General features: G+C 57.9%; 59 protein-coding genes (1 of these 59 only partly in view). 31 read left to right on the top strand and 28 right to left on the bottom strand.

Annotated features, from left to right (window positions below; translation table 11 throughout):
* The 9 genes from L991_RS16720 to corA all read right to left on the bottom strand — a co-directional run.
* A protein-coding gene (locus tag L991_RS16720) for a tetratricopeptide repeat-containing diguanylate cyclase (protein WP_156129103.1) crosses the window boundary here: on the bottom strand, positions 1-48 show its beginning. Its footprint begins 1584 nt before the window's first position; the window shows 48 of its 1632 coding nt (coding positions 1-48); the start codon lies at positions 46-48; its stop codon lies off the left edge, out of view.
* Positions 49-62: 14 nt separating this feature from the next.
* Complete coding sequence (gene ptsP / locus L991_RS15165) at positions 63-1790, bottom strand: phosphoenolpyruvate--protein phosphotransferase (protein WP_047396855.1); 1728 nt, start codon at positions 1788-1790, stop codon at positions 63-65.
* A 98-nt stretch (positions 1791-1888) separates the two neighbouring features.
* Complete coding sequence (locus tag L991_RS15160) at positions 1889-2158, bottom strand: HPr family phosphocarrier protein (RefSeq protein ID WP_028450528.1); 270 nt, start codon at positions 2156-2158, stop codon at positions 1889-1891.
* A 13-nt stretch (positions 2159-2171) separates the two neighbouring features.
* A complete protein-coding gene (locus L991_RS15155) occupies positions 2172-2570 on the bottom strand; it encodes a PTS sugar transporter subunit IIA (protein ID WP_028450527.1) in 399 nt (132 codons plus the stop codon).
* Positions 2571-2765: 195 nt separating this feature from the next.
* A complete protein-coding gene (locus L991_RS15150; RefSeq protein ID WP_231550571.1) occupies positions 2766-3824 on the bottom strand; it encodes an FAD:protein FMN transferase in 1059 nt (352 codons plus the stop codon).
* Complete coding sequence (gene gshB / locus L991_RS15145) at positions 3815-4762, bottom strand: glutathione synthase (RefSeq protein WP_047396973.1); 948 nt, start codon at positions 4760-4762, stop codon at positions 3815-3817. Before gshB ends, L991_RS15150 begins: the two co-directional genes overlap by 10 nt.
* Positions 4763-4783: 21 nt before the next feature.
* Positions 4784-6058, bottom strand: a complete 1275-nt coding sequence (gene gshA, locus L991_RS15140; protein WP_047396854.1) for a glutamate--cysteine ligase — start codon at positions 6056-6058, stop codon at positions 4784-4786.
* Positions 6059-6198: 140 nt separating this feature from the next.
* On the bottom strand, positions 6199-7230 hold the full coding sequence (locus L991_RS15135) for a tetratricopeptide repeat protein (RefSeq protein WP_028450523.1): 1032 nt from the start codon (positions 7228-7230) through the stop codon (positions 6199-6201).
* Positions 7231-7360: 130 nt separating this feature from the next.
* On the bottom strand, positions 7361-8323 hold the full coding sequence (corA, locus tag L991_RS15130; protein ID WP_047396853.1) for a magnesium/cobalt transporter CorA: 963 nt from the start codon (positions 8321-8323) through the stop codon (positions 7361-7363).
* Positions 8324-8498: 175 nt separating this feature from the next.
* Between corA and mgtE the strand changes: the two genes are divergently transcribed.
* A complete protein-coding gene (gene mgtE / locus L991_RS15125) occupies positions 8499-9935 on the top strand; it encodes a magnesium transporter (protein WP_028450521.1) in 1437 nt (478 codons plus the stop codon).
* Between the two features lie 70 nt (positions 9936-10005).
* Here mgtE and L991_RS15120 read toward each other — a convergent pair whose 3' ends face one another.
* Together L991_RS15120 and L991_RS15115 are read right to left on the bottom strand one after the other, a co-directional pair.
* A complete protein-coding gene (locus L991_RS15120) occupies positions 10006-10596 on the bottom strand; it encodes a hypothetical protein (RefSeq protein WP_047396852.1) in 591 nt (196 codons plus the stop codon).
* Positions 10597-10607: 11 nt separating this feature from the next.
* Positions 10608-13064, bottom strand: a complete 2457-nt coding sequence (locus L991_RS15115; protein WP_052190960.1) for a carbohydrate-binding protein — start codon at positions 13062-13064, stop codon at positions 10608-10610.
* A gap of 213 nt (positions 13065-13277) precedes the next feature.
* Here L991_RS15115 and L991_RS15100 point away from each other — a divergent pair, with 213 nt between their 5' ends.
* A complete protein-coding gene (locus L991_RS15100; protein WP_047396850.1) occupies positions 13278-14441 on the top strand; it encodes an AAA family ATPase in 1164 nt (387 codons plus the stop codon).
* Between the two features lie 126 nt (positions 14442-14567).
* Positions 14568-15287: an EAL domain-containing protein gene (locus tag L991_RS15095; RefSeq protein ID WP_052190958.1), complete on the top strand. Its 720-nt coding sequence runs from the start codon at positions 14568-14570 to the stop codon at positions 15285-15287.
* Between the two features lie 57 nt (positions 15288-15344).
* Here L991_RS15095 and L991_RS15090 read toward each other — a convergent pair whose 3' ends face one another.
* The gene (locus L991_RS15090) at positions 15345-15992 is read right to left on the bottom strand and encodes a hypothetical protein (protein WP_047396849.1); all 648 of its coding nucleotides are present in this window, start codon (positions 15990-15992) and stop codon (positions 15345-15347) included.
* Positions 15993-16142: 150 nt separating this feature from the next.
* Between L991_RS15090 and L991_RS15085 the strand changes: the two genes are divergently transcribed.
* The 7 genes from L991_RS15085 (at position 16143) to grxD (ending at position 20687) form a co-directional block, all read left to right on the top strand.
* A complete protein-coding gene (locus tag L991_RS15085; RefSeq protein ID WP_052190956.1) occupies positions 16143-16712 on the top strand; it encodes a glycine zipper 2TM domain-containing protein in 570 nt (189 codons plus the stop codon).
* 85 nt (positions 16713-16797) lie between these two features.
* Complete coding sequence (locus tag L991_RS15080) at positions 16798-17040, top strand: PepSY domain-containing protein (protein ID WP_051259040.1); 243 nt, start codon at positions 16798-16800, stop codon at positions 17038-17040.
* 24 nt (positions 17041-17064) lie between these two features.
* On the top strand, positions 17065-17742 hold the full coding sequence (locus L991_RS15075) for a response regulator transcription factor (protein ID WP_028450515.1): 678 nt from the start codon (positions 17065-17067) through the stop codon (positions 17740-17742).
* Positions 17739-19070, top strand: coding sequence for an ATP-binding protein (locus tag L991_RS15070; protein WP_047396848.1), 1332 nt, complete (start codon positions 17739-17741; stop codon positions 19068-19070). Before L991_RS15075 ends, L991_RS15070 begins: the two co-directional genes overlap by 4 nt.
* A gap of 49 nt (positions 19071-19119) precedes the next feature.
* Positions 19120-19461 (top strand): FKBP-type peptidyl-prolyl cis-trans isomerase, encoded by a 342-nt coding sequence (locus L991_RS15065; RefSeq protein WP_047396847.1) that lies wholly within the window; start codon positions 19120-19122, stop codon positions 19459-19461.
* Positions 19462-20310 carry a peptide chain release factor N(5)-glutamine methyltransferase gene (gene prmC, locus L991_RS15060; RefSeq protein WP_052190954.1) on the top strand — a complete coding sequence of 283 codons (849 nt, stop codon included), beginning with the start codon at positions 19462-19464 and terminating at the stop codon, positions 20308-20310. It abuts the gene before it with no gap.
* Between the two features lie 50 nt (positions 20311-20360).
* Entirely contained in the window at positions 20361-20687 is a 327-nt protein-coding gene (grxD, locus tag L991_RS15055; RefSeq protein ID WP_028450512.1) for a Grx4 family monothiol glutaredoxin, read from the top strand.
* A 121-nt stretch (positions 20688-20808) separates the two neighbouring features.
* On the opposite strand, the gene L991_RS15050 is transcribed toward grxD, so the two are convergent.
* Positions 20809-21768, bottom strand: a complete 960-nt coding sequence (locus L991_RS15050; protein ID WP_081986714.1) for a tetratricopeptide repeat protein — start codon at positions 21766-21768, stop codon at positions 20809-20811.
* 226 nt (positions 21769-21994) lie between these two features.
* On the opposite strand from L991_RS15050, the gene L991_RS15045 reads away from it, so the two are divergent.
* Positions 21995-23473, top strand: a complete 1479-nt coding sequence (locus L991_RS15045) for a B12-binding domain-containing radical SAM protein (RefSeq protein WP_047396846.1) — start codon at positions 21995-21997, stop codon at positions 23471-23473.
* A gap of 31 nt (positions 23474-23504) precedes the next feature.
* Here the strand turns inward: L991_RS15045 and nhaR are convergent, their stop codons facing one another.
* A complete protein-coding gene (gene nhaR, locus L991_RS15040) occupies positions 23505-24404 on the bottom strand; it encodes a transcriptional activator NhaR (RefSeq protein WP_047396845.1) in 900 nt (299 codons plus the stop codon).
* Positions 24405-24525: 121 nt separating this feature from the next.
* On the opposite strand from nhaR, the gene L991_RS15035 reads away from it, so the two are divergent.
* The 3 genes from L991_RS15035 to L991_RS15025 are packed head-to-tail and all read left to right on the top strand — an operon-like array spanning position 24526 to position 26379.
* On the top strand, positions 24526-24867 hold the full coding sequence (locus L991_RS15035) for an HPF/RaiA family ribosome-associated protein (RefSeq protein WP_028450507.1): 342 nt from the start codon (positions 24526-24528) through the stop codon (positions 24865-24867).
* A 42-nt stretch (positions 24868-24909) separates the two neighbouring features.
* Complete coding sequence (locus tag L991_RS15030; protein ID WP_052190951.1) at positions 24910-25356, top strand: TerB family tellurite resistance protein; 447 nt, start codon at positions 24910-24912, stop codon at positions 25354-25356.
* Between the two features lie 39 nt (positions 25357-25395).
* Complete coding sequence (locus tag L991_RS15025) at positions 25396-26379, top strand: TerC family protein (RefSeq protein ID WP_047396844.1); 984 nt, start codon at positions 25396-25398, stop codon at positions 26377-26379.
* Positions 26380-26467: 88 nt separating this feature from the next.
* Here L991_RS15025 and L991_RS15020 read toward each other — a convergent pair whose 3' ends face one another.
* Positions 26468-26968 (bottom strand): hypothetical protein, encoded by a 501-nt coding sequence (locus L991_RS15020; protein WP_047396843.1) that lies wholly within the window; start codon positions 26966-26968, stop codon positions 26468-26470.
* Between the two features lie 74 nt (positions 26969-27042).
* A complete protein-coding gene (locus tag L991_RS15015; RefSeq protein ID WP_047396842.1) occupies positions 27043-27903 on the bottom strand; it encodes an NAD(P)H-hydrate dehydratase in 861 nt (286 codons plus the stop codon).
* A 428-nt stretch (positions 27904-28331) separates the two neighbouring features.
* Between L991_RS15015 and L991_RS15010 the strand changes: the two genes are divergently transcribed.
* On the top strand, positions 28332-28538 hold the full coding sequence (locus L991_RS15010; protein WP_028450505.1) for a hypothetical protein: 207 nt from the start codon (positions 28332-28334) through the stop codon (positions 28536-28538).
* A 66-nt stretch (positions 28539-28604) separates the two neighbouring features.
* Here the strand turns inward: L991_RS15010 and L991_RS15005 are convergent, their stop codons facing one another.
* From L991_RS15005 to L991_RS14995, 3 genes are all read right to left on the bottom strand, one after another.
* Complete coding sequence (locus tag L991_RS15005) at positions 28605-29231, bottom strand: PEP-CTERM sorting domain-containing protein (protein WP_047396841.1); 627 nt, start codon at positions 29229-29231, stop codon at positions 28605-28607.
* An 18-nt stretch (positions 29232-29249) separates the two neighbouring features.
* A complete protein-coding gene (locus tag L991_RS15000; protein ID WP_047396840.1) occupies positions 29250-29789 on the bottom strand; it encodes a PEP-CTERM sorting domain-containing protein in 540 nt (179 codons plus the stop codon).
* Between the two features lie 137 nt (positions 29790-29926).
* A complete protein-coding gene (locus L991_RS14995) occupies positions 29927-30808 on the bottom strand; it encodes an HDOD domain-containing protein (protein ID WP_047396839.1) in 882 nt (293 codons plus the stop codon).
* A 210-nt stretch (positions 30809-31018) separates the two neighbouring features.
* Here L991_RS14995 and L991_RS14990 point away from each other — a divergent pair, with 210 nt between their 5' ends.
* The 5 genes from L991_RS14990 (at position 31019) to L991_RS14970 (ending at position 35486) form a co-directional block, all read left to right on the top strand.
* Positions 31019-31315, top strand: a complete 297-nt coding sequence (locus L991_RS14990) for a PQ-loop domain-containing transporter (RefSeq protein WP_028450503.1) — start codon at positions 31019-31021, stop codon at positions 31313-31315.
* A 166-nt stretch (positions 31316-31481) separates the two neighbouring features.
* A complete protein-coding gene (locus L991_RS14985; RefSeq protein ID WP_047396838.1) occupies positions 31482-33194 on the top strand; it encodes a bifunctional UDP-sugar hydrolase/5'-nucleotidase in 1713 nt (570 codons plus the stop codon).
* Between the two features lie 216 nt (positions 33195-33410).
* On the top strand, positions 33411-33611 hold the full coding sequence (locus tag L991_RS14980) for a SlyX family protein (RefSeq protein WP_028450501.1): 201 nt from the start codon (positions 33411-33413) through the stop codon (positions 33609-33611).
* Between the two features lie 138 nt (positions 33612-33749).
* The gene (locus tag L991_RS14975; protein WP_047396837.1) at positions 33750-34193 is read left to right on the top strand and encodes a hypothetical protein; all 444 of its coding nucleotides are present in this window, start codon (positions 33750-33752) and stop codon (positions 34191-34193) included.
* 51 nt (positions 34194-34244) lie between these two features.
* Positions 34245-35486, top strand: a complete 1242-nt coding sequence (locus L991_RS14970; RefSeq protein ID WP_047396836.1) for a TIGR03862 family flavoprotein — start codon at positions 34245-34247, stop codon at positions 35484-35486.
* A 3-nt stretch (positions 35487-35489) separates the two neighbouring features.
* Here L991_RS14970 and L991_RS16715 read toward each other — a convergent pair whose 3' ends face one another.
* Both L991_RS16715 and L991_RS14960 read right to left on the bottom strand, forming a co-directional pair.
* Positions 35490-37265 carry a sensor domain-containing diguanylate cyclase gene (locus tag L991_RS16715; RefSeq protein WP_081986713.1) on the bottom strand — a complete coding sequence of 592 codons (1776 nt, stop codon included), beginning with the start codon at positions 37263-37265 and terminating at the stop codon, positions 35490-35492.
* Entirely contained in the window at positions 37252-38118 is an 867-nt protein-coding gene (locus L991_RS14960) for a transporter substrate-binding domain-containing protein (RefSeq protein ID WP_052190946.1), read from the bottom strand. The genes L991_RS16715 and L991_RS14960 overlap by 14 nt, the downstream gene beginning before the upstream one ends.
* Positions 38119-38277: 159 nt before the next feature.
* Here L991_RS14960 and L991_RS14955 point away from each other — a divergent pair, with 159 nt between their 5' ends.
* Positions 38278-38631 (top strand): hypothetical protein, encoded by a 354-nt coding sequence (locus tag L991_RS14955; protein WP_047396835.1) that lies wholly within the window; start codon positions 38278-38280, stop codon positions 38629-38631.
* Positions 38632-38691: 60 nt separating this feature from the next.
* Here L991_RS14955 and L991_RS16710 read toward each other — a convergent pair whose 3' ends face one another.
* Complete coding sequence (locus L991_RS16710; protein WP_052190945.1) at positions 38692-41013, bottom strand: extracellular solute-binding protein; 2322 nt, start codon at positions 41011-41013, stop codon at positions 38692-38694.
* Positions 41014-41190: 177 nt separating this feature from the next.
* Positions 41191-42081 (bottom strand): LysR family transcriptional regulator, encoded by an 891-nt coding sequence (locus L991_RS14945; RefSeq protein WP_047396834.1) that lies wholly within the window; start codon positions 42079-42081, stop codon positions 41191-41193.
* Between the two features lie 123 nt (positions 42082-42204).
* Here L991_RS14945 and L991_RS14940 point away from each other — a divergent pair, with 123 nt between their 5' ends.
* Positions 42205-43071: an MBL fold metallo-hydrolase gene (locus L991_RS14940; RefSeq protein WP_028450495.1), complete on the top strand. Its 867-nt coding sequence runs from the start codon at positions 42205-42207 to the stop codon at positions 43069-43071.
* Positions 43065-43763 carry a DsbA family protein gene (locus L991_RS14935; protein ID WP_047396833.1) on the top strand — a complete coding sequence of 233 codons (699 nt, stop codon included), beginning with the start codon at positions 43065-43067 and terminating at the stop codon, positions 43761-43763. Before L991_RS14940 ends, L991_RS14935 begins: the two co-directional genes overlap by 7 nt.
* A 15-nt stretch (positions 43764-43778) precedes the next feature.
* On the opposite strand, the gene L991_RS17885 is transcribed toward L991_RS14935, so the two are convergent.
* A complete protein-coding gene (locus L991_RS17885; protein WP_255350796.1) occupies positions 43779-43901 on the bottom strand; it encodes a hypothetical protein in 123 nt (40 codons plus the stop codon).
* Between the two features lie 76 nt (positions 43902-43977).
* On the opposite strand from L991_RS17885, the gene L991_RS14930 reads away from it, so the two are divergent.
* Both L991_RS14930 and L991_RS16705 read left to right on the top strand, forming a co-directional pair.
* Positions 43978-44994 carry a cation diffusion facilitator family transporter gene (locus tag L991_RS14930; protein ID WP_081986712.1) on the top strand — a complete coding sequence of 339 codons (1017 nt, stop codon included), beginning with the start codon at positions 43978-43980 and terminating at the stop codon, positions 44992-44994.
* Between the two features lie 37 nt (positions 44995-45031).
* Complete coding sequence (locus tag L991_RS16705) at positions 45032-45613, top strand: CNP1-like family protein (protein WP_052190943.1); 582 nt, start codon at positions 45032-45034, stop codon at positions 45611-45613.
* A 27-nt stretch (positions 45614-45640) separates the two neighbouring features.
* Here L991_RS16705 and L991_RS14920 read toward each other — a convergent pair whose 3' ends face one another.
* Positions 45641-47056, bottom strand: a complete 1416-nt coding sequence (locus L991_RS14920; RefSeq protein ID WP_047396832.1) for a tetratricopeptide repeat protein — start codon at positions 47054-47056, stop codon at positions 45641-45643.
* Positions 47057-47113: 57 nt separating this feature from the next.
* Positions 47114-48235: a glutamate 5-kinase gene (gene proB, locus L991_RS14915; protein WP_028450491.1), complete on the bottom strand. Its 1122-nt coding sequence runs from the start codon at positions 48233-48235 to the stop codon at positions 47114-47116.
* A 192-nt stretch (positions 48236-48427) separates the two neighbouring features.
* On the opposite strand from proB, the gene pnuC reads away from it, so the two are divergent.
* A complete protein-coding gene (gene pnuC / locus L991_RS14910) occupies positions 48428-48997 on the top strand; it encodes a nicotinamide riboside transporter PnuC (RefSeq protein WP_047396831.1) in 570 nt (189 codons plus the stop codon).
* Positions 48994-49515, top strand: coding sequence for an AAA family ATPase (locus tag L991_RS14905; protein WP_028450489.1), 522 nt, complete (start codon positions 48994-48996; stop codon positions 49513-49515). Before pnuC ends, L991_RS14905 begins: the two co-directional genes overlap by 4 nt.
* Before the next feature lie 56 nt (positions 49516-49571).
* Here the strand turns inward: L991_RS14905 and L991_RS14900 are convergent, their stop codons facing one another.
* Complete coding sequence (locus L991_RS14900; protein ID WP_047396830.1) at positions 49572-50843, bottom strand: O-acetylhomoserine aminocarboxypropyltransferase/cysteine synthase family protein; 1272 nt, start codon at positions 50841-50843, stop codon at positions 49572-49574.
* Between the two features lie 134 nt (positions 50844-50977).
* The gene (locus tag L991_RS16700; RefSeq protein ID WP_052190941.1) at positions 50978-52147 is read right to left on the bottom strand and encodes a GGDEF domain-containing protein; all 1170 of its coding nucleotides are present in this window, start codon (positions 52145-52147) and stop codon (positions 50978-50980) included.
* Positions 52148-52341: 194 nt separating this feature from the next.
* On the opposite strand from L991_RS16700, the gene L991_RS14890 reads away from it, so the two are divergent.
* The 4 genes from L991_RS14890 to L991_RS14875 all read left to right on the top strand — a co-directional run bounded on the left by L991_RS14890 (position 52342) and on the right by L991_RS14875 (position 54834).
* On the top strand, positions 52342-53280 hold the full coding sequence (locus L991_RS14890; RefSeq protein ID WP_047396829.1) for a carbohydrate kinase family protein: 939 nt from the start codon (positions 52342-52344) through the stop codon (positions 53278-53280).
* A 133-nt stretch (positions 53281-53413) separates the two neighbouring features.
* Positions 53414-53674 (top strand): hypothetical protein, encoded by a 261-nt coding sequence (locus L991_RS14885; RefSeq protein ID WP_047396828.1) that lies wholly within the window; start codon positions 53414-53416, stop codon positions 53672-53674.
* Between the two features lie 96 nt (positions 53675-53770).
* Positions 53771-54193 carry a ProQ/FINO family protein gene (locus L991_RS14880; protein WP_028450484.1) on the top strand — a complete coding sequence of 141 codons (423 nt, stop codon included), beginning with the start codon at positions 53771-53773 and terminating at the stop codon, positions 54191-54193.
* A 68-nt stretch (positions 54194-54261) separates the two neighbouring features.
* A complete protein-coding gene (locus L991_RS14875) occupies positions 54262-54834 on the top strand; it encodes an SRPBCC family protein (RefSeq protein ID WP_047396827.1) in 573 nt (190 codons plus the stop codon).
* Positions 54835-54913: the final 79 nt, after the last annotated feature.

Below are 54913 nucleotides of genomic sequence, written 5' to 3'. Positions count from 1 at the left end.
CGAGGCTAGCGAGAGGAGGTGAGGCGCGCTGCCTATGGGTTGAGCCACGGGCGAGCTCCCTGCTAGCTATTGAGCTGCTGCAGCAACTGCCGCAGCGTGTCTTCATCGTCGGCTTTCAGCATTTTGCTAACGATGGGTTTGATCCGGCCAAGCTCGGCGCCCAGTAATTGCTGTTTTACTTTCAATAATTGAATCGGCAGCATCGAGAAGCGCCGCAGCCCCAAACCCAGTAGCAGTCGGGTCAGGCTGGGGTCGCCGGCCATTTCACCGCACATAGATACAGGTTTGCCGAGTTTGTCTGCGGTGCTGATGATGTGTTTGAGTAGCTGCAAGACCCCGGGGTTGAGCGGGTCATACAAATGGCTCACCGAATCATCATTTCGATCGACCGCTAGCGAATACTGAATCAGGTCATTGGTGCCGATTGAAATAAAATCGAGGTGTTGCAGGAATACGCCCACTGCCATGGCCGCGGCGGGGACTTCGATCATGCCGCCAAGCTCTATCTGCTCATCAAAGGCAATGCCTTCTTCGCGCAGTTGCTGCTTGATGTCTTCGATATGCTGGCGCGTTTGTTTGGCCTCGCTCAGCGCCGACAGCATCGGAATCAGCAATTTAATTTTGCCAAATGCCGAGGCGCGCAGCAGGGCGCGCAGCTGGGTGCGGAACATTTGCGGCTCGGCCAGGCACAGGCGAATCCCGGTAAGCCCCAGCGCCGGATTGGGGGCTTCGCGCTCGGCCTGCCATGATGGGATTTTGTCTTTACCCAAGTCAATCGTGCGGATCACGACGGGTTTACCCGCCATGGCTTCGGCGGCCGCTTTGTAGGCGACAAATTGCTCTTCTTCGGTGGGTAGATCGTCTTCTTTCAGAAACAAGAATTCGGAACGGAACAGACCCACGCCGCTGGCGTTGTTTTCTAACGCTAGCTCGCAATCTTCAGGCAGCTCGATGTTGGCCGAGAGATCCACTTCGGTGCCGTCATAGGTGACGGCTGGCTTGGTACGGATATCTTGCAGCTGCTGCTGTTTGATGAGCCATTCGGCCTGGCGGAACTGGTATTCGGCCAGCGTTTTGTCATCAGGATCAATAATGACGCAGCCTTTGATCCCGTCGACGATAATGAGCTCTTGCTCGCGGATAATCTGGTGCGCAGTGCGCAGCGCCAAGACGGACGGCAGATCCAGCGAGCGCGCCAGAATGGCGGTATGCGAGGTCAGGCCACCCACATCGGTGATAAAAGCCCGGTAATTGGTGTCTTTGAATAGCACCATATCGGCCGGCGACAAATCATGCGCGACCAGAATGCAGTCATCTCCACCACAATGCAGGGCATGGGGGCCATGCTGATGGCCGGCCAGCGCTTTGAAAATCCGCTCCGTGACCTGAATGACGTCGGTGCGTCGTTCGCGTAAATATTCTTCTTCAATTTCGTCAAATTGTGCGAGTAGCACATCCAGCTGCTGCTTAACGGCCCATTCGGCATTGCAGCGCTCGGTTTCAATGATGTGGCGCGGCTCTTTCGACAAGGTGTGGTCATTGAGCAGCATGATGTGCAGACTCAGAAAAGCGCCCAGCTCGGCTGGCGCATTGTCCGGGATGCTGCCCCACAGCATTTCCAACTCTTTGCGGGTATTGCGGATGGCCTCGTCAAAGCGTTGCAGCTCGGCGGCGATGCCATCGGCCGGGATGACGTAATGCACGATCTCGATATCGGTGTGCGATACCAAATGAGCATGGCCGATGGCAATGCCACCTCCCACGCCCAAACCGTGTAGGCTGATACTCATCCCTGTTCCTCCTGCTGGCGTTGCCGCCGGTTAGGCCAGCGCACGGGCTGGCGTGCCGGTTGCCACTCTGCAGGCGGCAATCCGGCGCAAGTCTGCGTTTATTCGCCTTCGCCGAAGCGATCTGCCACCAGCGCGGTGAGCGCTTCCAAGGCTTTGTCTTCGTCCGGGCCGCTGGTGTCGATCAGAATCTTGCTGCCTTTGCCGGCGGCTAACATCATCACGCCCATAATGGATTTGGCATTCACACGTTTCTGATTGCGGCTAATCCAGACTTCGCTTTGAAACTGGCTGGCCAGCTGGGTAAATTTGCTCGAGGCTCGCGCATGCAGGCCTAATTTGTTGACGATTTCGACTTCAAGCTGCGGCATAGTGTGTTCCTGCTTACAAAGGGTTGCCGGGGAGCATGTACAACACGCCTTCCAAGCCACCGGTGATGGCTTTACTCACGGCAATCTCGAGAGATTGATGGCTATACGACAGCGCCCGCACCAGCATGGGTAGATTAACGCCGGCGACGGCTTCGATCTTGCCGGCTTCGATCAGCCGGTTGGCGACATTGGAGGGTGTGCCGCCGTAAATATCGGTCAGCAACAAAATGCCGTCGCCATCATCCAGCTCGGCAATCAGTGCTTTGGCGCGTTGCAATACCTGCTCCGGGTCGTCGGCTTTGCTCACGGCAAGCTGGCCCAAATTGGGCAATGGCCGACCCATGATGTGCTGCGCACAGGTCATCAATGCCTCACCCATCGAATAGTGGGTAACGATGATTATGCCTACCATGAACCAGTACTTCCTTCTTCGTTCCCTAAAGCCTTATGGGCATTAGGTTTTCAGTCAATTAATGCATCATATAACTGTTTGCCTGATTCGAGCAGTAGCAAAAATGACAAACAGCCGTGCTGCAACACTGTGCCTACCTGTGGGCCAGCTGACTGGCCGTAGTATACGCAGGGCAAATTGCAATTTGCCGTCAGCCTAGCGCAGGCGGTAAATCCGGCTGGGGGCATCCAGCCATTTCAGGCGGGCCTGCATGCTCGGCGACAGATAGGCTTCGCCTTGCTCGTTAATCACCAGTACATCGCGCACACCAAAGCGCTGTGCATACTGCCAGCTGGTGGCCAAACCACCGATGAACATCGGCTTGGTCGCCACATCGGAAATCGTGCCCGCGCTCTGGCTCGGGGGGGCAATAATCGAGACCGCCTGAATACCGTGGGCTGACTGGCCGGTGCGTGGGTCAATCAGGTGGCTGTGCCGCTCTTTGCCTTGCATAAAGTACCGCTGATAATCCCCCGAGGTGCCAATGGCTTCGCCGCTTTTGAGTTGTAACACCGCCATCGCTGAGGGTTTGCGCGGGTGTTGCAGGCCTACGCTCCACGGCTCCTGATCTTTTTTGCCCAGCGCCAAAACATTGCCGCCAATATTGATCAAGGCATTAAGCACCCGTTGCTGGCGCAAATACTGCGCGGCATGATCCAGGGCCCAGCCTTTGGCAAAACCACCCAGATCAATCTGCACTGCCGGATTGCTACTGCTGATGCTGCTGCCTTCAATTTGCAGCGCGTCCAGCGTGGGGGCCGCGCTCAGTACGGCTTGCAGCTGCGCGGGGTCAGGGGTGACCGGCGCAAAGGTGTCTTGGTGAAAGCCCCACAGCCGTACCAACTCGCCCACGGCTGGATTAAACAGCTGATCACTCTGGCGGGCATATTGCTGGGCACTGCGCAGCATTTCGATGAGCTCGACATCCGCCTGCACGCTCTCTCCGCGTGCAATGGCGGCGTTGAGCTTGGTGAGCTCGGAAGGCTGCCAAGCGTGCAGCTTGCGGTGTAGCCGATCCAGTTCGGCTAGTACGGCGCCGGCGTGTTTGGCGGCTACAGCTTCATCCAGACCATAAATACTGATCTGCACGCGGGTGCCAAACACATAGCTTTCCTGCTGATACAGCTCGTTTTTACCGCAGGCACTGAGCCACAGGCACAGCAATAGCACCGAGCCAGCGCGCAGCAGGCGGGGCAGGGCTGCGCTTAGGCGCACCGGCGCTCCAGCGCATCGATGAATAATCCCGCCACATTGATGCCTGATTGCGCGGTGATTTCCTGAAAGCAAGTCGGGCTGGTGACATTAATTTCCGTCAGATGCTCGCCAATCACATCGAGCCCCACCAGCAGCAGGCCTTGTGCGGCGAGCTTGGGCCCCAGCTGCTCGGCAATCGCGCGATCACGCGGGCTTAGTGGGCGGGCAACACCGGTGCCACCGGCGGCCAGATTACCGCGGGTTTCGCCGGCGGCCGGAATTCGCGCCAGACACCAATCCACAGGCACCCCATCAATCAGCAAAATGCGTTTGTCGCCGTCTTTGATGGCGGGCAGGTATTGTTGGGCCATCACTAGGCGACTGCCATTGTGGCTCAACATCTCCAGTATGCTGCCCAAGTTCTTATCCTGATTGGTCAGGCGGAAGATACCCGCCCCCCCCATACCATCCAGCGGCTTAACGATCACATCGCCATGCTCGGCCACAAAGGCGCGAATATCGGCCATATCCTGGCTGACCAGCGTGGGGGCAATCAGCTCTGGGTATTGAAAGATTGCCAGCTTTTCGTTCAGATCGCGCAGCGCCTGCCCGCGGTTGAATATCTTCGCGCCGTGCGCTTCCGCCAGGCTAAACAGCTGAGTGGCATACAGATAGGCCTGATCAAAGGGCGGATCTTTACGCATGATCACCGCCGAGAAATCCGCCAGCTCGCGATCGACTGTGTCGGTAACCTTATACCAAGAGCCAGCGTCTGCCTCGCTCTGCAGTTGCAGCGCCTGCGCCCGTGCGCGCACCCGACCTTGGCTAAGGCGCAGATCATCACTCAGGCAAGCAAATACCTGATGGCCGCGCTGCGCCGCTTCGCGCATCATGGCGTAGGTGCTGTCTTTGTAGATTTTGAAGCCATCCAGCGGATCGGCAACAAACAGGATATGCAGCTGGGCCATCGGGTGCTCCGCTTAGTTGGGTTCGGCTTCCAGTTCCAGCGCGCCAGCCAGCAGGGCCAGTCGCGCCACCACGCCGTAGGCGTAGAAGCGGTTGGCTTCGCAATCGGGCGAGCCATCGCAATCGGGGGTGGTCAGCGGGGTGGCAAAAGCCAGTGGCTGGAAATGCATGCCCGGGGCGTTCAGGTTTTCATCAATGCCGCGGCCGGTGTGTACGCGGTAGAAACCACCAATCACAAAGCGATCCAGCATATAGATCACGGGCTCGGCTACGCCTTCATCGATGGTTTCAAAAGTCGGCACCCCTTCTTGCACGATCACATCGTGCACGGTGAGGCCTTCTTTAATCACCGACATTTTATTGCGCTGCTTGCGATTCAGATTCACCAGCTCGGCGCCGGATTTCACGCTCATAATGCCCATGCCGTAGGTGCCGGCATTGGCTTTTACGATCACAAACGGGGTTTGGTCGATGCCATGCTGGGCGTATTTGGCAGCGATTTTTTCGACCATCGCGTCCACCGTGGCGGCCAGCTGCTCTTCGCCTTCGCGGGCGTGGAAATCCAGCCCATCCACATGCTCGAAATACGGGTTAATAAACCACGGATCGATATCAATCAGCTTGGCGAATTCGTCAACCACCTTGTCATAAGCGCTGAAGTGGCCGGTTTTGCGTCGCACCGCCCAGCCCGCGTGCAGCGGTGGCAGCAGGGTTTGTTCAATGTTTTCCAGGATGGCAGGGATGCCGCCGGACAAATCGTTATTCAGTAGCACCACGCACGGATCAAAATCCGCCAGACCGACGCGATTGCCTTGGCGCACCACCGGCTCTTGCAGCAGGGTGCTGCCATCAGGCAGCGCTAATTCAGTCGGGGCGCTGATTTCGGGGCTGAGGCTACCTACGCGGACCACCATGCCGGCCTGGCGCAGGATTTTCACCAGTGCCGCTACGTTTTGCAGGTAAAAGGCATTACGGGTGTGGTTTTCGGGAATCAGCAAAATGCGCCGCGCATCCGGGCAATAGCCTTCCAGCGCCATCATCGCCGCTTGTACGGCTAGCGGATGAAATTCCGGATTCAGATTATTAAAGCCGCCGGGAAACAGATTCATATCCACGGGCGCCAGCTTGTAGCCGGCATTGCGCAAATCCACCGAGCCATAAAACGGCGGCGTGTGCTCTTGCCATTGATTGCGGAACCAATGCTCGATTTCCGGTTGGGCATCGAGGATTTTGCGTTCCAGCTCCAAGAGGGGGCCAGTCAGGGCGGTGGTGAGGTGTGGCACGCTCATGGGCGGCTCCAGCGGCAGTGATGATTCGTCAGCATATGGGGGCCAAGCGGCCAATTACAAGCCGACCGGTCTAGGCGCGGCAGTTTGGCTTGAGGGTATAGGCTGGCGAGGCTTGTTGTCATTGATTTTGCTTAAGATACCTAGGCTTTTTTCGGTAAGTACTGGCGAATGTCGCTCAGGTCGATCGCTGGAATATGCCAGGATTTGCTGTTTTCCAGGTGAATCTGATCCAGTTGCTGGGCATAAAAGCCCACGCCATCGTGGTCTTTCAGCGCGGCGCAATAGCCGCTGGCTTGGGCATGAAAGCGGGCTTCGATATGCCGCATGCCATCTTGGCGCGCCAGCCGCAGGGCCCGCTCGATGATGTCCAGTGACATGCGCGGATTGCCGAGCAAAAAATGCACTTCGGCCAATTGGCCCAGCACATTGCATTCGGTCCAGTGGGCCGGAGTTTGCTCGATGGATTCCAGCGCCTGAGTCAGATACAGCTCGGCCTGATCCAGGTGGTAGCTTTTCAGGGCAATGGTGCCCAGATGCAGCAGGCATTCCGAGACAAAATGTTGCAGCCCATTGGCCTGGCTGAAATCGGCACAGGCTTGCAGGGTATTGATCGCCTCACCCATCTGGCCGGCGTGATAGAGATCCCAGCCCAGGCTCAGCTGCGCTTTGGCTTGCTGCTGCAGCTGTGGATTTAAGCGCAATAATTGCAGCGCCGCGCGATGAAATTCCACCGCTTGTTCGTAGGCGTTGTAGGCGCTGCAGACATGGCCCAGCCCAATCAGCGCATCGGCGTGGGTGGGGCCGCAGTGGCGCAGGGTGCGGCAGACCTCGATGCATTGCTTCCAGGCCGCCAGCGATTCGGCGTACAGGCCGCCGGTATAGTAATCGCGGCCGAGCCGCTCAAGGACGTCCATCGCGAGATGGGGTAAATCGTGGTGCTGGCAAATCATCAGAGCTTCAAGCAGACGTTGTTGATCGTCGCAGCGCACGCCCAGCTGATTGTGGGTGTTGGCAATAAACACGGTGGCCTGCACCAGACTGGCCATATCACCGATCTGCTGACTTTCGCGGAGCAATTGCTCGCTTAGCTGCAGCGCCTGTTCGGGCGCGCTATGCAGCAGGCGCTGAATATCGCGCAAACGTTGGTCAGCATTCTGGACAGTGCGGGTCATGGGCGTGTGGCGCTGCGGATAACGATTGAGCCTACGCAAGCCGCGCGGGCAATGCCAGTAGAATACTTACATTGACACGATTGGCGGTAAGACGGCGCACACGCCCGGCGCGCCCGTCAAGATAAGTGGCTTAGAGCCAGCCTTTGCGCTTGAAGAAGACGTAGGGCGCAATGCCCGACAAGACCATCAGCAGCAGCGCCAGCGGATAGGCCCAATCGTATTGCAGCTCGGGCATATGCTGGAAATTCATCCCGTAAATCGAGGCCACCAGCGTTGGGGGCAGAAACACCACGCTGGCGATCGAGAAGATTTTAATAATCTTATTCTGGGCCAGATTAATCAGACCCATCACTGCGTCCATCAAGAAGTTAATCTTGTCGAACAAGAAGGCGCTGTGGTTATTCAGTGATTCCAGATCGCGCAAAATCTCGCGCAGATCGTTTTCCTGCGCGGCGGCCAGCTGGCGTGAGCGCAACAGGAAAGACAGCGCGCGGCGCGTGTCCATCAAGTCCAGCCGCACTTTACCGTTGATGTCTTCGTGGCCGGCCAGCTCGGCCAGCGCCTGGCCCATCAGCTCGTCGGTCATCTCGGCGCTATGGTCCAGCACGCGGCGGCTGACATCGTCGAGCTTGGTATAGATTTCTTCCAGCACGTCGGCATCGTATTCCACCGCGGCATCGTAAATCGCCAGCAAAATTTCCTGCGCGCTGGCCACAAAGCCGGGCTGCACCCGCGCGCGCAGGCGGAATAAACGAAATACCGCCAGTTCTTCCTGCCGGATGGTGAGTAGACGGCCTTCATTGAGCAGGAACGATACGGTGACGTTCTGGTGTTCGTCCTCCGCGTGGGTGAGGAAAAACGAGCTGATGTGCACGCCATTGTCGTCGACATAACAGCGGGCCGATTCTTCCAAGTCTTTCAGCTCTTCATCCTCGGGCAGTTCCAGATGAAATACGCTCTGCACCAGCTGACGTTCATCATCCGTCGGGTCAACCATATCCACCCACAGCACTTCGGGGCGTGAGAGATCTTCTGGCACCAGCGCCGGCACTTGAATCAGGCGGCCAGCAGAAAGGACAAAGGCATTGAGCATAAGAAGCGCCCCGTAATGAAGATGCAATCAATCAGCGGCGGCGATTATACGCCGCTTGCTCCGCTGCGACATTGCTTAAACCGGTAATCCTAATTATCGCCATCATTTTGTGCTTTTGCGCGTGCTACACTGCGCGCGCCAGATTGGCGCCAGTTCACCTTGCCCGAGTTTGCTTATGAATGTGACCACCCGCAAAGCCCAGGAAAGCCTGCAAGAAAGTCTGCAGCAGGTGATTCATCTGCTCGAACGGCACAAGATCGTCGAGAGCATGGTGCACAAGCAGGCCATGGCCAAGCACGATCTGGTCGAGCAACTGGTGCATCGGCAAAACGAAGCCGAGCTGAAAATGAAGCTGGCGCATCTGCACCCGGCCGATATTGCCCACATTCTCGAAGCTCTGCCGCCGGCCGATCGTTTAACGGTGTGGAGCCTCGTTGATGCCGACGACGACGGCGATATTCTGCTAGAAGTCTCGGATGCGGTGCGCGAACAGCTGCTGGCCAGCATGGCCCCGCACGAGATCATCGCCGCCGCCGGGCAGCTCGATACCGATGAGCTGGCCGATCTGGTGCCCGATCTGCCGCAGGCGGTGCAAAGCGAAGTACTGCAAACGCTGGATGCCGACGATCGCGCGGAAGTGCAATCGGCGATGTCCTACACCGATGATCAGGTCGGGGCGCTGATGGATTTCGACATGGTTACCATCCGTGCCGATGTGAAGCTGGAAGTGGTGCTGCGCTATTTACGCCGCTTTGATGAGCTACCCACCCATACCGATAAGCTGTTCGTGGTGGATGATGATGAAATCATTAAGGGGGTATTGCCCCTGAATAAGCTTCTGGTGAGCGATCCAGACGCATACGTAGCCGGGGTAATGGCCAGCGATGTGGTGATCTTCCAGCCGTTTGATGATGTGGGCGCGGCGGCGCAGGCCTTCGAGCGCTATGACCTCGTGTCGGCGCCGGTGGTGGATAGCAATCACAAAGTGATTGGCCGGATCACCGTAGACCAGATGGTGGATGTGATCCGGGAAGAATCCGAAGCCGAAGTGCTGTCGCTGGCGGGCTTGAAAGAAGAAGACCTCTTTTCCAGCGTGGGCAAAGCGGTGAAAAACCGCTGGCCATGGCTGGCAATCAATATTTGTACCGCTTTTGTGGCTAGCCGGGTGATTGGCGCCTTTGAAGACACCATTGCCCATCTGGTGGCGCTGGCCGCGCTGATGCCGATTGTGTCCGGCATTGGCGGCAATACCGGCACGCAAACCACCACGCTGATTATCCGCGGCCTGGCGCTGGGGCAAATTACCACCAGCAATTCGCGGCTGCTGGTGGCCAAAGAGCTGGGTATTGCCGTGATCAATGGCCTGGTGTGGGGCGGGGTGCTCGGGGTGATGGCCTGGGCGCTGTACGGCCAGCTCTCGCTGGGCCTGGTGATGATGGGCGCGATGATGCTGAATCTGCAGGTGGCGGCGCTGGTGGGCTTGTTTGTGCCGCTGACCATGCAAAAACTGGGTCGCGATCCGGCTTATGGCTCATCGGTGTTGATTACCGCCATGACGGACAGCCTGGGCTTTTTTATCTTCTTGGGCTTGGCGACGATTTTCCTGATGTAAAGCGGCGCTAGCAATAAAAAAAGCCAATGGGTAAACACCATTGGCTTTTTTGTTGGCGTGACGATCGCGCTTAGCGGCAGCGGGCCTGCTTGGTGGGCCACGAGAGCAGATCAAACGTGACTTCGCTGTCGCTAGTCTCGGCGGCGGGTACGCGCAGATCAACAATCTGCAGGCATTGCCGCCATTGGCCCTGCCGCCCAATCACGCCATCTGCCGGCAGCGCTTGCAGGCCGCCTTGGGCATCACTCAGTTGCAGCGCGCCATCGCGCCACACCAGCTGCTGCTGTGGGTTGAGCGCTACGCCGCTGGTGAGATTGCGGCCCAGCAGCCAGCGTTGCGGCTGGCCATCGCGGGCTTGGCCTTCCAGCGTCAGCCAGTCCTGCGGGCCCGCCGGATGAGCGCGGCGCGCCAGCGTGGCGGTGAGGCCTTGCGGGGCCACGGCCCAGCGGACGGGCAGAGGACTGACTTCCATGCGTTGCTCACCCACCTGTACCTGCAGGCGGCCCTGACGCTGTTTGAACTGCCGCAATGGGCCGCTGAGCTGCTCGCCCATTTGCAGCGTGCTGTGTACTTGCAAGGGTGCGGCGCTGGCCGGGCTGGCCAGCCACACCCCAGCCAGCAGGCTGGCCAGGGCACACGTCAAGTTGATTGACTTGGTCATTCGAGATCCAGTTATGGGCGATAAGGGGAAGCCTGCTGCAGCTCGGCAAAGAAGCTGGCATCGGGTGCATGCTCTTCGGCCGCTTCAAATTCGTCATGCATAAAGGCTTTCGAGGCCGGTACCTCACTCACTGCACTGAAGCTGCGCAGCATGGCTACGCCGGCATTCCCCGAGCTAGTACGGGCAAAGCGCAGATTGATATTACCCCAGTCATCGTAATCTTGCAGATAGCCTATGCTGCCATCGGCATTCAGATCGAGGGCGTAGCTTGCGCCATCTTGCGTGCGGCTGTTATTCCAGTCTGCATACAGGCCCGCACTGCTGCCGCGGCCGATTAGCGCGCTTTCGAGCAGGGCGCTTTCGTTCAGGCGCTCGCCGCTGCCATCGGAATAATCAATGCGGAAGGTATTGCCGCATGGGCTGCCTTCGATACTGCAGCTATTGAGGCTGTAATAACCGCGCTTGAGATAATACCGCTGCAGCGCGCCGGAGCTGGTGGCACTCTGGCCCAAGCCCTGCAACTGATACAGGTAATTCATGATGCTGTAGTAGTTAGGCTTGTCATTGGTGTTTTCAAAGCCGCCATGGCGCAGGCCCAGATTATGGCCCAGCTCGTGCATGATGGTGCCGGCCTGGAAATTGATCAGCCGGTAGCGATTGCTGGCCGTGCTGCTATTGAGGCCCCATTTGCCCAGCGACACGACCAGATCATTGCCATTGATTTCCGCCACGCCCGATGAGCCGGCGCTGCCATCGGCATTGCGGCTGCTGGCCATCAGCAGATAGTGGAAAATCTGCCGGCGGCGTAAATCCATGCTGTTGGCTTTGTAATCGGCCAGCCGGCTGCAGCCAGCGGGTGGGCTCAGATCCACGCAGGCCGCAAACGGCACCGCTTTCCCGCCACCCAGATTGAAATTCACTGGGCTAAAGCCGGCCGCGTACAGATTGCCGGTATCAAACAGCACGTCGATATTGCGCCGCGCAAAGGCATCAACCACCGCTTGCAGGGCTTCGCGCTGTGGTTTTACGCCTTCATCGCTACTTTGCATGTAGTCGACCTGAATCAGGATCGTGCGGCGGCCCGCTCGGGCGCCCATGCTGTATAAATCCAGCCCGGCATAAGTGCCGCCCGCGACTTTGGCGCTGCTGGGGATGCCATCCCCATCGTCGTCGTTGGCATTGGCAGGCACATCATTGCGCCCGGCCGGGGTCGAGAAGGCCACATTGGTCCAGTCTGCGCTGCTGCGGGTGTTTTTGCTTTGGGTGAAATAGCGAACTAAGGCATGGCCAAACTGATTGCTGATCGCCGGCGCGTTGCTGCCATTCCAGCTGTTGGCGCTGCTGGCGGCATCGCTATTGCTGCCAAAGCGGACAAAATCGGCGGTTTGGCCATTGCGCAGCAGCTCCAGTGCGCCGCCGGCGCTGCTCCAGCGCGGATAGTTACTGCTGCTGCCCAGATAGCGGATCTGATTGGTATTCACTTGCCCGGCGGCACCGGTGCTGGCGGCCAGCACCAAGATGCCCTGCGCGGGCAGCGTGCCGCTACCAAGGGCAAAGGTGGTGAGCGTGCCGCTGTTATTGCGGGTGCGCAGGCCCAGCTCGGCCAGATTAATGCTGGTGGCACTGTCGTTGCGGATTTCCAGCCAGCTGCCGCTACCGTATGGGTCGCTGGCGATTTCATTAATCACTAAACCCAAGCCGCTACTAGGTACCGGCGTTGCGCTTGGGGCTGGCGTTGGGCTGGCCGTTGGTGCTGCGGTGGGGACTGCAGTTGGCGTTGCCGTCGGTTTAGGGGTAGCCGTTGGTGCTACGGTAGGTGTGGCAGTTGGTTTGGGTGTTGCGGTCGGGGCAACGGTGGGTGTTGCCGTTGGTTTGATGCTCGGACTCGCACTCGGTTTGGGGCTGGCGCTTGGCGCGGTGCTGGGTTTCGGCGTCGCGCTTGGCGCGAGGGTCGGGGTTGCTGTTGGTTTGCTTGTGATGACTGGGGTGGGGGTATTGCCTGGAGTGCTTGTTGCGGCTGGGTTAGCCGCACATACCCCTAGATCTTGCCACACGCCCCACTGCCCGGTGGTGCCGGGGATTTCGCCTCGCGTCCACCATTTGGCTTGATAGAGACGACCGTTGTAGCTCACCTGATTGCCACCCACATAGGTGGCGCTGCTGCTCCAGACGCTAGGGCAGCTGCCGGCGGCGCCATTATTGGCGGGCGCGGCGGGCGTGCTGGTGGCGCGGGCGGGGCTGGCTTTGAGCGCCAACCACAGCGAGGCGGCTTGCTGCGGATTCCAGTTCGCGCCGCTAATGGCCTCATGGGCTACGCGCGCGCGATACACCTGACCCTGATAGCTCACTTCTTCGCCGGCCTGATATTGCCGGCCTTCTTGCCAGGGGCTGGCGGCCCAGAGCGAGCCGCTAATTAAACTGAATAACAACAGGCCGCTTGCACGCAGCGGGGTGATCGGTTTGCGCATGTCATCTCCTTGTTATAAGCAGGGCATCCTACACCAAATATGCTGCGCGAATTTTTCTACGCCGATAACTGGAGGCTATGTGTGTGAGTTATTTCATAGCTTTCATAAAAATTACCTTTTGCTGTTTTTATGTGGATAAGTTTGCCCGCGCGGGCTGCGTTGTGGGCGGGCTTTCGGTATGCTTGAAGGCTGCTTATTCTGGCTGGGCTGACCATGCTGCAAACCTTGGCGATTGCCAATTACCGCTCTTTGCGCGAGCTGATCGTGCCGCTGGCGCAGGTGAATGTCATTACCGGCGCCAATGGCAGCGGCAAATCCAGCCTCTATCGCGCTTTGCGCCTGCTGGCCGAGAGCGCGCAGGGGCGGCTGGTGGCCAATCTGGCGCAGGAAGGCGGCTTTGCCGCCACGTTATGGGCTGGGCCCGAAACCATTAGCCGGGCGATGAAGGCCGGCGAAGTACCGATTCAGGGTACGACCCGGCAAGACACCATCGCCTTGCGCTTGGGCTTTGCCGCCGACGATTATGGCTATCTGATTGACCTAGGTTTGCCCGCGCCCGATAGCACGACCTTGTTTGGGCAAGATCCGCAGATCAAGCGCGAATGTATCTGGGCCGGCCCGGTACTGCGCGAAGCGGCGGTGCTGGCCGATCGGCGCAATGCCTTGTGCCGGGTGCGCAGCGGCCGCGAGTGGCAAGTGCTTAGCCGGCATTTGCCGGCCTACGATAGTTTGTTTGCGCAGTGCGCCGACCCGTTGCGCGCGCCCGAAGTGCTGCTTTTGCGCGAGCGGATGCGCGGCTGGCGCTTTTATGATCATTTGCGTAGCGATGCGCAGGCACCCGCCCGGCAGAGCCAAGTGGGCACTTATACGCCGATATTGGCGCATGATGGCGCCGATTTGGCCGCGGCGATCCAGACCATCCGCGAGCTGGGGCGGGGGGATGAGCTGGCGGCGGCGATTGAAGATGCTTTTCCCGGCTCACGGCTGGAGATTGAGATCGAGCATGGCCGTTTTGCGCTGCGCATGTGGCAGCACGGCCTGCTGCGGCCTTTGGCGGCTGCCGAATTATCGGATGGCACCTTGCGTTACTTATTGCTTTGCGCGGCTTTGCTCAGCCCGCGCCCGCCGGAATTGCTGGTGCTGAACGAGCCGGAAACTAGCCTACACCCCGATTTGCTACCCGCGCTGGGGCGGCTGATTGTGGCCGCCAGCGCCCAGGCGCAGATCATTGTGGTGAGTCATGCCGCCCGATTGGTAACCGCTTTAAGCCGTCAGCGTGAAACACAGGTGATTACCTTGGTGAAGGAACTGGGCGAAACGCAGATCGAAGGGCAAAGTGCGCTGGAGCGGCCCGCCTGGTATTGGCCGGTACGCTAGTGCTGGGGTATTGCCCTGCAAGCACTATCCAGATTGCATTTGCAAGCTATACGGTGCAATAAAGGTGGCGCGGGTCACACAATTAGGGTTAAGCTGCTAGCCCCCTTGCTGTAGTGTTTGTCTGTTATGTCTGCCTTTCCGGTCAGCCTGTTGCTCGATGTGCTTGGGCAGCAGCGTTTCGGTGTTGAATATCAGCCGCTGATCAATCCGCACAGCGGCGAAATCGCCGCCTATGAAGCTTTGGCGCGTTTTTACGATGCCCAGGGCCAGATTTTGCGTACTGATCAGGTCTTTCATGCGCTGCACGATAGCCCGCTGACGATGTTTCAGGCCGAATACCAGATGAAGCAGCTGCAGCTCGATTACGCGCCGCCGCTACCGTTGTTTGTGAATCTCGACCCCGATGTGTATCAGGTGGCCGATGAAGGCGAGCAAATGCATCCGCTGTTGCAGCTCTTGTCGCGCCGGGGCGATGTGGTGCTCGAAATCATTGAAAACAGCGACATCAGCGCCGCCGGCCGCAGCATCAAAATGGCCGATGATTTTGCCCGCCAAGGTATTCCGCTGGCGCTGGATGACATTGGCGCGCCGCAATCGATGCTGTCTTTGCCGCTGCTGATCAAGGTGGATTGCCTAAAATTTGATCGCAGCTGGCTCAGCCTTTTGCATTGCCCCTTCCATCGCGCCGCCATCTCCAGCCTGATTGCCTATGCCCAAGCCACCGGCAAACAAACCGTGCTGGAAGGCATCGAAACCGAAGCCCAGCGCGCGATGGCCTGCACGCTGGGCGTGGATTTGGTGCAGGGCTTTTTATACCGACCGGGCTTTATTCATATCCAGCCCTAGGTATTGGGCTGCAGGCCATGCAAGGTAATGCTTGGCGGCCGATACCCTTTTGCTGGCTTATTTCTTGCTGTATTGCTGAATGTGTTGCTGTACTTCGGCCGGCTGGTGCAGGGCTTCGCCGGCGCTGCTAAAGGTTTTGACTTGCCCTTGCTGAATCAGCCCGGCTTGCAGCTTGCGGTTTTCCGGATCGATGATCAGCCATGCGGTATCCGGCTTGCCGGCGGTGGGCTTATTGCCAATCAGGTAAAGCACCTTGTCGTAATGCAGCGGGCTGGGCGCGCTCATCGCGGCGAGCCAAGCGGGCAGCTGATCACCCAAAATCTGCTCCAGCCCCGGCATGATGGGGCTAACGGCGGTAAATAGGCCGATATCTTGTGGGAATTTGCCTTTAAATTGCAGTAACGTGCTCCAATCGGCTTGCGGGCTTAATACTTGTTGCACCAGTTGCCCGGTTTTTTGTTTAACCGCGCTGGCCAGCTGATTGGTATCCACGCCCAGTGGCTGTAGCACTTCATTGGCATCACTGGCCACTTGCTCGATCACGCCATCGGTCTGGCGTTTGACTTCTTCACCCACAATCCCCACCACGGACGAGGCGGCTTGCTGAGTGAGCTGGGTGGCTTGCTCGCAGCCGGTAAGCAATCCCAGCAGCAAGACGGGGAGCAGGGCATGGCGAGCAGCAAAGCGGGGCCGGTGTTCAGGCATGATGGGCATCCTATCGAAATACATTGATTGCCCACTTTGAGCGGTGGGGTGGCGGTGAAGTTCCGAGTGCGGGCGCACATTTGCGGTTCAGCGCAGATTCAGCTGGTCAGAGGCATAGTGCAGCTGTACCCACGCAGAGGAGTCACCATCATGCGCACCACCACCTTGCTTGGCGCCAGCCTGCTGGCGCTGATGACCACCACCGCCATGGCCAGCGATGGCTGGTATGGCGAGCGAACCAACAACAGCACTCCACGCTGGCAGCAGCGCGATTACGCCATCGTGCGCAGTGTCGAGCCGCAGTATGAATCAGTTCGCCAAGAGCGGCAGGAGTGCCGCAGCGAATGGATCACCGAACAAGTGCCGCGCAATACGCTGGATAACAGCGCTGGTACGATTTTAGGCGGCGTGGCCGGCGGGGTAATCGGCCACCAGATCGGCAAAGGCCGTGGCAAAGATGTGGCCACCGTGGCCGGGACACTGATCGGCGCCATGCTGGGCGATCATGTGGCCAGCCAGTACAACCCCAGCCCGCGCTACGACACGGTCAGCCGCGAGGTGCAGCGCTGCCGCCCGGTGAGCGATACCACGCAACGTATTCGCGATTATCGGGTCAGCTATGAATACCGCTCGCAAATTTATACCACCAATCTGGCCTATGATCCGGGCCGGCCCGGCTCGCGGATTCCGGTGCGGGTGCTGGTGGAGCTAGAGCAGTAAATAAGCCCGCTTGGGCGTGTGTAAATTATCTCAGTAGGCCAATGGTGCTTGCGGTTACAATGTGCTGATCTTGGAGGATAAACCGATGAAAACAGCGTGGAAAACAGCGATTCTGGTGGTGTGTCTGAGTGCCAGTGCCTTGGTGCAAGCGGCGGTTGGCCGTGATGAAGCCGCCGCTCTGGCGCAACAGAAAACCAACGGCGGCAAAGTGCTGAACGTGGAAAAATTCGTCGATGGCAATAAATCGGTCTGGCGCGTGAAAGTGCTGACCTCGGCGGGCGATGTGCGCGCCGTGTTTGTCGATGAAGCCACCGGAGCCGTGCGCTAAGCTGCCCGGCACAAGGAGTGCGCCATGCGCATTTTGCTGATCGAAGACGAAACCCGCCTGCGCGAAGCGCTGGCCCGCGAGCTCACCGCCGCTGGCTATCGCGTAGATACCGCCGCTGATGGCGCCGATGGCCTGTATCAGGCGCAGGAATACCCGTTTGATTTGCTGATTGTCGATCTGGGCCTGCCCAAGCTCGGTGGGGTTGAGCTGATTCGCCGCCTGCGTGCCGCCGGCAAAGACATGCCGATTTTGGTACTGACTGCCCGCGCGGCCTGGCAAGATAAAGTGGCCGGGCTGGAAGCCGGCGCCGATGATTACCTCACCAAACCCTTTGAATACCCAGAGTTGGCCGCGCGGGTGATGGCGCTATTGCGCCGCGCGCTGAAAGCCCAGCCCGATGGCTTGCAGCTGGGGCCGCTCAAAATCGACATTACGCGGCAGCAGGTCAAGATGTTTGACCAACCCATCGAGCTGACCGCCTATGAGTTTCGCCTGCTGGAATACCTGGTCGGCGCGCGGCCCAATATCGTCAGCAAGCAGGCGATCAGCGATTATCTCTACCCGCATGATGAAGACCGCGATAGCAATGTGATCGAAGTGCTGCTGGGCCGTGTGCGGCGCAAGCTCAGCCCCGATGGCAGTCTGGTGGTGATCGAAACCGTGCGCGGCCGCGGCTACCGGCTGGCACTGGAAGACGCATGAGCAGTGCCATCCGCACCCGCCTGCACATCGGCGCCAGCGTGGTGATGCTGACCTTTTTCTGCCTGGCTGGCTGGACGGTACAGCGCATTTATCTCAGCCATTTGCAGCTCAGCCATTTTGAGCGGCTGCGCAGCGGCGTGTATACGCTGCTGGCGGTCAGCGAGCTTGATCGTAGCGGCCGGCTGCAAATGCCCAATAATCTGACCGAGCCACAATGGGTGACGCCCGATTCGGGCCTGTATGGGCAGATCGAATTTCCTCAGCAGCCGCAGCCGATCTGGCGCACACCCTCGGCCGCGCAATTGCCCGCACTGCCCAAGCTCAATCTCGCCACCGGCCAGTGGCTGCAACAGCCCTTGCAATTGGCGGGTAGGGAGTATCTGCTGGCAGCCTATCAGGTACGCTGGGTGGCGGCTGATACCCCGCAGGTGGTGCGCTTTATCGTGTATGAAGACACCCGCAATCTGCAGCAGCAATACCGACAATTTCAGCAAGCCTTGTGGGGCTGGCTGGCCGCCGCTGCGCTAGGTTTATTGCTCGCGCAAGCCTTGCTACTGCGCTGGGGGCTGCGCCCGCTGCGCCAGCTGGCGGGCGAATTGCGCGAGATCGAGGCCGGCCGGCAGCGGCAGGTGAGCGGTGTTTACCCGGCCGAAATCGCGCCACTGAGCCGGCAACTGAATCAGCTGGTGGAGCAAGAACACGCGCGCCAGCAACGCTATCGCGAGGCGCTGGGCGATCTGGCGCACAGCCTGAAAACCCCGCTAGCCATCTTGCGCGCCGAGCAGCAATCGGCCGAGCTGGCGCGCCATGTGCGCGAGCAAGTAGCGCGGATGGATCATATTGTGCAGCATCAGCTGGGCCGCGCCGCCCTGCGTGGGCAAGCCGCGCTGGCCGCGCCGCTGGCGCTGCGCCCGATTGCCGAGCGGCTGATCGCCAGCATGGAAAAAGTCCACGCCGCGCGCGCGCTGCAATTTTCGCTTAGCTGCGCGGGCGAATTGCAATGGCCGCTGGATGAAGGCGATGCGTTTGAAGTGATTGGCAATGTGCTGGATAACGCCGGCAAATGGGCGCAGAGCCAAGTCGAGCTGCGGCTCTTTGCCGCCCGCGAGCAGCTCACCATCGTGGTGAGCGACGATGGGCGTGGTTTTGTCGATACCAGCGCCCCGCTGCAGCGCGGCGTGCGGCTGGATGAGCGTGTAGCGGGCCATGGCATTGGTCTGGCGGTGGTGGCCGATATTGTGCAGGCCTATGGCGGGCGCATCGAGCTGGGCCGCAGCGGGCTAGGTGGCGCCAGTGTTACGCTGGTCTTTCCCGCGCCGGTGGGCTAGCGGCGGCATGCTAAAATCGGCGGCTTAACGCTATTTCGCAGAGTAGAGCATGAGCACCGAATTAATCATCGAAGACCTCGTCGTGGGCGAGGGCAAAACCTGCGTGCGCGGCGCGCTAATCACCGCCCACTACATCGGCACCCTGGAAGACGGCACGGTGTTTGACTCATCCGTCGCCAAAGGCCAGCCGTTTCAATGCGTGATCGGCACCGGCCGGGTGATCAAAGGCTGGGATCAGGGCATGATGGGCATGAAAGTCGGCGGCAAACGTAAACTCTTCGTCCCCGCGCATCTGGCCTATGGTGAGCGCCAGATCGGCGCCCACATCAAACCGAATTCCAATTTGCTATTCGAGATTGAATTGCTTGAAGTACTGACGCGGGACGACTAAGTGGCAAGCTGGCGAGAACTACTGCAAAGCAGCGGCCTAGCGCGGATCGATGCGCAAGTATTGCTGCTGCATGTATTGCAAAAAAATCGCGCCTGGCTGATCGCGCATGATGATGAGCCGGCTAGCGAAGCCGAGGCACAGGCCTTTGCCACGCTGGCGCAGCGGCGCCGCGATGGCGAGCCGGTGGCGTATTTGCTGGGTAGCCGCGAGTTTTATGGTCGCGAATTTGCCGTGAGCCCGGCGGTGCTGATTCCCCGCCCGGATACCGAATTGCTGGTAGAGCTGGCGCTGGCCCGCGCGCCGCAGGGTGGTGCGGTGCTCGATCTGGGTACGGGCTCTGGCTGTATCCCGATTACATTGCAGCTAGAGCGCCCCGATTTAACCGTCAGTGCGGTTGACCTATCGCCGGATGCTTTGGCGATCGCGCGGCAGAATGGCCAAGCGCTGGGTGCCCAGGTGCGCTGGCTAGAGTCAAACTGGTTTAGCGCGCTGGGGGCGGAGCAATTTGCGCTAATTGTGTCCAACCCGCCGTATATCCACGCCGAAGATGATCATCTGCATCAGGGCGATTTGCGCTTTGAGCCCAGTGGCGCGCTCACCGATGGCTACGATGGGCTGCGGCATTTGCACACCATCATTGCCACTGCGCCGGCCCACCTGCGTGCCGGGGCGTGGCTGCTGCTGGAGCATGGCTGGGATCAGGGCGCGGCTTGCCGCGAATTATTGCAGGCGGCCGGCTTTGCCGAAGTACACACCTGGCGTGATCTGGGCGACAATGACCGAGTGAGCGGCGGCCGCTGGTGGCCGGCGACCGACTCTCCGTCGCCACACCTTGCGAGCGGCGGGTAGCGGCTTTACAATTCCCGACTAATTTATTCAGGCTTTGCGAGCGAATCATCATGAGCATTCAAGACACCATCCGCCAACAAGTGAACGAAAATCCGGTCATCCTGTACATGAAAGGCACCCCGACTTTCCCACAATGCGGCTTTTCAGCAGGCGCGGTACAGGTTCTGAAAAATCTGGGCGTGAATTTTGCGGCGGTGAACGTACTGGCCGACCCAGAAATTCGCCAAGGCATCAAAGAATTTGCCAACTGGCCGACGATTCCGCAGCTGTATATCAAGGGCGAATTCGTAGGCGGCAGCGACATCATGAAAGAGCTGTACGCAAGTGGTGAGCTGGCCGAGATGGTTGCCGACATCAAGGCCGCCCAAGGCGAATAAGCCGGGCCTTCGCTAATAAAAAACGCCCCAGGGTTTTCGCCTGCGGCGTTTTTTATTGCAATTGTTTGTCGATTTTGGGTGGCTGCTCCCGACCCAGAGCTGCCGACTAGGTGACAAATGCTTAGTTGCAGTATTTATGCTCATTCTGAGATTTACAGAAGTATTCTGTTAATGCATGGTCAATACCAAGCGATTGCATTTTTGCAATCAGAGTTTTTGCTTTACTTCTATCAGTAACAGTCAACATGTCATAGGCCTGATTTTTATTTTTCGCGGCCTCAGCCTTGGTTGATTTCTCTGTTGAAAAAGAGAATAATGCATAAGCAACTACAATATCTTTTTTAACTCCATTACCTATTGCATATTGCATTCCAAGATTGTTCATAGATAGATAATTACCTTGACTGGCAGATTTTCTGTACCATTTAGCAGCTTCCAAATAATTAATTTTGGCGACCGCACCCTCCGAATAAATTTTACCCAAATTGAACTGAGCCTTATCCCAGCCTTGATTGGCAGATTTAATCAATAACTGTTCGGCGAGCGGATAATCTTTATTAACTCCAGTCCCATTGATATATAAAATAGCCAAATCATTCTGGGCAATTGGATTTCCTTGCTTCGCTGCAGCAATATAATACTCTGCAGCTTTTTCATAATTCTGCGCAGTGCCAAGGCCTTTTTCATACATCTGTCCAAGGGCCCCTTCTGCATCTGGCTGGCCTTTTTTAGCGGCAGCAGTTAGAAAAAAAATAGCTTTTTCATAGTTTTGGGATACGCCTGAGCCATTTTTATATTGAACACCCATCCAAGCTTGGGCAAAAGTATCACCTTGTTCAGCAGCTTTATTTAGCCAATAAATGGATTTTGAAGAATCGACATTGACGCCAATTCCAGAGTTATACATTAAACCCAACATACCTTGAGCTCGAGCATCGCCTTTATTGGCAGCTTCTGTAAATTCACGAAGAGCAACAACATAGTTACCTGTTGAATATGCCTTCTTTCCATCTTCGAAGCTTGCGTAAGAATAAGAAAATAACGCCACAGATAAAAAGGTTGAAACAATAAATTTACGCATCTATTTTCCGGTAATTTTGATTAAAAATCGCGCTAGATTCTACGTCCGTCCGCTTATGGCCGATAGCTGTCTGTCACCAAGTTTATCTGAGCCACCGATGCTTGGCACGCCGAGATGCGAATCGTTAATCGGCCATCGACCTAAGCGCACCCGCCTTTGAGCAATCCCCAGCCACGAGCTGGCCGTAACACCGTAAAATACCGCTTTTGCTTCGCGATCTGCCCCCATGTCTATCCTGCTTTGTACGCTCAACGCCCGCTACACCCATGCTTCGCTGGGTTTGCGCTATTTGCTGGCCAATATGGGCGATTTGCAGGCGCAGACCGAGATTGTGGAATTTGTGATCGGCGGCAAAACCACCGAGTTTGCCGAGCGGCTGCTGGCGCGGCAGCCCAAGATCATCGGCTTTGGCGTGTATATCTGGAATTTGGAAGAAACCGCGCGGCTGGTGGCGCTGCTTAAGCGCATTGCGCCAGAGGTGAAAATTATCCTCGGCGGCCCTGAGGTATCGTACGAGAGCGCCGAGCAGCAGATTGTGAAAGACGCCGATTATGTGATCACCGGCTGGGGCGAGGTGACGCTGCCCAAGTTATGCCGCGAGATTTTGCAGGGGCCACAGCCGCTGATGAAAATTCACGCCGGCGTGCAGGCGCAGCTCAGCGACTTGGTGATGCCGTATCAGCTGTATAGCGATGAAGATATTCGCCACCGCACCTTGTATGTCGAGGCCTCACGCGGGTGTCCGTTTAAGTGCGAATTTTGCCTGTCGGCCTTGGATAAAACCGCCTGGCCGTTTGATCTGGATGCGTTTCTGGCCGAGATGGAAACGCTGTATCAGCGCGGGGCGCGGCTGTTTAAATTTGTGGATCGCACTTTTAATCTGAATATCAAAACCAGCCAGCGGATTATGCAGTTTTTCCTCGATAAGCTGGCGGCCAACCCGGCGGACCCGGTGTTTGCGCATTTTGAGGTGGTGCCCGATCATTTGCCCGATGGGCTCAAAGACAGTATTCGGCGGTTTCCGGCGGGCACTTTGCAATTCGAGATCGGGATACAAAGCCTGAATCCGGCGGTGCAAACGCTGGTGAGCCGCAAGCAGAATAACGCCAAGGCGGCGGAGAATATCCGCTGGCTGATGCAGGAATCACACGCGCATTTGCATGTGGATTTGATCGCCGGCTTGCCGGGCGAAACGGTAGAGAGCTTTGCCGCCGGCTTTAATCAGCTGGTGGGCATAGGCCCGCATGAGATTCAGTTTGGGATATTGAAACGCCTGCGCGGCACGCCGATTATTCGCCATACCGCTGAATTTGCGATGGTGTACGACCCGTATCCGCCGTACACCATCATGGCCAACCGCGATATTGATTTTCCGACCATGCAGCGGCTAGTGCGCTTTGCCCGCTATTGGGATCTGGTGGCCAATTCGGGCCGCTTTGCCAATACGCTGCCGGTGATTTTGGGCCATGAGCCGTTCGAGCGCTTTATGGCGCTGAGCGATTGGCTGTATCAACATACCGATGCTACCCACCGTATCGCCCTAGACCGCTTGGCCAAGCTGGTTGGCGTGTGGTTACAGGAGGGGGGTATGTCGGCAGAGGCGGCCGAAGCACTGTTGGCCAGCGATTATGCCGGCAAGCAAGGCAAAAGCAGCGAGAAAAAAAGCAGCGCGCCACAACGCCAGCAAATGCATCTGGCGCACTAAAGCGCCCCGGCCACGCACCGCCAGCCGGTGCTTAGGCAAACAAATGCTGGCGGGCCGTTTCGGTCACGGCCACCACGGCCGGGTGGCGCAGATGGCGCTGCGCGCTGATGGCATAAAACTGCTCTTTCAGCTCGCTAATCACCCCCAGCGCTTGCACGCCGTATTCCTGCCCGATGCTGGCGGCCAGCACGGTGGGCACGGCAAAAAAGCCGGCGCCGGCTTTGCCAAAGGCCTTGAGCAAAGCGCCATCATCACATTCAGCCACAATCTGCGGCCGCACTTGTGCGCGTTCGAGCCAGGCTTCTAGCCGCGGGCGAATTACGGCATCTGGCCCCGGCAATAACAGCGGCGCGCCCTGCAGCGCCTGCGGCAGTGGCCCTTGCCAGCGCGCACAAAGTGCGGGGGTGCCCATCAATGTGAGCGTGCTTTCGCCTAACAAATGATTAAACGCGCGGATATTGGTTTCGGGCGGCACGGGCCGATCGGCAATCACCAGATCGAGTTTGTGCGTCGCCAGCTCCGCCAGCAGCGGCAGCAGCTGGCCTTCACGGCAGATGAGCCGCAGTGGCTCATCCAGCTGCAGCGCCGGCTGCAAGAGCTCAAAGGCCACCGTTTTGGGCACCATATCGCCAATCCCTACCCGCAAACGCTGCACCGAGGCTTGCGGCCCGCCGGCCAGCGCGGTTTGCAGCTCTTCGCCGAGGCTAAACATCTCATCCGCATAGCTTTGCACCAGCCGGCCAGTTTCGGTCAGCGCCAGCTGGCGACCATCGCGGCGCAGCAGCGGCTGGCCGATTTGCTCTTCCAGCGCACGCAGCTGGCCACTGATGGCCTGCGGGGTGAGGTGGAGGCGTTCGCTGGCGCGAATCACCCCGCCCGAGCGGGCCACCACCCAGAAGTAATACAAGTGCTTGTAGTTTAATTGGTTCATGGCGGCGATTATTCCAAAAAACTGAAGTTAGAAACAAGAATATACGATTTTTATTTATTGGCGTGCGGCATTAAATTTGACCCATATCCAGCTCGGATTGTTTCTGCAAAGGAGTCATGCCATGAAAATCGAAATCAGTAGCCAAGGCGTTGCGTTGGATGAAAAACTGCAGCGGCATATCGCCCGCCAGATCGAGTTTGGCCTTGGGCGCTTGGCTAGCCATATCCGTAAAGTGACCGTGCGCCTGTCTGATGTGAATGGCCCGCGCGGCGGGGTGGATCAGCATTGCCAGCTGGTGATTAGCCTGCATCAGATTCCCGATGTGATTATCGAAGATGTGGCCACCGATCAGCTGTTTGCGATTAATCGCGCCACCGATCGGGCCAGCCGCACGGTAAGCCGCCGCGTGCGGCAAAGCCGTGGCTTTGCCCCGGTAGCCAGCCCGCTTGGGCTGGGTTACTAAATCTGACCCAACCGGTTTTTCCCCAGCTCAGGAGTAACCACCATGCGTCGTTATGCTGTGAATAGTCATGAAGCAGTTTGTCGTTTGCTGGCCCTGTCCCTGTTGTCGGACGGGGGGCTAGACCCCGCCGAACTCGCCGCCGTGCGCGAAAGCCGGCTGCTGGCCCAATTAGGCATCAGTGAGCCTTTATTGCAGCAGGTGTTGCAAGACCTGTGCGATGACCTGCTGCAATACCTACCCGGCCAAGCGGTGGGGCACCTCGAGCTGGACACCCCCTTGCTGGATCGCCTGCTGGCCGAGGTGGATGACCCGGCGCTACAGGTGAAACTATTGCGCGCTATGCTCGGGGTGGTGGATGCCGATGGCTGGCTGGCCGATGGCGAGGCGGTGTTGATTTCGCGGGCCATGGCCTGCTGGCAATACGACTGGTATGCGGTGCAGCCGATCCCAGGCCAGCCGCGCACTGCGCGCAGCGTGCTACGAAGTTGATGGGGTATATCCTTTTAAGCTAATTGTGGAGTGAAGATCATGGAGATACTACTGGGGGTATGGCTGGGGCAGCCACTCTGGTTGTGGTTAGCCTTTGTCACCATTGTTCTGGGGCTGCTGGCGTTTGATTTGGGGGTCTTGCATAAGGAAGACCACGAGATCGGCGTACGTGAAAGCCTGCAGCTGTCGGCGTTTTATATTGCTGCCGGCCTGCTGTTCGGGGCCTGGGTGTGGTGGTATCTGGGGGCCGTATCCGGCATGCAGTATTTCACCGGCTTTTTGATCGAAAAAAGCCTGTCGCTGGATAATGTGTTTGTGATCTCGCTGATCTTCACCTACTTTGCCGTGCCACGGATGTATCAGCACCGGGTGTTGTTCTGGGGTATTTTGGGCGTGATTGTACTGCGGGCCATCATGATTGGCCTGGGGGCTACGCTGGTAGCGCAGTATTACTGGACGCTGTATGTGTTTGCGGTGTTCCTGATCTTCACCGGCCTGAAAATGCTGTTTGCCGGTGAGCAAAATACCGATCTGGCCCAGAACCCGCTGCTGGGTTTCCTGCGTCGGCATATGCGGGTAACCAATGAACTACACGGCCAGCGCTTTTTTGTGCGCGCCCCGGCGGCGGCAGGCAGCGATAAGCAGGTGTGGTGGGCAACGCCGCTGTTTCTGGCGCTGTGTATGGTGGAGCTGGTTGATCTGGTGTTTGCGGTGGATAGTGTGCCGGCGATTTTTGCCATCACCACCGATCCGTTTATCGTTTACACCTCCAACATCTTTGCGATTTTAGGTTTGCGGGCGCTGTATTTTGCGCTGGCGGCGGTGATCCACCGCTTCCATTACCTGAAATACGCCTTGGCGCTGGTGCTGGTGTTTATCGGTTCGAAAATCTTCCTGGGGGATTTCGTCTTTGATGGCAAAGTGCCTGCCGCCCTGTCGCTGGCGGTGACCTTTGGCCTCTTGGCGGCGGGGGTGTTGTATTCGCTGTGGAAAACCCGTCAACCTGCTTTACCGAAGTACTGAGCGCTGCGGTGCGCTGGCAAGCAAAGCTTGGTCTTAAACAAGCCGCCCGTCTGGTATACGCCAGCCGGGCGGCGTGTTGCTTGGGCGCTTATTTCTTGCTTGGGCGACCGGTTTTGATTTTTTCCAGCTGGCCCACCAAGGCGAGCAGGGCGGCATCATCCAGCTGGCTGAGCGCATACAGGCCGGCGCGCACGATTTCGCTCTTTTTCACTTCCACACCGGCGGCGATCACCCGCTGTTTGCTGCTGGCAATCAGGGCGTAGTCGCTGGCAGGGAAGGTGAAGCTATCGCGTACCAGTTTTTCTTTTTTCTCGGCCTTTTTGCCACGAGCGGCCTTACCGGCCTTGCTGTCTTTGCTGCTGGCTTCGGCGGCCGCCGGCTGGGCAGATGCAGCCTCTGCGACTACCGGGGCTACCACGGCCGGCGCAGCCACTTCGGCGACCACCTCAGCGGCGGCTGGCAGTGCTTCTGGCTGGGTATTGGCGGCGGTGGCACGCGGTTTGGCCGCGCTACGGGCGGCAGGGCGGCGGCGGGTGGTGGTGGTGCTTGGGGCTGTTGACGCGGTATTGGCTGGGGCTGCTTTCGTCATGGCACGACTCCAAAAAAGAAAAGGTAAAACGGTATAAATTGTTTATGACCGGATTTTCCCTTTCCTTATCCCCTTCATGTGTTGCCGTTTGATGAATTTTTTATGACATCTTCATTCAGGATTTGCCGGGCGATTAGGCTGGTTTCGCTGGCGGTGAGACCAATGCCGGCGGGATGCTGTTCGCGCCAGCGATCAGCCGCCGCGCCATGCAGATAAGCGCCCGCCCGCGCCGCTTCAGCCAGCGTCAGCCCTTGCGCGGCCAGCGCGATGATCATGCCTGCCAGCGTATCGCCTTGGCCAGCGCTACTCAGAGCCGGATTGCCGGTGAGGTTGCGGCTGATTTGCCCATCTGGATCGGCGATTAAGGTGCCATGGCCTTTAAGCAACACGGTGCAACCTAATTCACGCGCTAAAGTCTGCACCGCCTGCACGCGATCAGCCTGTACTTCGGCAGTGGTGCAAGCCAGCAGCCGTGCCGCCTCCGCCGGATGCGGCGTGAGCACCGTAGCCTGCGCCCAGCGGGCTTGTAATTGCGCCCGCAAATGGGCTTGGCTGGCCAGCAGATTCAGTGCATCTGCATCCAGCAATAAAGGGGTGGGGGTATTGAGTGCCAGGCCTAATAATTCAGCGCTTTGCGGGCTAATACCCATGCCCATACCGCAGGCGAGATGGGTGTAGGGTTGGGCCAAAGCGTGCGCGGTGCTACCCAGCATCAGCTCGGGTTGTTGCCAATCGCAGTAGGGGCGCGGGTCCAGCAAGCCCAGCCACACTTTACCGGCGCCCATGTGCAAAGCCGCACGGCCGGCCAGGAGCGCCGCACCCACCATGCCCGGCGCGCCACCTAGAATGGCTATGCTGCCAAAGCTGCCTTTATGGCTATCGGCCGCGCGCTGCAGGCGGGCCAAGGCGCCGCCTATCGGATCAGATTCATTCATCGGTAGCCCGATCACAGAGTCGCAATCATTTCACTATACCGCAAGCCGGGTGGGCGAGTGCATGGCAGGCAGGGTAGTTCGGGGTGGCTTATAAAAGCCAAAGTAATGATTTGACAGTGTTTTTTAGATCGGGCATACTCGCGGCACTCAATTGATCGAGCACATCCTGCAAAGTGCCGCTAAAGGCATGATGTGTTAAGCAAGTTTATCTTCGCAAATCGGCCCTGCCGATCTACCTAAAACGCCCGCTGGTGACAGCCCCCTCTACTGTCAGCCATGGCCTACCCGGACCAACCCGGGTTGGGTTCGAACCGAACCTGGTGCTCTTCGATTGGTGCTATGCCATCCGGCGTGGATGGCTGACGGCGCTAACACAGTATTTTTCCAACCAGAAAACCCGTGCAAGCGCCCACTTGGAGCGTTTATACATGTTTGATTTTAATATTGAAGCACGCCCGGCAGCCCGGGCCGAGGAAATGGAAGGCTGGTTTCAAATCGTGATCTGTCGCGGCGGCCGCCGTAAACCGGTGACCGACTGGCAACCCGTTCCTCAATCACGCGATCGCGCCTTGCATCGCGTGCTGCGCCAAACCGCCGCCATCGCCAGCCAACAGCTGGCCGTGCAGTGCGGCTAAGCGCGCAGTTGTGACCGCTACAATAAAAAAGCCACCGTGAGGTGGCTTTTTTATTGTCTTGCCAGCTTATGCCGATTTACGACGGCGGGCGGCCAGCAAACCAACTAGACCTAAGCCCATCAGCGCATAGGTTTCAGGCTCAGGAACTGGGGCCACTTGCAGGTTGTCCAGCAGCAATTGCGAATGCACTACTGAATCACCTTGGTTGCTCACCACAAAGCGTACTGCACCAATGTAGTTGCTCTGCGCGACAAAGCTCAGGGTGCGCCAGCCGCTGCTACCGTAATTGCCAACTTGTGCCACGCTAGATAGCTCAAAACGACGATTTTGGTTATCCAAGATCAGGGCAACGTCATTGAAGGGCTTGTAATCGCTGGTAGTGAAGGCCCAATCAAATGAAACGCGGTCCCCAGCTTTGATGTTGACCGATTTAGTCAGAACACTACCAGTGGTTAAGTTGGGTGTTGCGCTGTTGCTGAAGTTAGCCGTTGAATTAGTGGTGTTGGTATTCAGGACTGCAAAATTACCACCATGAGTCCAGTTGCGACCTTGCGCATCTACGAATGACTGCACTACCGACACATTGCCACGCGATGTGTAGCCAGACAGACCATTGCTAAAGTCACCGTTCAGAACGGCTGCAGATGCTTGGCCTGCCAATGCCAACAAGAGCAAAGCGCTCAATTTTTTCATGCGTATTCTCCGGGATAATTATTTAGTGCGGCGACGACGTGCGGCCAAAAGACCAACCAGACCTAGACCCATCAGCGCATAGGTCTCTGGTTCAGGTACAGGCGCTACATTGGCATTGTCAATCAATAAGCGTTGTTGGCCGGTAGGATTAATCAGACGGATTTCAACGTCATCGTTGAAATTGGTTGGCAACAACCAGCTCACAGATTTCCAGCCATTACCGCTGAAAGTGAAGCTGCTTAACTGCTGGCCGCCGACAAATACGCCAACTTCACCGCTAGCGGCTACGCCTTGTGCGTTGGTGATTGCAAAGTCGAAGTTAAATCGACCATTGTCAGAACCGTAAAATGAACGGGTCAGAACATCATCCCCCGCCATATTGAGGAAATACTGACCTTCGCTTGCCGCAAAATTGCCCAGAGACTTGCTTACGACTGAGTTCACACTAGCCAGTGACCACTCATTTACGCCATCTTCAAAGCCCGGATTAACGAGGGCTGCATGGCTGCTCACTGCACTGGCCAAGGTAATGAGGCCGGCCATCAATTGTGTCTTCATTTGAGTATCCGCTTCCTTGTATAAGTAACTGATTATATTATTTTAATTTTCAGGTAAGATTCTACAAGGAATTCACTGCTATGCCAATGGCACTATCGGGCAGTGTCGCTGCGGGGTGAATGCCTAGCTTGATCGCCTTAGGCGCGGATCAACATGGCGGCGACGGGTTGTTCTTCATACCAGTGCCAGCTGCGGGCGCAATCGAGCGCCACATCGCGGATGTGGTTGTAGATCAAAGCCGGCTCGAGATGAAACCATTGGCCGCAGTTTTGCAGGTCGGCCTGGAAATAGGGGTTGTCCCAGCCTTTTTCCAAGTGGCGGGCCATGCCGACGGCGAGGTGGACCAAGCGCACGCGGGGTTCGTCGGCGTAGTGATCGTCGATCAGGTGTAGCAGGGTGTGGGGCAGGTGCCACAGCTCGACTAAGCCTTGCTGGATTTCATTAATCTGGCAGCCGAGGATTTTGTGTTGGGCATCCACGCTGCGCATACCGGGGTTGGAGCGCATAAGCTCGCTTACCATCATCATCTGGCGAGGCGAGGCCATCCACAGCAGGATTTCGGCCGTGTCGTGCAAGAGGGCGGCGGTAATGACTTCTTTCGGCTCGATATCGCGCCGATAGTGGCTGAAGGTTTCGGCAATGCGCGAGGCCAGATAGGCGCGGGCGCAAGTGCGGTGCGCACCATAAATCATGGCTTTTTGGGCGTGCACATCGTTTTCTAGCGTGGGTAGAGTGCCAAATACGCGGAAAAAGCCCACTACGCCGATCATTAGGAGCACCCGGTCGATGGTGGTGACATCGGTGGTTTGGCGGGTATGCCGGTGTTCTTCCTGATAGCGCAAGATATGTAGCGTGAGCAGCGGATCATGGCGGATCAGCTGGCTGATCTCATGCAAACCGATCTGGTCGATCTCGCTCTGAAAATGGCGAATCTCTTGCTGGGTGTGGGCAAGGATGGGCGTGGGCTGGTTGGCCAGATAGCTGATCCATTGCGCGCGGTCGGTAATCGCTTGATTCATGGCCGGACTCGTCGTGGGCTTGCTTTAGCTTAGCTGATTTATCGGCAGGGTTAAGCCTGAGCTGAATGGCTGTGGTGATGGTGAAACACCCGGGGGCTTGCTTGGTAGCGCGCTATGTCTTTGTCTTATTGCTGGAAATTGGCGAGCAGAGGCGAACTTCGCGTACCAAGGGCAGTCATTCGAGGATGAAACGGATGACGAGGCTGGCGCATGGCCATCAATAAATTAATTCTTGAAGGGGCCACGGTGCTGCAAGCTGGCGTGGGCGTACTGTCTTTGCTGGCCTATTTGCCGCAATGGCGCACGCTCTGGCGCTCGCGTTCCAGTGCCAATATTGCGCTGAGCTCATGGGCGGTGTGGACTTTGTCTTCGCTGATCGCCACTTTTTATGCGCTGGTGCAAGTGTTGGCGCATGGCCGGGGCTGGGCGCTGGTGTTTTCGGCCAGTAGTAATTTGCTGTTTGTGTTGATTACCCTATGGCTGATTGCGCGTTTTCGGCATACCTAGCGGTGTATCTTCATCAGGCCTAGCTAATGCATGGGCTGTGGCTATATACCCTGTATTAGCAAGTCTCGGTCTTGTCATGAAACGGTCGTTTTAAGTTCATCGAATCGCCCCATTTTTGTCATGCTAATCGCATATTGTGGTCGCCTCATCATAGGGAGACAACAGCATGCAACTACACAAAATGCTGACTTTAGCTGCATTACCTGTCGCCATCGCTGCCTGCGGTGGAGCGACCGACAATCCAGTCGCCACACCTGCCCCAACTGCTACGCCAGCGGCCGTGGCTTCGGGCCCGATCGACGTCAAAATTCTGGCGATTAACGATTTCCACGGCAACCTCAAGCCGGGCACTGCCAAAGGCGTAGATGCCTCGGATGCCAGCAAGGCTGTGGCCGTAGGCGGGGTGGAATATCTGGGCACCTGGATCAAAACCCTGAAAGCCAAAAACCCGAACAATATCGTGGTCTCGGCCGGTGATCTGATCGGTGCCAGCCCGCTGATTTCGGCGCTATTCCATGATGAACCGACCATAGAGGCCATGAATGAAATTGGCCTGGAATTGAATGCCGTCGGCAATCATGAGTTTGATGACGGCCGTGAAGAGCTGCTGCGGATGCAAAACGGTGGCTGCCATCCGAAAGATGGTTGTAGCGCTGCCGGTGCCTTTAAAGGCGCTAAGTTTAAATTCCTGGCCGCCAATGTGATTGACGATGCCAGCGGTAAGTCATTGTTCCCGGCGTATCAGGTGAAGAGCTTTGGTGGTGTGAAAGTGGCGTTCATTGGTATGACGCTGAAAAACACTCCCGCCATCGTGACCCCAACCGGCGTGCAAGGGTTGAGTTTTAAAGATGAAGCCGATACCGTGAATGCGCTGGTGCCGACGCTGAAAAAAGACGGCATCGAAGCGATTGTGGTGCTGGTGCATGAAGGCGGCACGCAAACCGGCGGCCTGAATGAATGTAAAGGCGTATCGGGCGCGATTGTTGATATCGTCAAGCGGCTTGACCCAGCTGTGGATGCGGTGATTTCGGGCCATACCCACCAAGCCTATAACTGCCAGATCAATGGCAAACTGGTGACCAGTGCCAGCCAATATGGCCGTGTGGTGTCCGAGATCGATCTGCAGCTCGATCCGAAAACCCGCGATGTGGTGAAATCTGGCGCGAAAAACCTGTGGGTGACCAATGATGTGGCGAAAGACGGCATCTTGAGCACCTTGGTGAGCAAGTACGAAGCGCTGATTAAACCGCTGGAAGACCGCATCACCGGTACCTTGGCCGGCCCGTTGAGCAAATCTGCCAATAAAGCAGGCGAAAGTACACTGGGTAATGTGATTGCCGATTCGCAATTGGCCGCGACCAAAGATGCTAAGCTGGGCGCCGCGCAAATCGCCTTTATGAATCCGGGCGGTGTGCGTGCCGATCTGACGCCCGCGAAGGATGGCTCGGTGACTTATGGTCAGCTGTTTACCGTGCAACCGTTTGGCAATACCCTGGTGTCGATGACAGTCACTGGGGCTGATCTGATCGAATTGCTGGAGCAGCAGTTTGTGGGTTACACCAACAACCAGCCGTTTGACCGTGTTCTGCTCGTATCGAACGGCTTTAGCTACAGCTACGATAAAGGCCGCGCCGCTGGTCAGCGCGTGCTGCGCAATAGCGTGAAGCTCAATGGGGTGCAGATTGATACTGCGGCCAGCTACCGCATTACGGTGAATAACTTCCTGGCGGGTGGCGGTGATAACTTCACTGTGCTGACCAAGGGCACCAATATCTTGGGCGGCGCGCAAGACATCGATGCAATGGAAAGCTACCTCAAAGCCAACCCGAATCTGCCCGTGCCGGCGCAAGATCGCGTGACAATCTCACTGCCGCAATAAGCGGGTAGGTGAGTCTGAGCCCAGCAACCCCGACCATTGGTCGGGGTTTTTCTATGGGTATTGCTCGGTGTGTATTAATCAGTAATGCTTCTGGGGCGATACCCTGGCAGCGTAATGTGCCAAGATGCCCGGCGGTAGTCGCCGCCCCGCGACTTGGCTTACAATGCGCCTGCCTGTGCGCAGGCGGCCAATCGATGCAATGCAGGAGAACCCAAGATGGAAGAACGCCTCACCGAGTTGGAAATCCGTCTCGCCTTGCAAGACGATTTACTGGATGAGTTGAACAAGCTGGTGGCCCAGCAGCAGCGGCAGATTGATCAGCTGGTGGCGGCCGTGCGCCTGTTGCAGGAAAACCAGGCGCCGGCGGAAGCCGCCGCGCCGCGCAGCTTATTCGACGAGATTCCGCCGCATTATTAAGCGCAATTTCTGTGTTGTGAGCTGCAAGAGTAAGGTGTGCTCTGGCCAGCGTGGCTAGACTGCACAATGAGTCAATTAGATTGTCGTACCGGTGTTGGTGGTGCAAACACGCAGGCCGTACGCGTGAAAGGACCCCACATGGGTAAGATTTTCCTAGCCTGCAGCAGCGCGCTGCTGATCAGTCTGCAGTCGGCCGCATGGGCGGCGGAGAGCCCCACTTTGCTGCGCTCGCAATCGGCCAAAGCCATCGATGCGCTGCTGGAGCAGTGGTCTAGCGCTTGGCAGCAGCAACTGCTCAAACCTTATCTGGCCAGCTATGCGGACACCTTCACCCCGGAGGGTGGCTTAACGCTGGCGCAATGGCGCGCCCAGCGCGAGCAGCGCGTGCTGGCGGGCGAGTTTGTGCAGATCCGCCTGCGCGACGTTGAGATTGTGGCGCAGCAGCTGGATACCGCCGAAGTGCGCTTTGTGCAGGACTATCGCTCTAATTTGCTGCGTGAGCGCAATCGCAAAACCCTTTGGCTGGTGCGTGAGCATGGCCAGTGGAAAATTCAGCGCGAATTGGCCGCGCCCGCGCCATAATCGGTTTCTCGAACTTCAATTCACAGGGCTGGCCGCAGGCCAGCACAATCTATGCAAACAGCAGCGCCCGTGGTGGGCATTATCGGTGGCGGCCCAGCGGGGCTGATGGCTGCCGAGGTTTTGGCGCAAGCCGGGGTCGCGGTCGAAGTCTTTGATGCCATGCCTTCGGTGGGGCGCAAATTCTTGCTGGCCGGTGTGGGCGGGATGAATATCACCCATGCCGAGCCGTGTGCCGAGTTCATCCAGCGCTATGGCGCGGGTTCGGCACCATTGGCTGAGATGGTGCGGCAATTTGATGGCCAGGCCGTCCGCGAATGGGTGCATGGGCTGGGTATCGACACTTTTGTGGGGAGCTCGGGGCGGGTATTCCCGACCGAAATGAAAGCCGCGCCGTTGCTGCGCGCTTGGCTAAGCCGCCTGAAAGCACAAGGGGTGCGCTTGCATGTACGCCATCGCTGGCTGGGCTGGACGCCTGCGGGCGAATTGCGGCTGGCTACGCCTGAGGGTGAAATCACCCGGCGCTTTAGCGCGGTGCTGCTGGCGCTAGGCGGCGGTAGCTGGGCCAAGCTGGGCTCGGATGGCCGCTGGGTGCCGCTGTTAGCGGCAGAGGGTGTCGCTGTGGCGCCATTACAGCCGGCCAACTGTGGCTTTGATGTGGGCTGGTCCAGCTATCTGGCCGACAAATACGCCGGCGCGCCTTTGAAAGCTGTGGCGGCGGCCACGAGCCCCAGTGCAGTAAAAAAAGCCGGCGAATTTGTACTGACTGCTGGTGGCGTTGAGGGCAGTCTGGTGTATGCGCTATCGCGCGAGTTGCGCGAGCAGCTCTTGGCGGCGCCTAGCCAGCCGGTGCATTTGTATGTGGATTTGCTGCCGCAGCGCAGCGAGGCGCAGATCTTGGCGGCCTTGCAGCAGCCACGCGGCGCCGATTCGCTGGCCAATCATTTGCGACGCAAATTGAAACTGGAAGGCGTAAAAACCGCGCTCTTGCATGAGCTGTTGAGTAAGCCCCAGCTGCAAGACTGGCCGGCACTGGCCGCTGCGATTAAATCGTTGCCGATTCCGATTCGTGCGCCACGGCCATTGGATGAGGCGATCAGCTCTGCCGGTGGTGTACGCTGGGCGGCGCTGGATGCCGGCCTGATGCTGCAAGCCTGCCCGGGCGTTTTTGTGGCCGGGGAAATGATCGATTGGGAAGCGCCGACCGGGGGATATTTGCTCACCGCGTGTTTCGCCACTGGGCGACAGGCCGCCAAAGGGATCTTGGCCTGGTTGGCCACCCGCGCGCAGGCCTAAAAGCTAGCTCGGGCCATACCCATGCTGGATATGGCAGTGAAAGCCATTTTTACCGTTGCCTTTGGCGATATACATCGCCTCGTCGGCAAGGCGTAACAGGGTGGCTGGGTCTTGCCCATGATGTGGAAAGAAGCTCAACCCCAAGCTTGCCGAGATCGCTAAGGTGTGGCCGGCCAAGTGATAGGGTTCGGCCAGCGAGGTGACGATTTTCTCCGCCAGCTGCTGGGCTTCTTCACCTTGCGTTACCCCGCTGAGCAGCAGTACAAATTCATCGCCACCCAGCCGGCTCACCGTGTCGGTGCTGCGAGTGGCCAGCTGCAGACGTTTGGCTACTTCGATCAGCAGCAAGTCACCGACTTTATGGCCGTGCTGATCATTCACTGCTTTAAAGCGATCCAGGTCAACAAAGGCCACCGCAAATGGGGTGTGATGGCGCAAACCCTGCTGGCAAGCTTGGCTGAGGCGATCATTAAACAATTGCCGGTTGGGCAGATTGGTGAGGGTGTCGTGATAAGCCAGATGTTCGGCTTTGAGCTTGGCGGTGATGTCGAGCTGCACCACCAACACCCGGGTGATTTCATGTCGGCGGTTGCGCTCTAGCGCGGCGGACATCAGCACTTCGATGACTTCGCCTTGCCGGCTCAATAGTTGCAGATGTTCATTCTGGCACTGGCCGGTTTCCAGCAAGCGCGGCCACAGATTTTGGCGCCAGATACTGAGCGCGAGCGGGGTAAGAAAATCGGTGGCCGGGCGGCCGATGGTTTCTTCCGCGGTGTAATGCATGCGCTCCAGCCAGAGCTGATTTACACTGCTGATCTCGCCTTCTGCGCTGCATGAAAACAGCATGGCCGGGGTGTTTTGGTACAGCGAGCGATAGCGCTGTTCGCTCAGCTGCAGGGCATCACCCGCAGCCTTGTGCATATCCAGGGCAATGGCCAGTAGCAGCGGCGGAATCAGCGTGGCCAATACCGGGATGTAGAGCAGCGATAAGCCCCAGTTGTAGACAGTTGCCGGTGGTAGTAGCAGGCCAAAACTGATTTCGGTGCTGATCGTTAGCGCTACCAGTGCATTGGCCAACACACTGCCAGCCAGCCCGTGCCGATAGGCAATCAGAAACAGCGGTAAGCTGACATAAATAAATGGAAACGGAATGCTCAACGGCGCGAGTATCGCGATGCCGATCGTTAGCAGCAGATGGGCAAAATACTCTAGGCGCCACACGCGGGCAATCAGGGCGAGCAGGCCATGCTGGCTGATCCAGTACCAGAGCGGCACCATGGCTACGCCGCCAATGATGCTCCCCTCCACCCAATGCAGCAGCAGATGCCCGACCGATTGACCTTGCAGCCAGAACACCAGCGCAGACACCAAGGCGCCACACAGCACCGGTAGAAATACCGCCTGATACATTAAGCGCAACACACCGGTTACCGAGTAATAAAACCCGGTTCGCAGCCGTTGCCGCCGCACAAGCCATGCCCCGAGCAAAATCTCGGCCAGATTACCCGGCACATACTGAATGGCAGTGGCGAGATGATCGCCCGAGGCGAGATTGGCGGCCAAGAGGCTGATTAAGATGGCGGCCAGCATGCGTGGCCAATTGCGATAGGGCAGGTCAGCCAGACCGATAATCGCCCATCCATTGGCAAACCAGATCACCGCAATGCTAGTGCCATGCCGAAATAGCTGGATGGACAGATAGGCCAGTAAAAAATAGCCGAGCATCAGCTTGGCTTGTGCTGACCACAACTGCGCTGGAGTGCGTTTAGAGTTGGGCATGGCGCGGCCTGAGCAGCAAAATGGTGATGATCAGGCCCGCCGCCGCAAGGAGCATGACTCCCAGCAATAACAGACGCTCTTGCAAAGGGGTCGGGGCGCTTAAATCATGGGCGGTGAGCCAGCGCTGCAAGATGGCTTCGCGCTCGGTGTTGGGTAATTGCCGCAGCGCGTGATTAAGGCGCTCGCCGATTTCAGGACGGTCTTTCCGATAGGCAAAAGCTAATTCATATTGAAAACCAATTGAGCCACCAATATGCCACGCCGTTTGACTAAATTGGCGCTGGATAAACAGCACACTGGCCAGATCTGCAACCACGCCACTGACCTTCCTTTCGTTGAGGAGCTGCAGCGCCTGCTGATCATTTTCTACGCTATGCCAGATTACCTGTGGATAGCGGCGACGGACATATTCTTCCACTGCATAGCCTTGACCCACGGCCACAATCTGGCCAGCTAATGCCTGCAAATTGGCATCGCTATGGCTGGCGGGCGTTACTAGTACAGCGGGAACTGCCACATACGGGCTGGTAAAACCAAGATGCCGGCCGCGTTCGGGGGTGGGGCGCAATGATGAAACTAGGTCAGCTTGTTGCTGCTGTACTTGCTGCAAAATACTGGCCAGCGGTTGGGCTGGTAAATACTGAATCTCTAGGCCGGCATACGGGAGCAGGGCATTGAGCATTTCGGCCGATAAACCCCGGATGGCGCCATGTTGATCCGCATAGATAAATGGCCCGTAGTCTTTTTCGGGCGCAAAGCGTACCACGATCGGCTGTTCGGCATAGACCGAAGAACCCCAGCAGAGGCCGCACAGCAAGCAACTGAGCAGTAGGCGTGAATATGGATTTGGCATGCCTTGTTTATAGTTACAAGCTGCTGATGCAAAAAGTAAAATTATGCTGGCTTGAGATAAAGGGCAGCGTTGTTCGCCGCGGTAGCCCCCAAAAGCCGTACCGCCGTCTTGACCCGGCGGGGCGAATTGACTTTAATCGCGGCAACATAGGAGTGCCCCATGCCATTGGCCACCCAGATCCGCACCGAGATTACCGAGCTAGAAACCCTGCGTAGGGAGTTAGGCCCGCACAACGAGCAATTTGTCGTATTGCTGAATGAGCAGGCCTACGCGATTAGCTTTGTAAGTCGCCGCCCCACCTCGGCCAAGGCGGTGAGCTTGCCCGAGGCTACCCGCCTACTGGAAGTTGATGCCCAGATGGTGGCACGGGCGCTGGCGAGCCAGGCAGGTAAACCTTTTCGTGCAGTCGCCTTGTTGGCCGCACTGCAAGCCGAATTGACGCGCCGGCAGAGTCGGCTGCGCCAGCTGGAAGACGCCATCAGCGTCATCCAGTGGCTACCCAAAAAGCCCTAAAGTACCAAGCCACAGCAGCAGCTGTGGCTTGGTTGGGTGACTCATTTCTGCAATCAGCGTTTAGCGGCGTACAACGGCCACCAGTTTGCTGGCCGCGGCTGCGGCGGTCATGGTGGGGGAATTCCAGAATTCGTACACCACTTCGATCCAGGCCTTTTTCAGATCATCTTGTACTGCCATATTGTGGGCCCATGATGGCACTAGCGTATTTTTCTGTGCCGCATCGGCAAAGTCGTTCGCCGAGGCTTTGCCGTAGGCATCGAGCTGATTGCGATCGATGTCGGTACGGGCGGGGATTGAGCCTTTGTGATGGTTGTATGCGATCTGACATTCCGGGCTCATCAATAGCTCGGCAAAGTCACGCTGGGCAATTGCGCGGGCCGGATCATCTTGCCGGAACATGGTGAGGGTATCCGCAGCAAAGCTGTACTCACCAGCCTGGTTGGGCGCGGGCCAGAAATAATAATCGGTGCCCGCCTGCTTGCCGGCGGTGTCGAATTCACCTTTGACCCAATCCCCCATCAGCTGCATTGCGGCGCGAGCATTGATGATGTCAGCAGAAACCAGATTCCAGTCGCGGCCTACCGGGTCTTCGCTACAGAAGGGTTTGATCCGCCGGAATAATTCCAGCGCCTGAATAGTTTGCTGGCCACTCAAGGTGGCCGGATCAAGCCGGCTGAAGGCATCGTTATAGTATTTAGCCCCGCCCATCCCCAGTGCTACTGCTTCAAACAGCGTCGCAACTTGCCATTTCACCTCACTGTGCGCGATTGGAGTGATCCCGGCCGCCTGCAGTTTTTCACACAGGCTGATGAATTCTTCCCAGCTGCGTGGCGGTTGGCTCACGCCAACCCGGCGCAGCAAGCCGACATTGGCCCAAATGACGTTGACCCGGGCGACCCCCAGTGGCACCGCACAATAATGGCCATCGCCGTGCATCTGATCATCCAGCACCCGGGGTAAAATTTGATTCCAGCGCTGACGCGCGGCTAGCTCGTCCAGATTGGCCAGAATGCCTTTACCTGCCCACGCTTGGATTTTTACCCCGCCAATCGCGGCCGCGGTAGGGAGTTTTCCCTCCTCGACGGCTTTTTTCAGCATGCCGGGGACATCCTTCCCGCTGTGGTTGTCACTCCAGTGGTGGCCAATTTTATTCAGCCGCGCTTTGATATCGGCGACCGCCCGAAAGCCACTCGCGGCAAACCAGCCATGCAGTACCGAGATGTCTTCCAGTTTGAATTTGCCCACTGACGCCATTAATTCGCGAGCGCGATTATCCAGGGTTTCCAGCGCACGTTTGGTTTGCTGCAGCGCCGAGTCGGAAGACTGGGTCATGGCGTTGATTTGTTCGGATGACTGCGCCATGGTGGTGCTGGCGGCCGTTTGCTCGCGGGTGGCATCGGCAATACTGCGTACGACTTCCACGACGTTTTGCATCCGGTTGCCGATATCGTGCATCAGATTACTGGCTTCCTGCGCGCGATCAACGCTATTGCGAACACCGCTGGCGGCCTGATCCATGTTTTTCAGTGCGGCATCGGTATCTTTAGCCACCGAGCTAATCCGTTCGGTGATCTCTACGGTGGCTTTGGCGCTGCGCTCGGCCAGTTTGCGGACTTCGTCAGCCACTACGGCAAAGCCGCGGCCCTGTTCGCCGGCGCGGGCCGCTTCAATGGCGGCGTTCAGCGCGAGCAGATTGGTTTGCTCCGCGATGTCTTTAATTACACTCACGATGCCACCGATTTCTTTTGAGCGTTGCCCCAGATCGGCCATCGCAGTGCTCAGCGAGCTGATTGATGACTGCATCTTGGCGACTTCATCTGAGACACTGTGTACGGTGTGCGCGCCATCGACAGAAATCATCTGGGTTTCGGCCACCACTTCATCCACTTCGTTCGCGCTATCGGCAATATGGGTAATGCTAACGGTGATTTCTTCTACCGCCGCAGCCGAAGCGGCGACAAAATCAGCCTGCGTGTGGCTGTCTTTCACCAGTTGGCCGGTGACTGCAGTGATTTCTTTTAAGCCCAGTGACAAGCCTTCCATATCGCGCTGCACTTCGCGGAAGGTGTTTTGCAAAGCAGTCGCAAATTCATTAAAGCCGCGGGCGGCTTCGCCGAGTTCGTCTTCGCTGTGTACCGGAATGCGTTTATTCAGATCGCCACCGCCCTCCGAGAGATGAGCCATCGAGTCGAGCAGTACTTGCATCGGTTTGAGCACCCAATGGGCCAGTGCCCCTTGCAGCACCACGACCGACACGCCAAAGACTGCCACCGCGCTCCAGCCTGACCAGCCCCAGCCGGCAACAGCCCAGCAGGCCAGGATAATGCCCAGAACACTGACAGACAGCGAGGCGAGGAGAAGTTTGGACTTGATCGGCATTGCTGACACACTCCCGAGTAGGCCGCATTTTTGAGCGCGGCAGGTGCAGAGAATCTACCTCACAGCATAGACCAGGATTAGGCTGGTCGGCGGGTCTGATTGCTAGCTTGTGGCAATTTTGCGCGGGCGGCGATTGCGGATTCGCTGTATGGGCAAGCTAATTGACCCATTTGTCATTTACCACGGTTGCGCCTGAAAACGCGCATGTAAAAAATCCAGTAAAGCCCGCACTGCGGGCGATAAATGTCGGCGGGAAGGGTAGAGCGCGTAAATCGTCATTGCCGGCACGGCCCAATCGGCCAGCACTGCTTGCAGTTGGCCCGCGGCCAGATAGGGCTGCGCCAGATACGTGGGCTGCAAGGCAATACCGCCACCGGCCAGGGCCGCATGCAGCAGCACTGTGGCTTCGTTGGCGCTGAGGCGGCTACTGACGTTCACGCTTTGCTGCTCCTCGCCGCGCTGAAACTGCCAGCGGCTTTTGCCAAAATTGGCGTAGCTCAGACACCGGTGGTGGGTAAGGGCTGCAGGCTCAGTAGGTGTGCCGTGTGCAAGCAGATACCCCGGTGCGGCGACCAAGACAGATGGACAGCTAGCGAGGGGTTTGGCGATCAGCAATGGATCGGGCTCGCTGCTAATGCGGATCGCCAGATCGATGCGCTCTTCAACCAGATTGACGGTGCGGTCGCTGACGTTCAGATCGATTTTCAGCTGCGGGTGTTGCTGCAGAAAATCACTGAGGGCAGCGGCTAGGTGCGCAAAGCCAAACGACATACTGCTAGTTAGCCGCAGCTGGCCGCGCAATTCGCCATCATGGCGGGCGGTTTCTTCTTCGATATCCCCCATTAGTGCCAGCATTTGCTGGCTGCGGCGCAGGCAGCTTTCGCCCGCATCAGTAAGGGTGACTTTGCGGGTCGTGCGTTGCAATAAGCGCGCATCGAGCCAGTCTTCCAGCTCGGCGATATAGCGGGTCACCATGGCGCGCGACATATCCAGCTTGTCGGCCGTGGCGCTAAAGCTGCCGCTGGCGGCTACTTCGCAGAACACTTTCATTGCGGTGAGTCGGTCCATCTTGGCTCGCTATCTGCTCGATTTTTGCAACAATATTGCGCAGTTTAGCCGATTTATCTGCGCAGCTCATGCAACTAAACTGGCGTCCATTCAATCACGAACGAAATGCAAGGAGATTGCACCATGGTACGTCAAACTTTACTCGCCGCTTCTTTTCTCTTGGCCTTTGGCGCGGCCCAAGCCGAAACGGCGCCGCTGCAGTTGAAAGTGTATAACGCTGATGGCGCGAGCTTTCATGTGAATTCCACGCTCGTCTACGGCCAGAAAGAAGCACTGGTGATCGATGCCGGCTTTACCAAGGCCGATGCACTGCGAATTGCTGCCAATGTGCTCGATAGCGGCAAAACCCTGACCACCATTCTGGTGAGCCAAGCTGACCCGGATTACTACTTCGGCGTGGAAACGCTGAAACAATTTTTCCCACAGGCCAAAGTGGTGGCGACACCAGCCGTATTGGCCAAGATCAAGGCCAAATTGCCTGCCAAAGTGGCTTTCTGGGGCCCAAAAATGGGGGCCAATGCCCCGGTGCAACCGGTGGTGCCTGAAGCGCTAAACACCACCACTTTGCGCGTTGATGGCCAAGCGGTCGAGATTCGCGGTACTACTGGCGCGCTGGCGCACCGCCCGTATGTGTGGATTCCGGCGATCAAAGCCATTGCTGGCAATGTGGGTGTGCTCAATGGCCTGCACGTGTGGACTGCCGACACGCAATCGGCCGCCGAGCGCAAAGCTTGGGTTGCCCAATTGGATGAAATGGCCGCACTGAAACCGGCCGTGGTCGTGCCTGGGCATATGCAGGCTGGTGCGAAAATGGATATCAGCGCCATCGATTACACCAAGGCTTACCTGCAAACATTCGAGCAACAATTGCCGCAAGCTGCCAACGGCGCGGCGCTGATTGAGGCAATGAAAAAAGCTTATCCAGATGCCGGCTTGGGGATCGCGCTGGAGATCGGCGCCAAAGTAAACAAAGGTGAAATGCAATGGTAAGCCCGCAACTCACGCTGCATTATGTGTTTGATCCGCTGTGTGGCTGGTGTTATGCCGCCGCTCCGCTGATCGAAGCCGCTGCCGCTTTGCCTACGGTACAGCTCGTGTTGCATCCGGGCGGCATGATGGCCGGTGCAAACCGGCAAAGTGTGAGCCCGGCCTTGCGCGATTATGTGATTCCGCATGATCGGCGGATTGCCGAGCTGACCGGCCAGCCCTTTGGCGCGGCGTATTTTGATGGCTTGCTGTGCGATAGCAGCGCGGTGTTTGATTCCACTCCACCTACCTTGGCGATATTGGCGGCCGAGCAGCTGGCCGGCTTGGGGCGGGCGATGCTGGCCCGCTTGCAAAGCGCCCACTATGCCGCAGGCGAGCGGATCGCCGAAGGCACGGTCTTGTTGCAACATGCAGCGGCGCTGGGCCTGGATAGTGTGGCCTTTAGCGCGGCCATGACTGAGCTGGCTGGCGATGTGGAGGCGCATTATCGCGCTACGCAACAGCTGATGCAGCAGCATGGCTTGCGCGGTTTTCCTTCGCTATTGCTGGAGCGGGAAGGGCGATTCCAAGTCCTCGATATCGGGCCGTTCCTGGGGCAGCCGGCGGCGTTTGCTCAGGCCTTGAGCGCCTTAGCTATGCTGACGCCTGCGGCGGTCGCACCGAGCGCAGCATTTTGTACGCCAGAAACCTGCTAAGTCAGGCTGATTGACCTAGCGAAACACCAACGGCATCAAGCTCAGCTTGATGCCGTTTTTCTTGGGCGCTAGCCAGTGATTGGTAGCGCTTTGCGCTGGCGCAGCCCGGTGCACGCCCAGCTGTGCTACTGTAGCCAAGCCCTCGCACCACTGCGGGTGGGCTGTTTAGGTATACCTGCATGGGTATATCTTGAAATAGATTATGGAACAGTGCATGGCGAACTATACCCCTCATACGGCGAAGAAATATCCCGATGGTGTATTGCATCAGCATCCACACGATCGCCCCGGTGGCCACAATGCCTGCCACGATCATCATCACGATCACAGCCATCATCATCATGATCATGGCGTGCCCAGCTCGCAAAAACGCCTACTGATTGCACTGGTGGTGACGTTCGGCTTTGCCTTTGTCGAGCTGATTGGCGGCTGGTGGGCGCATTCATTGGCGCTGATTTCTGACGCCGGCCATATGATGACCGACAGCGCCGCGCTGCTGTTGGCGCTGATCGCCAATCTGATTGGCCAGCGCCCGGCCAATCAGGCCAAATCGTATGGCTATGCACGCGCCGAGCTGATTGGCGCACTGATCAATAGCCTGACCATGATTGCGCTGGTGGTGTGGATTATGGTCGAGGCGGTGCAGCGCTTACTGCATCCGGCGCCGGTGAATGGCATGGGGGTCATGGTGATCGCGGTGATCGGCTTGCTGGTGAATGTGATTTCCGCCTGGCAGCTTTCGCATGATCACGACAATCTCAATAGTCGCGCCGCGCTGATACACGTTTTGGGTGATTTGCTTGGCTCGGTAGCCGCGATTGCGGCAGGGGCGGTGATTTATTTTACCAACTGGCAGCCGATCGATCCGATCCTCTCGATTGCGGTGTCCTTGCTGATTCTGCGCTCGACCTGGGCCTTGCTCAGTAAATCGACGCATTTATTGATGGATGGCGTACCGGATGGCGTCGATCTAGAAGCCGTGGCCCGCACCATCCTAGCCACGCCGGGCATCAGCGAAGTCCATGATTTGCATGTCTGGAATATCGGCGGTAAGCGCAATGCACTCTCCGCCCATCTGATCATCGCCGAGCCCGCCGACTGGCCGCGGATGATTTTACAGTTGAACGAGATGCTGGAGAGCCAATATCATATCGACCACGTGACGCTGCAGCCGGCCTGGTATAGCGAACACGAAGGAGAAGCGGTGCGCATTGTGCGGATCGAGCATTAATCGGCGGCCAGCGGTCGCCCACACAAGGATCATCTTGATGCGCTCAGTATGTACTCTGGCGATTATTTTTAGTATCTCGGCGCTCAGCTGGGCTGGGCCCAATAGCCCCAATGGCGCAAATCGTGATCCACGGACAGGTGGTAAAGCCGATTTCTGGGATTGGTTTTCTGATCAACCACCCGAAATTCCCGCAGAAGATAATGCCCTGATTCAGCCGCCTAAATTAAACGAGCTGAAGAAATGGCAGGAATTTAGCTTTCCTGAGCGCAATAAATCCAGCAAATACTATCTGGCGCTCGATTCAGTGACCCCCGGCGCCGATGAGGTGGTGCGGTATGTGGTGGCTGTTGTGCCGGGTAGTGGCGCTAGTAAAAGCGTTATTTACGAGGGGATGCACTGCAATTCTGGGCAGTATCGTGCCTATGCTTGGGGCAAACCTGACCAAACCTGGACGGTAGGTAAAACCGTGAACTGGAAGCAGATTACGCGTGGATTTAATCAGTGGCAGTATGCGCTGACGGATCGTTTTTGCTTTTTCCTTGAGTCGTACAACCCCGATCTGATCAAACGCCGCTTTGATTTCCCGGTGCCTGAGCGCACTCTAGAGACCCTAGATTAAATACCACGCCGCACTCAGCGGCGTTTTTTATGCCTTTGCTGCTAGCCCTTGCCTCACTTGTTCGACCACCGCCGCCCAGTCCCCCAATTGCGGCTGGCGGATAATCTGCATCGAGCGATACCAGGGGCTATCGCTGCGCTGTACTTGCCAGCGCCAGTCGGCGTCAAAACGCGAGAGCAGCAGCGTGGGGCGGCCAAGAGCGCCGGCGAGGTGGGCAACCGAGGTGCAGACGGTAATCACCAGATCCAGCTGCTGCAGATAGGCCGCGGTGGCGGCGAAATCGGGGCTGTGTTGCAAGTCGTTCCGCAGCGGCGCCGGCGCGGTGTGGCCATGTTGCAGGCTGCACCACTGAATACCGGGCTGAGCCAGCACGGGGGCTAGCTGGCTCAGCGCAATGCTGCGCCAGCCGTTATCCACTTGCTGGGGGTTGCCCTGCCAGGCCAGCCCAATTTTGCGCCCCGGCGCTAATTGCGCTTGCCACTGGGCCGCCTCGGCCGAATCAACCTGCAAGTAAGCTTCGCCGCTCAGATCGGCTTCGCTAATCTGCAAAGCGCCAGCCAGGCTCATATACGGAATATGGTGAGTAAAGCCCGCGTGGCTCGCCAGCTCGCTCACGATTTCCAGCTGCGGAAAGCTCTGCTGCAACAAGCGTTGCAAAGCCGCGGGCACTAAAACGGTCACCTGCGCAAAGCGCGTGCAAAGCTGCGGCAAGAAGCGGGCAAATTGCAGCATATCGCCATAGCCCTGCTCGCCAATCACCAAGAGCTTTGCCTCAGGCGCTACCGCTTCGCCCTGCCAGCGTGGTAGCGGAGTCGCCGGATAAGCCTTGCCCAGTGCCGCCCAGCGTGCCTCATAGCCTTTCCAGCCGGCTGCCCAGTGGCCTTGCAGCAAATCAAGGGTGCCCAAGCTGTAGCGGGCCAGCGCGTGCTCGGGTGCCAGTTGCAGCACTTGCTGGTAACAGGCGCGCGCATCGTCCAGCCGCCCTTCGCGGCGATACAGCCGGCCCAGATTGTGTAGCGCATCCAGATGCTGCGGTTCGCGCTGCAGCACGGTAGCAAAATGCTGGTGGGCGGGGGGTAGCTGGCCCAGATTGGTCAGGATGGTGCCCAGACTGTAATGCGCCGGCAGATAGTCGGGCTGGCTGCGGATTGCCGCGCGATAATGCTCGGCCGCGGCCAGTTGGTCGTGCTGAGCGAGTGCCAGATTGCCCAGATTGTAATGTGCATCGGCCCAATCCGGCTGCCAGTACAGGGCGTGCTCGTAGGCGCTGCGGGCAGCATCGAGCCGGCCCAGTTGTTTGAGGATATTGCCGTAATTGAGGTGCAGCGGCGCCACCTGCGGCGCGAGTGCCAGGGCTTGCGCCATCAGCTGTTCGGCGGCCGCCCAGTCATTGCGTTGCGCTGCACTGCGGGCCAGCTGGGCCAATTGCGCCGGATCTTGCATACCTCACCCTTGTATTGATGTGTAAAGCTTGCTGATTAAGGCTTGGCGGGCAATACCTTAGGAAATCACCAGATTGTCGCGGTGAATCAGCTCGGCTTCATCAATGTAGCCCAGCTTGGCTTCGATTTGGCCGGTGGGGCTGCGCAGAATACGGCTGGTTTCCTGCGAGCTGTAATTGATCAGACCGCGGGCGATTTCTTGCCCGCTGGCATCAATACAGCTCACGACCTCGCCGCGCAAAAATTCGCCGTCCACGGCGATCACCCCGATCGGCAGCAGGCTTGATCCACCTTGTTTCAGCGCCCGTACGGCGCCGGCATCCAGCGTGACGCGGCCTTTGAGCTGCAGGTGATCGGCAATCCACTGTTTTTTGGCATGCAATGGGGTGGTGTGCGCGGTGAGCTGGGTGCCAATGGCTTCGCCTTTGGCCAGGCGGGTTAAGACATCGGCTTCGCGGCCGCAGGCAATGATGGTGGCCGCGCCACTGCGCGCGGCGCGTTTGGCGGCGATCACTTTGGTGTACATGCCGCCGGTGCCGACGCTAGAGCCGGCGCCACCGGCCATTGCTTCCAGGCTTTCATCGCCGGCGGTGGCAAATTGCACCAGCTGGGCCGCTGGGTCTTTGCGCGGGTCGGCGGTGAATAGGCCTTGCTGGTCGGTCAGGATGACCAGCGCGTCGCCCTCAATCAGATTGGTTACTAGCGCACCCAAAGTGTCGTTGTCGCCAAATTTAATTTCCGCGGTGACCACGGTATCGTTTTCATTAATGATCGGAATCACGCCCAGCTGCAATAAGGTCAGCAAGGTTGACCGAGCATTCAGATAGCGGGTGCGATCGGCCAGGTCTTCGTGGGTAAGCAGCACTTGGGCGCAAGTGAGGCCATGCGCCTGAAAAGCCGCCTCGTACGCGCGGCACAGGCCCATCTGGCCCACCGCTGCGGCCGCTTGTTTTTCGTGGATGGCAGTGGGTTTGCTGCTCCAGCCCAGACGGGCCACGCCTTCGGCGACCGCACCAGACGACACCAGCACCACCTGTTTGCCTTGGCGAGCCAGCTCGGCAATCTCTTTGGCCCAGCGGGCCAGAGCCTGATGGTCGAGGCCTTTACCATCATTGGTAACAAGGCTGGAGCCTACTTTGATAACAAGGCGTTGGGCGAGTGGCAGGGCAGCTTGGGTCATGGCGATCTTTCCGCATTGGTTAGGGCTGATTATACCGTGAGCCACGCCGCTTGCTGCCAGCAATTGGGCCGATCATGGCGCAACTTGCGGTGACGCAAAGCACAGTGCATTTGCGGCCCGCAGGCGGACTGCCCCACTAGCCAGCTGGCTGGGGCGCGGTACACTAGCGCTTTTGCCCCGGAAGGAACCCGGATGACTGCTTTGGAGATCATCGGCTTTGCCCTGACTATTTTGGCCATCGCCTTGGCGGCGCGCTCGCATGTGCTGACCTGGCCGCTGCAGCTGGTGGCCAGCGTGCTGTATGTGTGGCTGTTTGCGCAATTTAATCTGTTTGGCGAGGCCACGCTGCAGGCGGTGTATGCCGTGCTGGCGGTGTATGGCTGGCTGCAATGGCGGCAGCGTCGGCTGGACGCCACCACGGTGGTCAAATTGCCGGTACAGCGCCTCAGCCGCAATGAGTGGTGGCTGATTAATGGCGTGGGCGTGCTGGCCACGGCGGCGGTGGCCAATTTGCAGATTCATTTTTTGCCCACTGATGTGCCGGTGCTCGATTCAGCGATCTTTGTGTTTGGCTTACTGGCGCAGTGGATGCAGGCGACAAAACGCCTAGAAAACTGGCCGTACTGGATAGTGCTCAATCTGCTGGCCAGCGGGGTGTATTTCTACAAATCGCTGCACATCACCGGCGTGCTGTATCTGCTGCTGGCGGGCTTGGCGGTATGGGGCTGGCGCAATTGGCAACGTGAGCTGGCGGCGGCATGACCCGCAAAATCGCGATCGTTGGGCCGGAATCCTGCGGCAAAACCAGTCTGGCCCGCGCGTTAGCCCGTACTTTGCACGCGCCATGGGTGCCCGAGTTTTCGCGCCCATGGTTTGCCGCCCAGCGGCGCACCAGCTACAGCATGGATGACATTCTGGCGATTGCTCATGGTCAGCTGGCGCTGGAGCAGCAGCTGGCGAGTGAGGCGGAGTGGTTGGTATGCGATACCAGTGTGTTGGTCTGCATCATTTGGGCGCAGGTGCGCTTTGGCGAATGCCCAGCCGAATTACGCGCCCTGTGGCGGCCTGCGGATTATCAGCTGCATTTACTCACCGCCACCGATTTACCATGGCAGCCCGACCCGCTGCGCGAAAACCCGCTAGATCGCGATGCATTGCTAGTGCGCTATCAAACCGCGCTCGAGCAAGCGCAGGTGCCGTTTGCGCTGGTGGCTGGCCGCGGCGAAGCCCGCTGCCAGCAGGCCGTTGCGGCGCTGCGGCAGACTGGGTTTGAGTTTTAGCTGGGTATATCGCTGCAGGCATTAATAAAATTGGCCTGTAGCGATATACCTATGGTTTAGGCTTGCGCCAAGGCCTGATCCAGATCGGCCAGAATATCGTCGATGTGCTCAATCCCGATCGACAGACGCACCATATCTTCCGAAACCCCGGCGCGTTTCAGTTCATCGGGCGAGAGCTGACGATGCGTGGTGCTGGCCGGGTGGCAAGCCAGCGATTTGGCGTCGCCAATATTCACCAGCCGGGTGATCAATTGCAGCGCATCCTGGAAGCGTGCACCGGCCTCACGACCGCCTTTCACGCCAAAGGTCAACAAGCCTGATGCTTTGCCGCCGAAGTACTTATCCACCAAGGGTTTGCTGGGGTGGCCTGCTTGGCCTGCGTAATTTACCCATTCCACTTTCGGGTGTGCCGCAAGGAAATCGGCCACTTTCAGCGCGTTTTCTACGTGTCTATCCATCCGTAGCGCCAGTGTTTCCAGCCCCTGCAAGATCAGGAAAGAGTTAAACGGCGAGATTGCCGCGCCCATATTGCGCAGCGGCACCGTGCGCGCGCGGCCAATAAAGGCGGCGGGGCCGAGTGCCTCGGTATAGATCACACCGTGGTAGCTGACCTCCGGCTCGTTCAGGCGTTTGAAGCGCGTTTTGTGCTCAGCCCACGGGAATTTGCCGCTATCGACAATAATGCCGCCAATGCTGGAGCCGTGGCCGCCCATGTATTTGGTCAGGCTATGCACGACGATATCGGCACCGTGCTCGATCGGGCGAGTGATGTACGGTGTGGGCACGGTGTTGTCGACAATCAGCGGTACGCCTCCGGCATGGGCGACGGCGGCGAAGGCGGCAAAGTCAACGACATTACCCAAAGGATTGCCGATCGATTCGCAATAAATGGCCTTGGTGCGCTCGTCGATCAGCGCGGCAGCGGCTTGTGGGTCGCTTGCATCGACAAATTTAACGTTGATGCCATATTGCGGCAGCGTGTGCGCGAATAGATTGTAGGTGCCGCCATACAGCGCGCTGGTGGCGATGATGTTGTCGCCCGCTTCGGCGATGGTGAGGATCGCGTAGGTAATCGCCGCTTGCCCTGAGGCCAGCGCCAGCGCGCCAATCCCGCCTTCGAGCGCCGCCACCCGTTGCTCGAGCACATCGGTGGTTGGGTTCATGATGCGGGTGTAGATATTGCCTTTGACCTTCAGATCGAACAAATCAGCGCCATGCTGGGTGTCATCAAAGGCATAGCTGGTGGTCTGGTAGATCGGTACTGCAACGGCTTTGGTGGTGGGGTCGGGGCTATAGCCGGCGTGGATGGCAAGCGTATCGAATTTCATTGGGCGTATCCTCGGGTTAAGGTTGAGGCTACTGTACCACTGCTGAAATCGGCGGCTAAATGATTGTTAGCACTAAGTTTGTGGCCGCTTGATCTATGGCAAAGTCGGGCCAAGCGTGACTTGGCGGGCGGGGCTTAGGCGGCCGGAGTGATGGTGATCGCGCCGCTACCCGCTGGATTTTCACCGCGCAGATTGCCTTTGCGGTACTGCAGTTTTTCCTCGGCTTTTTGCAGTAGCGATTCAAACTGATAGCCATGGCGGCCATATTTCACCAGTGACAGTGTGACCGAAAGGTGAAAGCAGTGATCGCCATGCTCAATCGCCAGCGCCTGCAGGCTCATTTCGATTTCGACCGCCAGAGTACGCAGTTGCTGCGAATTGTAATCGTTGAGCAATACGCAAAATTCTTCGCCCGCAATCCGGCCAATGAGGGCGTCTTCACCCAATATTTTGCGCAATTCGCGGGCGCATTTTTTCAGTGCGACATCACCAGCGCCATACCCATACCGCTGGTTCACCACGCGAAACTGATCAATATCGATCAGCATCAGCCCCATCGAACCATTGTGCTTGCGGGCGCGATGCAGCTCGCGCCCGGCGTGCTCTTCGAGGCCACGGCGATTCAGGAGCCCGGTGAGCGCGTCATAGCGCACCAGTTTGCTGAGGCGGGCATGCAGGCGGTGCGCCACCAGCAGTTGATAGCTATACGGCAAGATAAGGCTGATCAGGCAGGCGAGGATTGCCCAAATGCTGGCGGCGCGTTCCAGCGATAGCACACCACTGGCGGTACCTAAGGCACTTAGCGCTAGCGTGAGCGAGAGACCCTGCATGCAGCCGACCAGCAGCCAGCGGGGAGCGCTCCAATGCTCGTCATTACCGGGGTGAAACGCTTCGCGGGAAATCTGGAAGGCCAGCGGCGCTAGCAATAGCGCATGTAGCAGCGGCGCTTGGTGCGGCAAAATCAGGCCACTCAGGCTCATGATGAGGGCCACCAGCCACAAGGGGACCAAGGCCCCCCACCAGCCCAGTAAGGCCGGGCGTGCAAAAGTGCGGCGGGTGCCCGCCAAAAGCACCAGTTGACCCAGCAACAGACACAGCACACCCAGCCAGCTGAGCCATTGGTGGCTATTAAAAGTGGCGAGCGCCCAGAGCAGCCAGCCGAGTTGATGCGTAGCGCCGCCAGCCGCCAGCGTGCTCACCCCTCGCTCCGAGCGATGGCCCCGGGCAAGGCCCAGATACATGCCGGCCCCTAGGCAGGCGGCCAACATGGCAAGTAAAGACAGCGAGAATAGATCGAGCGGCATACCAACGGCGGATAAGTAATTTCCCTAATGTTTGGCACTATGCCCAGACTGGGTGTCAGCGTAAAGTCAGCTCCGACGAAAGGCCAGAAATCCCCGCCGACCGTGGTTGCGCTGCAACAGCGAATGTACTGGGCAAATTACGCCAGTGTTTCCATCTCAGCACGTATAATTCAGCCCACACTGAGGAGAAAAACATGTCTGCACTGATTTGCGGCTCAATGGCCTACGACACCATCATGGTGTTTCCTGATCACTTCAAAAAGCACATCCTGCCCGAGCAAATCCATATTTTGTCGGTGTCGTTTCTGGTGCCCGAAATGCGTCGCGAATTAGGAGGGTGCGCTGGCAATATCGCCTATACGCTGAAGCTGCTGGGCTCTGAGCCGCTGATCATGGCCACTGTAGGCAAAGACTTTGATCTCTACGCGACATGGCTGGATCAGCAAGCGATTCGTCGCGATTACATTACTGAGCAAGAAGGCTTTACTGGACAGTGTTTTATTACTACTGACCTGGACGACAATCAAATTACCGCCTTTCACCCTGGCGCGATGGGGATGTCGTATGTGAATACGGTAGCGATGGTGAAAGAGCCATTCCAAATCGGGATCGTTTCCCCGGATGGCAAACAAGGCATGCAAGAGCACGCGCGGCAGCTGGCTGCGGCTAAGGTGCCATTCATTTTTGACCCGGGCCAGGGTATGCCGATGTTTAGCGGTGAAGAGCTGCTGGAATTGGTTGAGCTCGCAAGCTACTTAACGCTCAACGATTACGAAGCTGAAATGCTCAGCAAAGCCACCGGACTTAGTATTGCGCAGTTGGCCACCAAGGTTGAAGCCTTGATCGTTACGTTGGGCGCGCAAGGTGCGCAGATTTATGCCAATGGCGTCTGCCATCAGATCCCAGCTGTACCGGCGACGGCCGTAGTGGATCCAACAGGTTGTGGCGATGCCTTCCGGGCCGGCTTATTGCATGGCTTGCTACAAGGTTGGGATTGGCCCACGACCGGTCGGCTGGCGTCATTGCTGGGTAGCATCAAGATTGCGCATCAAGGCGGGCAAAATCACAAGTTCACTCGCGTGGAACTGGCTGAGCAATATCAGACCGCATTCGGGCAGGTGCTACCAGCATAAATTTAAAGCTGAAAATGTACTGACGCAGTTTGTGACTACAATTACACGTCATTACGCTGACTGTAATTGGTAATGCAATTGTCTTATCTTGCTGGTATATTACGTAACAAAATTACTTTGTTAAGGTGCCAGCATGCGTCAGATTCTTGTGGTGTTTGCCTTCGTGCTTGCCGCTCAAGCGCAAGCGGCAGTGGTTGAAGTGGCGGCTACAACTGCGATTGTGGCGGCCAACCCGGCTGCTGTTAGCGTGTCTCTCTCCGCGCCAGCCTTGCCAAAAACTGTCGTCCCAGCGCCTACTGCTCCGGCGCAGGGGCGCTTTGGCGCTGAGGGCTGGGCTTTACTAGGGATTGGTGCGCTTGCCTTGCTGGGTCGTCGGCGTAAGCGCTGGTCATAAGACTTTAGTCGGCCGTCAATCTGCAAGGCTTGGTATCGCAAGCGAATCTGCTAGAATGCCTGCTCGCAGAACCACTGTTTGACGAGCGTTGATCGAATGACCACCCCAGAAACCAAACCCGCCACCCCAACTACTTTTGGCTTGCTGAAAGAGCTGCAAAAACAGTTTGCGGTATTCCGTGACTGCCAGCCGCTGGCGATCGGGATCGACAAACAAGTGATTGCCGCGCTGCCAGAGATTAATCGCCGCGTATTACGCAGTGCTTTGTCGATGCATACCCGCTCAGTACGCTACCTGAAAGCCATGCAAACCGCGACCGAGCGTTATAACCTCGATGGCAGCAAGGCCGATGCTGTGACCGATGAGCAGCGTGAATTCGCGGCTACCAGCCTGCATGAGCATTTCAAAAAAGCAGCGGACGAGCGCCGTGCCAAGCAGGCCGCCGAAGCGGCTGCTGAGGCCGATCGCAAACGTGCCGAAAAGCTGAATCAGCTGGCGCAGAAATTTTCGCGCCACTAAACTGAACCTCCGGACTGCTGCGGGCAGTCACTTGCCCAGCGGATTTGCCGGTGGGCGCAGGAGGGGATATGCGCCGTTTATTGCTCGCCATCTTGCTTATTGGGCCGGTCTGGGCGCAAGACTTGGCTCCCATTGCTGTGCAAAGCACCGAGCGCAATGGGCATTTATATTTCTCTGCACAATTTAGTGTGCCTGTGGCCAAGCCGCTGGCCTTCGCAGTGCTCAGTGATTTTGAGCATATGAGCGAGTTCATGCCGAACATGAGCAGCAGCAAGGTGCTGAGCCGCAAAGCCAATCGTTGGGTGGTGCAGCAGGAAGGCCAATTGCAGCTGGGCTTATTAAGCTGGCCGCTCAATTCCACTCGCGAGATCGAATTAATCGGCCTGGAGGAAATTGTGGCGCATAGCTTGGATGCGCAGCAAGGCGCCTTCAGTAGCCGTATGCAGCTGCAACAGCAGGCGCAATCCACCACCATGAGCTATGCCGCCGACTGGCAGCCAGCCTCGGGCTGGATGGCCAGTCTGGGTAAGCAGTATGTGCAACAGCAGATGCAGCAGCAATTTGCGGCCATGCAGAAAGAGATGCTACGCCGTAGCAAAATGCAGCTGGCTTCCGCCCCACAGATTGAGGTGGCGCGCTAGGGTCTTACAAGTGACGTCTTGAAATGGAGCGCGCAAAACAAAAAAGCCAACCCGAAGGTTGGCTTTTTTGTTTAATTCT

This window comes from Chitinibacter sp. ZOR0017 (genome assembly GCF_000799095.1).
Taxonomy (GTDB): domain Bacteria; phylum Pseudomonadota; class Gammaproteobacteria; order Burkholderiales; family Chitinibacteraceae; genus Chitinibacter; species Chitinibacter tainanensis.
Note: the sequence above shows the minus strand (reverse complement) of the source record. Positions and strands in the feature narration are given on the sequence as shown.

Excerpts from the sequence above, each read along its gene's own strand:
- ptsP (WP_047396855.1), bottom strand. The coding sequence starts at position 1,790 with ATGAGTATCAGCCTACACGGTTTGGGCGTGGGAGGTGGCATTGCCATC.
- L991_RS15160 (WP_028450528.1), bottom strand. The coding sequence starts at position 2,158 with ATGCCGCAGCTTGAAGTCGAAATCGTCAACAAATTAGGCCTGCATGCG.
- L991_RS15155 (WP_028450527.1), bottom strand. The coding sequence starts at position 2,570 with ATGGTAGGCATAATCATCGTTACCCACTATTCGATGGGTGAGGCATTG.
- gshA (WP_047396854.1), bottom strand. The coding sequence starts at position 6,058 with ATGAGCGTGCCACACCTCACCACCGCCCTGACTGGCCCCCTCTTGGAG.
- L991_RS15135 (WP_028450523.1), bottom strand. The coding sequence starts at position 7,230 with ATGACCCGCACTGTCCAGAATGCTGACCAACGTTTGCGCGATATTCAG.
- corA (WP_047396853.1), bottom strand. The coding sequence starts at position 8,323 with ATGCTCAATGCCTTTGTCCTTTCTGCTGGCCGCCTGATTCAAGTGCCG.
- mgtE (WP_028450521.1), top strand. The coding sequence starts at position 8,499 with ATGAATGTGACCACCCGCAAAGCCCAGGAAAGCCTGCAAGAAAGTCTG.
- L991_RS15120 (WP_047396852.1), bottom strand. The coding sequence starts at position 10,596 with ATGACCAAGTCAATCAACTTGACGTGTGCCCTGGCCAGCCTGCTGGCT.
- L991_RS15115 (WP_052190960.1), bottom strand. The coding sequence starts at position 13,064 with ATGCGCAAACCGATCACCCCGCTGCGTGCAAGCGGCCTGTTGTTATTC.
- L991_RS15100 (WP_047396850.1), top strand. The coding sequence starts at position 13,278 with ATGCTGCAAACCTTGGCGATTGCCAATTACCGCTCTTTGCGCGAGCTG.
- L991_RS15095 (WP_052190958.1), top strand. The coding sequence starts at position 14,568 with ATGTCTGCCTTTCCGGTCAGCCTGTTGCTCGATGTGCTTGGGCAGCAG.
- L991_RS15090 (WP_047396849.1), bottom strand. The coding sequence starts at position 15,992 with ATGCCTGAACACCGGCCCCGCTTTGCTGCTCGCCATGCCCTGCTCCCC.
- L991_RS15085 (WP_052190956.1), top strand. The coding sequence starts at position 16,143 with ATGCGCACCACCACCTTGCTTGGCGCCAGCCTGCTGGCGCTGATGACC.
- L991_RS15080 (WP_051259040.1), top strand. The coding sequence starts at position 16,798 with ATGAAAACAGCGTGGAAAACAGCGATTCTGGTGGTGTGTCTGAGTGCC.
- L991_RS15075 (WP_028450515.1), top strand. The coding sequence starts at position 17,065 with ATGCGCATTTTGCTGATCGAAGACGAAACCCGCCTGCGCGAAGCGCTG.
- L991_RS15070 (WP_047396848.1), top strand. The coding sequence starts at position 17,739 with ATGAGCAGTGCCATCCGCACCCGCCTGCACATCGGCGCCAGCGTGGTG.
- L991_RS15065 (WP_047396847.1), top strand. The coding sequence starts at position 19,120 with ATGAGCACCGAATTAATCATCGAAGACCTCGTCGTGGGCGAGGGCAAA.
- grxD (WP_028450512.1), top strand. The coding sequence starts at position 20,361 with ATGAGCATTCAAGACACCATCCGCCAACAAGTGAACGAAAATCCGGTC.
- L991_RS15050 (WP_081986714.1), bottom strand. The coding sequence starts at position 21,768 with ATGCGTAAATTTATTGTTTCAACCTTTTTATCTGTGGCGTTATTTTCT.
- L991_RS15045 (WP_047396846.1), top strand. The coding sequence starts at position 21,995 with ATGTCTATCCTGCTTTGTACGCTCAACGCCCGCTACACCCATGCTTCG.
- nhaR (WP_047396845.1), bottom strand. The coding sequence starts at position 24,404 with ATGAACCAATTAAACTACAAGCACTTGTATTACTTCTGGGTGGTGGCC.
- L991_RS15035 (WP_028450507.1), top strand. The coding sequence starts at position 24,526 with ATGAAAATCGAAATCAGTAGCCAAGGCGTTGCGTTGGATGAAAAACTG.
- L991_RS15030 (WP_052190951.1), top strand. The coding sequence starts at position 24,910 with ATGCGTCGTTATGCTGTGAATAGTCATGAAGCAGTTTGTCGTTTGCTG.
- L991_RS15025 (WP_047396844.1), top strand. The coding sequence starts at position 25,396 with ATGGAGATACTACTGGGGGTATGGCTGGGGCAGCCACTCTGGTTGTGG.
- L991_RS15020 (WP_047396843.1), bottom strand. The coding sequence starts at position 26,968 with ATGACGAAAGCAGCCCCAGCCAATACCGCGTCAACAGCCCCAAGCACC.
- L991_RS15015 (WP_047396842.1), bottom strand. The coding sequence starts at position 27,903 with ATGAATGAATCTGATCCGATAGGCGGCGCCTTGGCCCGCCTGCAGCGC.
- L991_RS15010 (WP_028450505.1), top strand. The coding sequence starts at position 28,332 with ATGTTTGATTTTAATATTGAAGCACGCCCGGCAGCCCGGGCCGAGGAA.
- L991_RS15005 (WP_047396841.1), bottom strand. The coding sequence starts at position 29,231 with ATGAAAAAATTGAGCGCTTTGCTCTTGTTGGCATTGGCAGGCCAAGCA.
- L991_RS15000 (WP_047396840.1), bottom strand. The coding sequence starts at position 29,789 with ATGAAGACACAATTGATGGCCGGCCTCATTACCTTGGCCAGTGCAGTG.
- L991_RS14995 (WP_047396839.1), bottom strand. The coding sequence starts at position 30,808 with ATGAATCAAGCGATTACCGACCGCGCGCAATGGATCAGCTATCTGGCC.
- L991_RS14990 (WP_028450503.1), top strand. The coding sequence starts at position 31,019 with ATGGCCATCAATAAATTAATTCTTGAAGGGGCCACGGTGCTGCAAGCT.
- L991_RS14985 (WP_047396838.1), top strand. The coding sequence starts at position 31,482 with ATGCAACTACACAAAATGCTGACTTTAGCTGCATTACCTGTCGCCATC.
- L991_RS14980 (WP_028450501.1), top strand. The coding sequence starts at position 33,411 with ATGGAAGAACGCCTCACCGAGTTGGAAATCCGTCTCGCCTTGCAAGAC.
- L991_RS14975 (WP_047396837.1), top strand. The coding sequence starts at position 33,750 with ATGGGTAAGATTTTCCTAGCCTGCAGCAGCGCGCTGCTGATCAGTCTG.
- L991_RS14970 (WP_047396836.1), top strand. The coding sequence starts at position 34,245 with ATGCAAACAGCAGCGCCCGTGGTGGGCATTATCGGTGGCGGCCCAGCG.
- L991_RS16715 (WP_081986713.1), bottom strand. The coding sequence starts at position 37,265 with ATGCCCAACTCTAAACGCACTCCAGCGCAGTTGTGGTCAGCACAAGCC.
- L991_RS14960 (WP_052190946.1), bottom strand. The coding sequence starts at position 38,118 with ATGCCAAATCCATATTCACGCCTACTGCTCAGTTGCTTGCTGTGCGGC.
- L991_RS14955 (WP_047396835.1), top strand. The coding sequence starts at position 38,278 with ATGCCATTGGCCACCCAGATCCGCACCGAGATTACCGAGCTAGAAACC.
- L991_RS16710 (WP_052190945.1), bottom strand. The coding sequence starts at position 41,013 with ATGCCGATCAAGTCCAAACTTCTCCTCGCCTCGCTGTCTGTCAGTGTT.
- L991_RS14945 (WP_047396834.1), bottom strand. The coding sequence starts at position 42,081 with ATGGACCGACTCACCGCAATGAAAGTGTTCTGCGAAGTAGCCGCCAGC.
- L991_RS14940 (WP_028450495.1), top strand. The coding sequence starts at position 42,205 with ATGGTACGTCAAACTTTACTCGCCGCTTCTTTTCTCTTGGCCTTTGGC.
- L991_RS14935 (WP_047396833.1), top strand. The coding sequence starts at position 43,065 with ATGGTAAGCCCGCAACTCACGCTGCATTATGTGTTTGATCCGCTGTGT.
- L991_RS14930 (WP_081986712.1), top strand. The coding sequence starts at position 43,978 with ATGGCGAACTATACCCCTCATACGGCGAAGAAATATCCCGATGGTGTA.
- L991_RS16705 (WP_052190943.1), top strand. The coding sequence starts at position 45,032 with ATGCGCTCAGTATGTACTCTGGCGATTATTTTTAGTATCTCGGCGCTC.
- L991_RS14920 (WP_047396832.1), bottom strand. The coding sequence starts at position 47,056 with ATGCAAGATCCGGCGCAATTGGCCCAGCTGGCCCGCAGTGCAGCGCAA.
- proB (WP_028450491.1), bottom strand. The coding sequence starts at position 48,235 with ATGACCCAAGCTGCCCTGCCACTCGCCCAACGCCTTGTTATCAAAGTA.
- pnuC (WP_047396831.1), top strand. The coding sequence starts at position 48,428 with ATGACTGCTTTGGAGATCATCGGCTTTGCCCTGACTATTTTGGCCATC.
- L991_RS14905 (WP_028450489.1), top strand. The coding sequence starts at position 48,994 with ATGACCCGCAAAATCGCGATCGTTGGGCCGGAATCCTGCGGCAAAACC.
- L991_RS14900 (WP_047396830.1), bottom strand. The coding sequence starts at position 50,843 with ATGAAATTCGATACGCTTGCCATCCACGCCGGCTATAGCCCCGACCCC.
- L991_RS16700 (WP_052190941.1), bottom strand. The coding sequence starts at position 52,147 with ATGCCGCTCGATCTATTCTCGCTGTCTTTACTTGCCATGTTGGCCGCC.
- L991_RS14890 (WP_047396829.1), top strand. The coding sequence starts at position 52,342 with ATGTCTGCACTGATTTGCGGCTCAATGGCCTACGACACCATCATGGTG.
- L991_RS14885 (WP_047396828.1), top strand. The coding sequence starts at position 53,414 with ATGCGTCAGATTCTTGTGGTGTTTGCCTTCGTGCTTGCCGCTCAAGCG.
- L991_RS14880 (WP_028450484.1), top strand. The coding sequence starts at position 53,771 with ATGACCACCCCAGAAACCAAACCCGCCACCCCAACTACTTTTGGCTTG.
- L991_RS14875 (WP_047396827.1), top strand. The coding sequence starts at position 54,262 with ATGCGCCGTTTATTGCTCGCCATCTTGCTTATTGGGCCGGTCTGGGCG.